Raw genomic sequence first — 57039 nt, 5'->3', positions numbered from 1 at the left:
AGGCGCTCGGCCAGCCGCTGGCCATAGAGCCGCGCAAGGATGTCGTTGGCCCCGCCCGGCGTATAGGGCACTACCAGGCGCACCGGCCGGTCCGGCCAGGCACCGCCACTGGTCCGGGCCTGCGCGGCGAAGGGCAGCGCGGCGGAGGCCAGCAGGGCGCGGCGGCGGATCACGGCGGGTTCACCCGTGCCGTCGGCACCGCCGCCTGGCCGCGGCCATGCGTCACCGTGCCGCCGCCGAGGGCGGTCGCCTGCGCCTGGAGTGGTCCCGGCGTCCCTTCTCATCGAGGATCGAGGCGAAAACAGTGCCAAGGTAGTGCAGCCCTTCCGGCCGATGATGCGTGGCGCTGTGCCGGGCCATGCTGCCGGTCCCTCCAATCCGCGCCGAAGGTCGGGCGGCAAGGCGGTGGCTGTCAAACCCCGTCCTCATGCTAGGCTGCCGGCAATGGAGGAGACACGATGGGACCGTTGCAGGGCTTTCGCATCCTGGAATTCGCCGGCATCGGCCCCGGCCCCTTCTGCGCCATGGTGTTGGCCGATCTCGGGGCCGAGGTGATCCGGATCGACCGCAAGGCGGGCCCGCCCGGCGACCGCCGTGACTTCACCGGCCGCGGCCGCCGCTCCATCGCCCTTGACCTGAAGTCCCCGCACGCCATCGCCGCGGTGCTGCGGCTGGTGGAGGGCGCCGATGCGCTGCTGGAAGGCTTCCGCCCCGGGGTGACGGAACGTCTCGGTCTTGGGCCCGATGCCTGCCTCGGCCGCAACCCGCGCCTCGTCTACGGCCGGATGACCGGCTGGGGGCAGGACGGGCCGCTGGCCCAATCAGCCGGGCATGACATGAACTACATCGCCCTGACCGGCGCGCTCTGGGCCATTGGCCGTCCCGGGGAGCGTCCGGTGCCGCCGCTCAACCTCGTCGGCGACTACGGCGGCGGTGGCATGCTGCTGGCGATGGGTCTGCTGGCCGGGCTGCTCTCGGCGCAGCGCACCGGCCAGGGCCAGGTGGTGGATGCGGCGATGGTCGATGGCGCGGCGCTGCTGATGGCGCCGATCTACGCCATGAAGGCACGCGGCCGCTGGGGCAACCAGCGCGGCAGCAACATGCTGGATGGCGCCTCCCCCTGGTACGACACCTATGAATGCGCCGACGGCCGCTGGCTCTCGGTCGGGCCGATCGAGCCGCAATTCTTCGCCCTGATGTGCGACAAGCTCGGCCTCGATTCGAATCGCTTCCCGGACCGGATGGAGCCCGCCAGCTGGCCGGCGCTGAAGGCCGAGCTGACGGCGATCTTCCTGACCCGCACGCGGGACGACTGGGCGGCTCTGTTCGAGGGCACGGATGCCTGCGTCGCCCCTGTGCTCGACATGGAGGAAGCGCCGGCGCATCCGCACAATGCCGCGCGCGGCACCTTCCTCGCCCGCGACGGCGTGGTGCAGCCCGCCCCGGCGCCGCGCTTCAGCCGCACCCCGGCCGAGCCCGGCGCCCCCGCCGCGCTGCGCGGCGAGCACACAGAGGCGGTGCTGCGGGATGCCGGCTTCACCACGGCCGAGATCACCGCCCTGCGCGACGCCGCAGCCATCTGAACGGGAGGACAATGATGGACACCACCATGGGCGGCACCGCCGCCAGTCTCACTGGCCCGCGGAGTGTCTTTTCCTCCGATCACGAGATCTTCCGCGGCCAGGTGCGCCGCTTCTTCGAGAAGCACATCGTGCCCTTCCACCGGCAATGGGAACGGGATGGCATCGTGCCGCGCAGCCTGTGGCTGGAAGCAGGCAGCGCCGGGCTGCTCTGCCCGATGCTGGCGGAGGAATACGGCGGCGCCGGCGCCGATTTCGGCTATTCCGCCGTCATCATCGAGGAGATCGCCCGGACCAACTGCACCGGCCCTGGCTTCCCGCTGCATTCCGACATCGTCGTGCCCTACATCGCCGATCTGGCGAGCGAGGAGCGGAAGCGCGAATGGCTGCCGAAGATGGCGCGCGGCGAGATCATCGGCGCCATCGCCATGACCGAGCCGGGCATGGGCAGCGACCTCAAGGCGATGCGCACCACGGCGAAGCGCGACGGCGACCATTACGTCATCAATGGCTCCAAGACCTTCATCAGCAACGGCCAGCTGGCGGATCTGGTCATCGTCTGCGCCAAGACCGACCCCTCCGCGGGGCGCAAGGGCATCAGCCTGATCTGCGTCCCCGCCGGCACGCCGGGCTTCACCAAGGGCCGCAACCTGGAGAAGATCGGCCTGCATGCACAGGACACCTCGGAGTTGTTCTTCGAGGATGTCCGGGTGCCGGTCGGCAACCTGCTGGGCGAGGAGAACAAGGGCTTCTCCTACCTCATCCGCAACCTGCCGCAGGAACGGCTGGTGATCGCCGTGCGGGCGGCGATGGGGATGGAGGTGATGCTGCAGAAGACGGTGGACTACGCCCGCGAACGGCAGGTCTTCGGCCAGTCGGTGATCGACTTCCAGCACAACCGCTTCAAGCTGGCGGATGCCAAGGCCCAGGCTGCAATGTTCCGGGTCTTCGCCGATCATTGCCTGGCGCTGCACCTGCGCGGGGAGTTGACCGTGGAACTGGCGGCGACAGCCAAGCTGCTGGGTGCCGAGATGCAGAACCGGCTGTTCGACGATTTCCTGCAGATCCACGGCGGCTATGGCTACATGGCCGAATACGAGATCGGCCGCGCCTGGGCCGATGCCCGGGTCGGCCGGATCTACGGCGGATCGAGCGAGGTCATGCGGGAGATCATCGGCCGCACGCTCTAGGCGCTTGCCGACCGGGTCCTTGCAAGCCGGGGGGCGCGGGCCGATGTCGGGGGCATGATCGCTTTCGACAATAGCTATGCCCGCCTGCCCGATCGGTTCTTCGCCCGGCTCGATCCGACGCCGGTGAAGGCGCCGGCACTGATCAAGGTGAACGAGCCACTCGCACGGGAGCTCGGCCTCGATCCCGCCGACATCGACGCGGATGTGGTCGCCGGCAACCGTATCCCGCAGGGCGCCCAGCCGATCGCCCAGGCCTACGCCGGCCACCAATTCGGCCATTTCACCCCGCAGCTCGGCGATGGCCGTGCCATCCTGCTGGGCGAGGTGGTGGGCCGGGATGGCGTGCGGCGCGATATCCAGCTCAAGGGCTCCGGCCCTACCCCTTGGTCGCGCCAGGGTGACGGACGGGCGGCACTGGGCCCGGTGCTGCGCGAATACCTGATCAGCGAGGCCATGCACGCCATAGGCGTGCCGACCACCCGTACCCTGGCGGCGGCAACCACTGGCGAATGGGTGTTCCGAGAAGGAGCCCTGCCTGGCGCCGTGCTGGCCCGGGTCGCCGCCAGCCACATCCGCGTCGGCACCTTTCAGTACTTCGCCGCCCGCAGTGACATGGAGGCGGTGAAGCTGCTGGCCGACCATGCCATCGCCCGCCACTATCCGGCGGCCGCCAAGGCCACGAACCCGTATCGTGCCTTGCTGGAAGCCGTGGTGGCGCGGCAGGCGCCGCTGATCGCCCAATGGCTACATATCGGCTTTATCCATGGGGTGATGAACACCGACAATTGCGCCATCTCCGGCGAGACCATCGATTACGGTCCCTGCGCCTTCCTCGATGCCTATGATCCGGCGGCGGTGTTCAGCTCCATCGACCAGGGCGGGCGCTATGCCTACGGCAACCAGCCGCGCATCGCGCAATGGAACCTGGCCCGGCTGGCCGAGACGCTGCTGCCGCTGCTGGCGGAGGAGGAACAGGCCGCAATCGACAGCGCGCAGGAGGCGCTGGCCGGATTCGGGCCGCAGTTCCAGGCGGCCTATCTCGGCGGGCTGCGGCGCAAGCTGGGTCTGACGACGGAGCAGGAGGGCGATGCAGCGCTGGTACAGGACCTGCTGCAGCGCATGGCCGACAACCAAGCCGATTTCACCCTGACCTTCCGCGCCCTTTGCGATGCCGCCGCTGGGCCGGAGGGCGATGCGGCGGTACGGGCGCTCTTCACCGATCCCGGTGCCTATGATGCCTGGGCTCCCGCCTGGCGGCAGCGGCTGGCGGCGGAACCGGCAGCCGACCGCCCGGCGGCGATGCGCGCCACCAACCCCGCCTTAATCCCGCGCAACCACCTGGTGGAGGAGGCCATTGTCGCCGCCGTGGCGCGCGAGGATTTCCAACCCTTCGAGTCGCTGCTCGCCGTGGTGACCCGGCCATTCGACGACCAGCCGGAGGCGGCGCGCTACGCCCTGCCGCCACGGCCTGAGCAACGGGTGCTGCAGACCTTCTGCGGCACCTGACGCGCACTGGCACCATCGCCATGAAAAAACCCGCGCCGACCGAAGCCGGCGCGGGTCCCCGCCATTCTGGCAGCGACCGGCCGCGGGATTCTCCCGGCGGCCGGCCAAACCAGTTCAGATCAGAATGATGTCGTTCGTGTCGAAGCTGCCGAGACCGGCGAAGATGACGGTATCGGTGCCAACCGTCATCAGGTAGTCGCTGCCCAGAGCGGTGAAGATCGGCTCGAAGCCGGCATAGCTGGCCTCGGACAGCACCAGCTTGTCCACGCCGATGGTGAAGTCGGTGATGTAGTCATTGCCGTCGCCGGACTGGAAGTAGAAATAGTCGGCACCGTCGCCGCCGGTCAGCACATCGTCGCCGACGCCGCCATTCAGCGAGTCCGAACCATCGCTGCCAAGCAGCGTGTCGTTCCCGCCACCGCCCGCCAGGCTGTCGTCGCCGGCGCCGCCGAAGATGAAGTTGCCGAGGCTGTTGCCGGCCAGCGTGTCGCCGAAGCCCGAGCCGACCACATGCTCGACCGCGATCAGCGTACTGGTGTCGGCACCGACGGTCGCGCTGCCGTCGCCAAGGTCGCCAAGCGTCAACACCACATTAGTCGTGGCGAAGCGATAGTCGACCAGATCCTCGCCCTCGCCGCCATCCAGCATGTCATTTCCACCGGCGCCGGCGATAATGGTGTCGTTGCCGAGCCCGCCGTTCAGCATATTCGCCGCGGCATTGCCGATAAGATAGTCGGCGAAGCCGCTGCCGATGACACTCTGGATGTTGAGCAGCACGTCGGAGCCTTCGCCGACCGCGCCGTTGTTCCCCAGGTTGACAATCATCGGGCCGGTCGCGGCGGTGTAGTCGACGGTGTTGTTGCCGCCGCCGCCGTCCAGCGTATCGTTGCCGAGACCACCGGCCAGGGTGTCGTTGCCACCATTGCCGTACAGGTAGTTGGCGCCATCGTCGCCAGTGATGGAGTCGTCAAAGTTGGAGCCGACGACCCATTCGATGTTCAGCAGCGTGTCGGTACCCTCTCCGGTGGCAACACCATCCGCCAGGTTCACCACCACCGCAGCGGCGCTGAGGCGGTAATCCACCAGATCGAGCCCCTCGCCGCCGTCCAGGAAGTCATCGCCCGCGCCGCCCATCAGCGTGTCACTGCCGGCGCCACCATCGATGTTGTCGCCGCCGCCCAAGCCGACAAGATAGTTGTCGGCATCATCGCCGGTCAGATCGTCACCGAATTCGGTGCCGATCGCGCCTTCGATGCTGGTGAGCACACTACCGGAGTTGCCTTCGGTACCGGAACCGGTGCCGAGCAGCCCGAGGTTGACCGACACCGGGCCCAGGTTACCTCGGAAATCGGCGATGTCGTAGCCTTCACCGCCAATCAGCGTGTCCGGGCCACCCAGGCCGACGAGCGTGTCACTGCCGGCGCCGCCCACAAGCTGGTTGGCGCCGCTGGTGCCGGCGATGAAGTCGTTGAAATCAGTGCCAATGACGTTCTCGATGCTGATCAGCGTGTCGGTGTCGCCGCCATGGATGCCGGTGCCACCGTCGAGGTCGACAAGAACCGGCCCGGCGCTGCCGCTGTAGTCGGCGGTGTCGCTGCCGGCGCCGCCGTCGAGCAGGTCGTCGCCCGCGCCGCCGACCAGCGTGTCGTTGCCCGCGGCGCCCGAGAGGTTGTCGTCGCCGGCGCCGCCCTCCAGCCGGTTGGCCGCCGCGCTGCCGGTCAGGTCGTCGCCGAAGCCGGAGCCGACCAGGTGCTCGATGCCGACCAGCGTGTTGCCGTCGCCGTCGCCGCCGGTGCCGCTGCCCGGCACGAACTCCAGGGTCGCGCTGACCGCGCCCGACGCCCCGGCGTAGCTCACCGTGTCGCTGCCGGCGCCGCCGTCCAGCACCCCGTTCGCAGCGGCGATGATGGTGTCGTCGAAGCCCGAGCCGGTGATGTTCTCGATGTCGAGCAGCGTGTCGGTGCCCTCGCCGGTCACCACCCCGCCCGGCAGATCGGCCAGGACCGGCCCGGCGCTGCCGCTGTAGTCGGCGGTGTCGCTGCCGGTGCCGCCGTCGAGCAGGTCGTCGCCCGCGCCGCCGACCAGCGTGTCGTTGCCCGCGGCGCCCGAGAGGTTGTCGTCGCCGGCGCCGCCCTCCAGCCGGTTGGCCGCCGCGCTGCCGGTCAGGTCGTCGCCGAAGCCGGAGCCGACCAGGTGCTCGATGCCGACCAGCGTGTTGCCGTCGCCGTCGCCGCCGGTGCCGCTGCCCGGCACGAACTCCAGGGTCGCGCTGACCGCGCCCGACGCCCCGGCGTAGCTCACCGTGTCGCTGCCGGCGCCGCCGTCCAGCGAATCCGGGCCGATGCCCGCCACCAGCGTGTCATTGCCGCCAAGCCCCTCGAGCGTGTCGGCACCGCCGGTCCCCAGAAGCTCGTTGTCGGATTCGTCGCCGGAGATGAGCGGCATGGAAACGGCCTCCAATGGACAAGCGGCCAGATCAAGCCCCCAGCGGGCCCTTTCTGAACGGACGATTGAAAGCGCTTATAGTGTCTTCACACTTGGCGGTGAAGAAGTCACGGCGTCTCATTTTGTTGCACAACTTAAGTCAGCTTAACGACAACGTATTCGCGGCGACGGCTGCCGGTAGCGGAGGCTACCTACCGGCCCATTGCCGCCGGGCGTTCTCGCGATACGGTGAAACAACGCTTTTGCAACCGATTGGCTGTTCCATCTGCATTGGCGCGGCAAACGCCCGGGCCGAACCAGCTGGTGTAATGAGTTGTAAAGCCAATCCCTTAGTCGTTGACCGCTCAGCAACCCATGGTTAAAGAAGCGGCATGTCTTACGGCGCCGTTGTGCGTCAAACCACGCTGGGGTGCTGGCAATGGGCGATTTCGCTTCGATTATCGGCGGCGGGCACACGGATGGCGGCATCGCCTCCGATCACGATGCCGTTTACCATATCGGCGGTACCGGGGTTATTCTGGACCGCGGCGGCACCACCGGTGAGGCTTATGTTGATGCGACGGGGTCGATCAGCACCTATGTCCAGGCCGGCTCGGGAGCCGACACTATCCTCGGCGGCACGGGCAACGACTCGTTCAAGGGCGGCGCCGGTGAAGACTCGATCAGTTCCGGCTCCGGCGCGGACAGCGTTGAGGCCGGCAGCGGCGGTGACACTGTTGATGGCGGGATGGGCGACGACAAGGTCGTCGGCGGTGATGGCGACGACTTCCTCCTGGGCGGCGAAGGCAATGATACGCTGTTCGGCGGCGACGGCCTCGACACGCTGATCGGCGGCCTCGGCAACGACCTGCTGATCGGCGGCAGCGGGGCCGATCTCTTCGTCTTCGATGTCAACGGCTTCGGCAACGACACCATCTCCGGCTTCCAGGCCGGTGACGAGGTCCGGATCGTGGCCGGCGTCGAGGGCATCAACTCCGAAGCCGATCTGGCCGGCAAGGTCTCGGTGGTGGGCAACTCCGTGAAGATCGATCTCGGCGGTGGCTCCACCATCACCATCAGCGGCATCTCCGGCGGCACCACGGCGCAGGACCTGGTGAACGATATCAGCTCCTGGCTGAAGGTCGGCTCGCTGCCCACGACGTAAGTATCCAGCAACCTGTCCCTGATACCGAGAGCTGGTGACGGCGGGGGTTGTCCTGAGTATCATCGAAAGAGAGGCGGCGGCATCCATGGATGCCGCCGCTCACGTTTCCGCTGGCCTGCTGTGCCTGTCCCCGGACATCGCCATGATTGGCGTCCGCGGCGGGGCTGGCGGCTTACCGCCTGGTCTGGACACTGCGGCCGCCAGTTTCGAACTGGCCGGCGAGCCGTTGCGGTCGAGCATTTCCTGGCAGGCCTTCCCAACCCCGGACAGCGGTCCCGGCACCGCGCTCTGGCTGCTGCTGGCGCGAACCCAATCCGGACTGGAGCCGGGCGGTATCCTGCTGTTGCGGGCACCAAACGGCGCCGCCGCGCTGCACCTGCTGCCTGTTCCCGACATGGCCGCACTGACCGGCGCCACCGCCCCGGGGCTGGTGCTGGCCATCCTTCGCTTCGTCGCCACCAAGGCGCTCGGAGTCATGCGGGCGGCCGAGGATCAGGCGCTGGCCACCGCCTGCCACGGCTTTGCCAATACTACCCTGGCGTCGAGCCAGACCGCACTGCCGGTGGCGCTCTGCGGCCATGACAGCATCCTCTGGTCGCTGCCCACCGGCGTCGGCGTGGACCCGGGCGTGCATTTCGTGCTCGGCCGCCACCGGATTCGCCGCACCGCCATCGGCGCCAGCAACTTCATCCTGCCCGACCGCGGCATGGCCGGCGGATTCTTGCTGCCGCCCATGGGGCCAGGGCCGATCCATCTGGCGCCGGCCGACGCAAGGCTGCCCGGCCTGCCGGAACTCGGCCGCCGCAAGGATCCGCAATCCCAGGCGCTGCACCGGGCTGCCCTGGCCGAGATCAATCGCCGCGCCGGTGCTGAGCCGGGCTTCCGCCGGCTGCTGCGCGACCAGGCCATGCTGGCACCGGTCCAGCCCTTTCGTCAGTTGGCCGACCCGGAACACCCCTTCGGCGCCTCGCTCGACATGGCGGTGCAGGACCATGCCGGCGGGCTGTTCCTGCGCGGCTGGCTGCGCGACCCGCTCGGCATGGTCACCGGGATGACGCTGCTTGGCGGCCGCGGCGAGCGCCCGCTCGATCTCACCGCCACTGCCCGCTTCCCGCGCGCCGACCTGCTGAAGACCTTCGCCGATTCGCCGCATGGCGGGGCCACCGCCAAGCCCGGATTCGCTGCGCATCTGCCGGATGCGGCGCCCCGCCCCGTCGCGCAATGGTCGCTCCGGCTCGAGCTGTCGACCGGCGAGCAGGTGGTGCTCACCGCGCCGCCCGGGCTGCTGCACCCACAGGCGGCGCGCGACAGGATCCTCGGCGCCATCGCCCCGGCGCATGTGACGCAGGAGATCCTCGCGCGCTGCATCGCCCCGCCGGTTGCCCGGCTGCACGGCCAGGTCATGGCCAGCCGCGGCACGCCCGACGTACTGCACATCGGCACCCCGCCGGCGCAGCCCTTCGCCTCCATCGTGGTGCCGCTCTACCGCAACCTGCGCTTCCTGCGGCACCAGCTCGGCGCCTTCGCCCGCGACCCGGCGCTGCGCGGCGCCGAGCTTATCTACGTGCTCGATTCACCGGAACAGCGGGATGAGGTGGAGCACCTGTTGCGCGGCATGCAGGGCCTCTATCGCCTGCCGCTGACCCTGGTGGTCCAGCCGACCAACTACGGCTATGGCGCCGCCTGCAACGCCGGCGCCGAGCAGGCGCGGGCCCCGGTGCTGCTGCTGTTCAACTCCGATGTGGTGCCGGCCGACCGCGGCTGGCTGCAGCCGTTGCTGGCGGCGCTGGCGACCGACCCCGGCCTCGGCGCGGTTGGGCCGAAGCTGCTGTTCGAGGATGGCTCGCTGCAGCACGCCGGGCTGTTCTTCGAGCGTGGGCCGGGCGGCGAGTGGTTCAACAACCACTATCACAAGGGCTTTCCGCGTCACTGGCCGGCGGCGCAGCAGCCCCGCCCGGTGCCCGGCATCACCGGCGCCGCCTTCTGCGTCCGCACCGCGGCCTTCCGCGCGGTCGGCGGCCTCACCCTCGACTACGTCATCGGCGACTACGAGGACAGCGACCTCTGCCTGAAGCTGCGCGCCGCCGGGCATGGCATCGGCTATGTCCCCGCCAGCGAGCTCTACCATTTCGAACGCCAGTCGATCCGCGATCATGTCGGCTACGCCCGGACCCTGGCTAGCAATTACAACCGCATGCTGCACCATGGCCGCTGGGATGCGGCAATCGAGGCGCTGATGGCCGGCATGCCACGCCCATCCTCCGCCTTCGGGGAGGGCTGAGCCATGCGACTGCTGTTCCTCTGCCACAACCACCCCGGCCTGCAGGCCGGCGGCACCGAGGTGCTGGCCCGCAGCCTGTTCCGCGAGCTGCGCGACCGCCACGGGGTGGAAGGCGCCTTCCTCGCCGCCGTCACCGGCGCGCATCGGGAACGCCGGCCCGGTACCATGCTGCAGGGCATCAACGACCAGCCCGATGAGATGCTGGTCTGGCTCGGCCATTTCGACCGCTTCTTCCTGGCCCAGCCGGACACCTACGGTCTCGCCAGTCTGGCGCCGGTGATCGCCGAACTGGCACCCGACGTGGTGCATCTGCACCATCCGCTGATGTTCGGCCTCGAGACCGTCGACCTGATCCGCCGCGCTGCACCGCGGGCCAGGCTGATCTTCACCGCGCATGATTACTTCCCGCTCTGCCCGCAGGAAGGCCAGTTGCTGACCACCGCCGGCCGCCTCTGCCAGGGGCCGTCGCTGGATGCCTGCCAGGCCTGCTTCCCCGGCCGGCCGGGCGCCGATTTCGTCATGCGGGCGTTGCAGATGCGCGACGTGTTCCGCGACTTCGACCGCATTCTCACCCCCTCCGCCTTCGCCCGCGACCGCTATGTGGCGGCAGGCTGGCCGGCAGAGCGCTTCACCGTCATGCCAAACGGGCTGCTGCCCGCCGAGCCGGCGCCGCACCGCATCGCGCCGGACGGAAGGCGCGACCGCTTCGGCTTCTTCGGCCATCTCAACCGCTTCAAGGGCGGGCTGGTGGCGCTCGAGGCATCGCGGCAGTTGCAGGCCGCCGGCATCGCCCACCGGCTGACCCTGCATGGCGGAGCCGCCTACCAGTCGGACAGCTTCATGGAGACCCTGCGCGCCGACCTCGCGGCGACGCCGGCCGCCACCTGGCCCGGCCCCTACGGCGCGGCCGAGCTGCCGGGGCTGATGGCGCAGGTCGATTGGGTGGTGGTGCCCTCCATCTGGTGGGAGAATGCGCCGCTGGTGATCCAGGAAGCCTTCCTGCACCGCCGCCCGGTGATCTGCGGCGGCATCGGCGGCATGGCCGAGATGGTGCGGGATGGGGTGGACGGGCTGCATGCCCCAGTCAACGACCCCGCCGGCCTTGCCCAGGTGATGCGCCGCGCCATGACGACGGAGGGGCTGTGGGACCACCTGGTCGCCCATATCGCGCCACCGCCGACCATCGCCGAAGTGGCTGAACGCCACCTTGAACTCTATCAAGATGCAATGGGGCTGATAACGGCCTAGTGTGTCGCCGCTGCTGCTTGCCGAAGCCTTCGGCGGGCGTGCCACGCGCCAGTATCATCGGCGCCCGGAGGAACTCGGTCGGAATCGTGACCGCCGGAGGTTAAAGCACCGAAAGCGCAAGTCACGCTGCCAGCCAACGGGGCTGAAGCCTGATTGCTTCAGTTGAAGCGGTCGGGTGCCAGCCGCGGTCCGGATGGATACCGCAGGCGACCGGCCGCACGACTTCGGCGGGCCGGTTTCGGGAGAACCATAAGGATGAGTGTTCTGCAGTCGGTTCAGCCCGGTCGGGAGACTACGCGCATGACGGAGGGTGACCAGGCGACCCAGGCCACGCGTCCGGCGTCAGATGTGCGTGGCCTCATCGACAATGCGACGACCGACCGACTCTACGGCTGGGCCTGGGATGCGGGCTATCCGACGCATCGGGTACCAGTGGAGCTGCGGTTGGACGGCGAGACGGTGGCCAGCACCATCGCCGATTTCGCCCGGCCGGACCTTGCCGCCAACGGCATCGGCGACGGCTGCCACGCATTCGAATTCGCGTTGCTACCCGAATGGTTCGATCGCCGCTCCGAACTCACGCTGATGGCGCAGGGTGGCGACGGTGGCAGCTACCCGATCACCGTCCGGCTGCGCCGCCAGGACGACAGCCAGGTGACCACTACGCTGCAGCGGACGGTCGAAGCGGTGGCCGCCGAGCAGCAGGCGATCCGCGGCGAATTCGCCGCCTTCCGCAGCCGTGCCGAGCAACTGCCGGACGCCGAGGCGGTGGCCGCGATCGGCCGCAGCAACGCGGCGCTGGAACGCCGGCTCAATGAGCTGGAGCTCTGGCTGTCGCGGCTGGATGCCAAGCTGGCGCAGGCCGACGCCACGCCTGAGGCGGCCTCGCCCGGCCGGCTCGACCCTTGGCAGGCGGTGCTGATCGCCGTGCTCGCCAGTGCCGCGAGCGCCGCCATGGCGTTGGCGGTCGCGAATTCCTGGAGCTGACCGCATGTCGGGCACGGCCGCGCCATCCCAATCGCCGGAGGTCCTGCTCAGGCGGGCCATCGAGGACATCCTGCGGGCCGCCAGCGGCTGGCTGATCCTGGTGTCCGGCCTCGGTGTGCTGGGCATGCTGCTGGCCTTCGCCATCGTCATGAACAAGATGTCGCTGATCACCCGGGTGCCACAGACCTTGAGCCTCGGCACGCTGGAGACCGCCTGCGTCTTCTGGCTGATCGCCCTGGCGGTGGGGGCGGCGCTGAAGGCGCTGCAGGCCCATGCCCTCGGTACCATGGCGCGCTACACGGCGCAGCGACTGGCGGTGCCGGCGGTGCTGTCCACCGCCCAACGCGCCGGACGGCCGGAAACGCTTTCGGCCGAGGTGCTGAACGACATCGAGACCTTGCGCGCCAGCCTGGCCGGCCCGGCCGCCAAGGTGGTGGTGAGCCTCATCGTCACGCCGGTCCTGCTGGTGCTGATCAGCCTGATGCACATTGCCTTCGGCATCGTGGCGCTGGTCTTCTGCATCCTGGCCAGCATCCTCAGCATCCTGCTGGCGCGAGCAAGCGAACGCGCGGCGACGCTCAACGGCGCCGCCGAGGCGCGGGCCTATGGGCTGACCGCGGATGCGATGCGGTCCGGCGAAGCAGTGCTGGCAATGGGCATGCTGCCCAGCCTGGCGCAGGAATGGATCAAGGTCAGCACCGCCGGCGGGGGCGAGGCATGGACGGCGGAACGCCGGGCCGAGCGGCTGCGGACGGCGCTGGAGATTTTGATGTCGGCCTTCCGCGGCGCCACCATGGTGACGATGGCCGTCCTCGCCATCAACGGCGCCAGCGTCCACGCCCTGCTCGGCGGCGCGTTGATGCTGGTCGGCTTGCTGGTGAACCCCTTCGTGGGGATCGGCGCCTATATCCGCACCATCGCCGACAGCCGGGCCGCCTGGCAGCGGTTGCGGGCGCTGGTGCAGGAGGGCGGCAGCCCGGCGGAGGGCCTGCCCTTCCCCTGCCCGGAAGGCCGGCTGGTGGTGGAGCACATGTCCTTCGCCTTCCGCGGCCCGCACCCGCCTCTGCTGCGCAACGTCGAGCTGGTGGTGGAACCGGGCGAGATCATCGCCATCGTCGGCGCCTCGGGCAGCGGCAAATCGACCCTGCTGCGGCTGCTGATGGGGGTAATGCGGCCAAGCATCGGCGGCATCTACCTGGATGGCCACGCCATGCACCAATGGGACCGCCGCGAGCTGGCCCGGCACGTCGGCTACCTGCCGCAGGACCCGCTGCTGTCGCGCGGCACCGTCGCCGAGGTGATCGCCCGGCTGGAGGCGCCGCAGATGACCCTGGTGCTGGACGCCGCCAAGCGGGCGACGGCGCATGAGGCGATCATCGCCCTGTCAAACGGTTATGCCACGCCCCTGCTGCAGGGCCACCAGCTCTCAATGGGCCAGCGCCAGCGCATCGCCCTGGCGCGGGCGCTGTACGGCAGGCCCAAGCTGCTGATCCTGGACGAGCTGGCCGGCTCGCTCGACGCGGAGGGCGAAGCCAGCGCCGCGACCCTGCTGGCGGTACTGCGGGAGGAGGGAACGGCGGTGATCTTCACCACCCATCGGCCGAGCCTGCTGGCTGCGGCCGACCGCGTCCTGGCGCTGCGCAACGGCACGTTGGTGCCGGCTGGCGAGGACCAATCGCGCATGGTCGGCCGCGTCCGCCGGGTTGCATCGCCGCGCCGCACCGGGGCTGCCGCATGAGCGCGCTGAACGACCGGAACCGGGGCGGCATGAATCGGCCGCCTGACAACAGCGGCAAAGCCGATGCCCGTGGCGGCGAAGGCCGCGCCACCGACCGACCGCGCGCGGAACCAGCCCGCCGCCTGGCCCAGCTGCGGCCGAGCGAGTTCGGCATGACGCCCTTCACGCTGCTGCTGCTGCTGCTGCTCACCCTCGGCCACACCTGCGGCCAGCTTGCCTTCGTGCTCTTTCTGAAGCACCTGTCGGACGGGGTGATCGAAAGCGGCAACACGGCGACGCTGACCGGGCTGACGCTGCTGTTTGTCGCCGCGATGATCGCCGCGGCGATCTACGGACATCTCCGCAGCGCGATGCTCGGCGCCGCGGCGGAACGCTTCGGGCTGCGCCTGCGAATGGAGGCGATGCAGGCGGCGATCCGTAACGCGGTCCGTACCGATGTCAGCGCGGCGGTGGCCATCCTCCGTGACATCGCCACGGTGCAGCGCTTCTTCTCCAGCCGCACGCCAGCCGCCCTGCTCGACGTCATCGGCGCCGTCGCGGCGGTGGCGGTGCTGTTCTACCTGGATGTCTGGCTCGGGATCATCGTCGTCACCGGCATCGTCATCTCCAGCCTGCTCGGGCTGGTCATGCTGCGCGCCACCCGGCCTATCATGGCCGAGAGCAAACGGCGGCTGGACAACACTTCGGCTGAGCTCGGCGGCCAGTTCCTGCACCCGGACATGGTGCGCGGCATCGGCCTGTTGCCCGCCACGCTGCTGCGCTGGCACGGCAAATACGCCAATGCGCTCGACAGCATGGACGCCAGCCGCCGGCGTTCCGACGCGCTTCAGGAGTTGGAGAGTTTCATCTCCAGCCTCACCCTGATGGCCTGCAGCATCCGCTGCTTCTGGCTGGTAGTCGATCACACCGCAACCGTCGGCCTGCTGCTCGCCACCATGCTGCTGGTCAGCATGGCGACCGGCCCCTTCTCGGGCCTGTTCAGCTCCTGGGAGAGCTGGGGCAACTCGGTGCAGGCCTGGCGGCGGCTGCGCGAGGCGATGCGCCAGGACGGCGCGCCGGAGGTCCACCCGCCGGAGCCGGAGGCGGCGACCGGGCTGTTGATCGAGGGCCTCGGCTTCTGGCCGGAAGGCCGCCCCAAACCGATCCTCACCGGCATCAACCTGCGGGTGGCGCCTGGCACGATGATGACGGTGCAGGGGCCGAACGGCGTCGGCAAATCCACCCTGCTGCGGCTGGTGCTGGGGCTGATGCCGCCGACCACCGGCCGGGTGCTGCTGGACGGCCAGGACACATGGCATTGCGACCGCGCCGAGCTCGGCGCCCGCATCGGCTACCTGCCGCAGGATGTGCAACTGCTGGAAGGCGACGTGTTCCGCAACATCGGCCGCGGCCCGGATGCCGCGCCGGACGACGTGGTGGCCGCCGCCCGCGCCGCCGGCGCGCATGAGATGATCGGCCGGCTGCCGCTCGGCTACCAGACGCCGGCCGGCGGCACCAGCGGCATCTCGGCCGGGCAGCGCCGGTTGATCGGTCTGGCGCGCGCGCTGTACCGCGACCCTGCGCTGGTGGTGATGGACGAGCCCGAGGTCGGGCTCGACGGCCATTCCCGCAGCATGATGCGCCGCGCGGTGGAAGCGGCAAAGGCGCGCGGCGCGGTGGTGCTGGTGGTGACGCATGAGCCGCGCACCTGGAACGACGTGACCGATCTTCGCCTGCTGCTCGAACGGGATGGCACCTGGCAGGTGCGCCCGGCCGAGCAGGATGCCGACATCATGGGAGGCAGCCTTGCAACAGTTGATTGAGGAGCGTCCGGAGACGCGGCAAGGGGCTGGGCAGTCGCTGGTCCGGGCGGATACCGGGCTGCCCACCGCGCTGCCGCCGCCGCTGTCCATCGAGGCCCAGCTGGAGGCCCGGGTGCAGTCGCCGCCGGTGGCCCGCGTGGCCCGGATGGCGCTGCTCACCCTTTCGCTCAGCATCGTCCCCTTCGTCGGCTGGGCGACCATGACGAAGATGGAGCAGGCGGTGATCGCCAGCGGCCAGCTCATCCCCGAGGGCCGGCGCAAGACGGTGAACCTGCTGGAGCCGGGCATCCTGCGTAGGCTGCTGGTGCAGGACGGCACGCTGGTGCAGGAAGGCCAGCCGCTGCTCCAGCTCGACGTCACCCAGGCGGAGGCGTCGGCCGACCAGGCGCGGGCGCAATACTGGGGCGGACGTGCCCGTATCGCCCGGCTGCGCGCCGAGCAGGCGGAGAGTCGCACCCTGGAATTCCCCGAGGAGGTGCAGCGGGCCGCTGCCGAGAACCCCTCGGTGCTGAACTTCATCGAGGTCGAGCAATCGCTGTTCCGTGCCCGCTGGGGCGCCTTCGACGGTCAGGTAGCGGTGCAGGAACGCGCCATAAGCCAGCTCAGGGAACAGATCTCCGGCGTCCGCGGTCAGCGCGACGCGGCCGAGGCGCAGGTGCGCTCCACCCGCGAGCAGATCGCCGGCCTGTCCCGGCTGCTGGCGCAGGGCTTCGCCTCCCGCTTCACGGTGCTGGAATTGCAGCGGACCGAGGCCAGCTTCGTCTCCGCCATCGCCACCGCCATGTCGCAGGAGGCCCAGCTGCGCGAGCAGGTGAGCCAGGCGGAGAAGCAGTTGGCGACCATCCGCCTCACCCGCCTGTCGGAGATCGCCACCGACCTGCAGACGACGGAGACCCAGACCGCCAGCGCCGCCGGCGCATTGCGGGCGGCGCAGGACGTGCTGAACCGGCGCGAGGTGCTGGCCCCGGAAAGCGGCAAGGTCACCAACATCCAGGCCTTCACCCCGGGCGCCACCATCGGCAGCGGCCAGCCGATCCTGGACCTGGTCCCGGCCCGCGACCGCTTCATCGTCGAGGCGCAGGTTATGCCGATCGACATCGAGCAGGTGCAGGTCGGCCAGCGGGTGAATGTCCGGCTCAGCTCTTACCGCACCCGCGAGTTGCCGACCTTCCCCGGCCATGTGACCTATGTGGCGGCGGATGCGCAGCAGACCCAGGCCGGGGTCAGCTTCTTCGTGCTGCGGGCCGAGCTGGACCAATCCGTGCTCGACCTCTACCCGCATGTCAGGCTGGGCGCCGGCATGCCAACCGAGGTCTATGTGCTGGGCGAGGAGCGCACGCCGCTCTCCTATCTGCTCTCGCCCATCCGCAACGCGGCACGCCGCGCCTTCCGGGATTGAGCATGGCGCCGCGGGCCTGCCCCATCGGGGGCGGCCCGCTACGGCGCCGCCCGGAGCCTGGCCTCGATCTCGTCGAGGATCGCCGGGTCGTCGATCGTCGGTGGCACGGTGTAGTCCTCGGCATCGGCGATCCGCCGCAGGGTCGCCCGCAGGATCTTGCCGCTGCGGGTCTTCGGCAAGCGGGTGACCACCCTGGCATCCTTGAAGGCCGCCACCGGCCCGATGCGGTCGCGCACCAGCGCCACCAGCTCCCGCACCAGCTCGGCCTCGGGCTTCCCGGCGCCGGATTTCAGCACCACCAGGCCGAGCGGAACCTGGCCCTTCAGGCTGTCCTTCATCCCGACCACGGCGCATTCGGCAACATCCGGGTGCGCCGCCAGCACCTCCTCCATCGCCCCGGTCGAGAGCCGATGGCCGGCGACGTTGATGATGTCGTCGGTCCGCGACATCACCGAGACATAGCCATCAGCGTCCACCACCCCAGCGTCGGAGGTGTTGTACCAGCCGGGGAAGGTCTCGAGGTAGGCTTGGCGGAACCGCGCCTCGGCCTGCCACAGGGTGGGCAGGCATGCCGGCGGCAGCGGCAGGCGGATGGCCAGGGTGCCTGTGGCGCCCGGCGGCAGCGGCTGCCCGGCCTCGTCCAGCGCCGCCACATGGTAGCCGGGGGCGGGCTTGCCGCCGCTGCCGAAGCGCGCCGGGAACAGGCCGAGGCCACGGAAATTGCCGGTGATGCTCCAGCCTGTCTCGGTCTGCCACCAGTGGTCGATCACCGGCTTCCGCAGCAGCGCCGCAACCCATTCGGCGGTCGGCGGGTCGCAGCGTTCGCCGGCCAGGAACAGCGTCCCCAGCTTCGAGAGGTCCTGCGCCGCGAGCAGCTTGCCCTCCGGGTCCTCGCGCTTGATGGCGCGGATCGCGGTGGGGGCGGTGAACATCGCCTTCACGCCGTACTCGGCGCAAACCCGCCAGAAGGTGCCGGCATCCGGTGTGCCGACCGGCTTGCCCTCGAACAGCACGGTGGTCGCGCCGACCAGGAGCGGCGCGTAGACGATGTAGCTGTGCCCGACCACCCAGCCGACATCGGAGGCGGTGAACATCACCTCCCCCGGGCCGATGCCATAGAGCAGGCCCATGGAGTTGTGCAGCGCCACCGCATGCCCGCCATTGTCGCGGACGATCCCCTTCGGTTTCCCCGTGGTGCCGCTGGTGTAGAGGATGTAGAGCGGGTCGGTCGCTGCCACCGGCACGCAGGGGTGCGGCGGCGCTTCCGCCTCCGCCTCCAGCAGGTCCCGGTCGCGGCCCGGAGTCAGCGCGCAGGACTGTTCCGGCCGTTGCAGGATCAGGCAGGCCAGCGGCTTGTGCGGTGAGAGCGCGATGGCGGTGTCGAGCAGCGGCTTGTAGGCGACCACCCGCCCCGGCTCGATTCCGCAGGAGGCTGAGATGATCACCTTCGGCTCGGCATCGGCGATGCGCGCCGCCAGCTCGGCCGCGGCGAAGCCGCCGAACACCACGGAATGCACCGCGCCGAGCCGGGCGCAGGCGAGCATCGCCACCGGCGCCTCTGGCACCATCGGCAGGTAGATCACCACCCGGTCGCCGACGCCGACGCCGAGCGCGGCGAGCGCCCCCGCCAGCTTTGCCACCCGCCGCTGCAGGGCGGCATAGGTGATCGTCGCGCGGCTGCCGGTGACCGGGCTGTCGTAAAGGATTGCCGGCTGGTCGCCGCGGCCGGCGGCGACATGGCGGTCGACGGCATTGTGGCAGGTGTTCAGCCGCCCGCCGGGAAACCAGCGGCCATAGGCACCGAGCGACGGATCGAAGCTTCGGTCCGGCGCGCGGTCCCAGTCGATTGCCCGGGCGGCGGCGGCCCAATACTCCTCGGGGGCGGCCTGGGCAGCCGCGTAGGTCGCGTCGTAGCTCGACATGCTGTCCTCCCGGATTTGCCGGCAGGGTGGCAAGGCCGGCGTGCCGCGTCCAGCCATCTGCCGCCAAGCGCCGCGGGTTTCCCCGCGGTGCGTTCGTCAGGCGCGGGCGCCGATGGTACTGGCCGGCGCCGGCTCCGCTGCATCCTGGGCGAAGATGTCGCGGTCCTTGGTCTCCGGCACGAAGATCAGGCCGATGACCAGGGTCATGGTGGCGAAGATGATCGGGTACCAGAGGCCGAAGTAGATGTCGCCGGTCGCCGCGATCAGTGCGAAGGCGGTGGCCGGCAGCAGCCCGCCGAACCAGCCATTGCCAATGTGGTAGGGCAGCGACATGGCGCTGTAGCGGATGCGGGTCGGGAAGAGCTCGACCAGCGCTGCGGCGATCGGCCCGTACACCATGGTGACGTAGATCACCAGGATGAAGAGGATGCCGACAATCGTGCCGGTCTGCGCGCGGAAGACGTCGAAGGGATGCGCCATCTTCACCACGGATGGGTTGGCTGCCGGCGGGTAGCCTGCCGCCGTCAGCGCCGCCGTCACGTCCCGATTAAAGGCGGTGCGGGCCGCCGCGGCCTCCGCCCCGGCCCGGGTCGCGTCGAAGGATTGGACTGAGGCGCCGCCGACCTGGACGGCGGCGACGGTGCCCGGCGCCGCCGCCTCCATGCGGTAGGGCACGGAGAGCCCGGCCAGCACCTGCTTGGCAATGTCGCAGGAGGAGGTGAAGGTAACGGTGCCGGTCGGGTTGAACTGGAAGTTGCAGTCCTTCGGGTCGGCCAGGATGGTGACCGGAATGGTCTGTTGCGCCTGGTACAGCGCGGGGTTGGCTTCCCGTGTCATCATCTGGAACAGCGGGAAATAGGTCAGCGCCGCGATGGCGCAGCCGGCCAGGATGATCGGCTTGCGGCCGATCTTGTCCGACAGCCAGCCGAAGAAGATGAAGCCGCCGGTGCCGAGCACCAGCGACCAGGCGATCAGCAGGTTGGCGGTATAGCCATCGACCTTCAGGATGCTTTGAAGGAAGAACAGCGCGTAGAACTGGCCGGTGTACCAGACCACGCCCTGGCCCGCGGTCAGCCCCAGCAGCGCGATCAGCGCGACCTTCGCGTTCCGCCACTGGCCGAAGGCCTCCGACAACGGCGCCTTGGATTGGGTGCCTTCCGCCTTCATCCGCACGAAGGCCGGGCTCTCCTCAAGCTGCAGCCGGATCCAGACGGAAATGCCGAGCAGCACGACCGAGAGCAGGAAGGGCACGCGCCAGCCCCAGTCGGCGAAGGCTTCCTCCCCTACCGCGGTGCGGGTGAAAAGGATGACCAGCAGCGAGAGGAACAGGCCGAGCGTCGCCGTGGTCTGGATCCAGCTGGTGTAGAAGCCGCGCCTGCCGTGCGGCGCGTGTTCCGCCACATAGGTGGCGGCGCCGCCGTACTCGCCGCCCAGCGCCAGCCCCTGCAGCAGCCGCAGGATGATAAGGATGATCGCCGCGCTGATGCCGATCTGGTCGGAGGTGGGCAGCACGCCGACGATGAAGGTCGAGGCGCCCATGATCACGATGGTGACGAGGAAGGTGTATTTCCGCCCCACCAGATCGCCCAGCCGGCCAAAGACCAGGGCACCGAAGGGCCGCACCAGGAAGCCGGCGGCAAAGGCCAGCAGGGCGAAGATGTTGCGGGTCGCGGGATCGAATTGGCTGAAAAACTTGGCGCCGATGATCACGGCGAGCGAACCATAGAGGTAGAAGTCATACCATTCGAACACCGTGCCGAGTGAGGAAGCGAAGATCACCTTCCTTTCCTCGCGCGTCATCGGCCGCGGCCCGGTGGACTGCAACGTCGCTGACTGGCTGGCCATTCCTCGCCCCTTCGATGGTTCTTATTCTGTTTCTGCCATTCGCTGGTCTTGGTTCCAGGCCAGTAGGACGCCGGCGCGTCTTTCAGCCCAGCCTAGCCATAGCAGGCTCCTCGGAACGCCGCCGCACCAGGATGCGCCATCCGCGGCTGCTCACTGCCATTTGGTGTGGGAAGAGATGACCCAGTGTTCAGGGAAACGGGCCTGCGGTCAGCCTAAAGTCCTCCGCAGCCTCGCTGCTACGGCGACGGCCCAGGGCTGACCGGATCGGCGCTGCCATGCGATGCGCCGACGGCTTGCCGGCGTTCATCATGGCAGCAAGTACGTTATAAAATGTAATCTGATATCCGGGATTCGGTACCCGCAACTGCCTCAGGCCAGTGCCCGTGCCGGTGGGCGGATGATCCAGTTCAGCCCGCTCGCCAGCATCCCGATCGCCACCATCACCGGCCAGAAGGCCGCGTAGCTGCCGGCATACTCCAGCAGCAGCGCCCCCGCACCGGCGCCGAGGAAGCCGCCAAGCTGATGGCTGAGGAAGCACACTCCATAGAGCGCACCCAGGTCGGCCACCCCGAACCGCTGGGCGATCGCCGCATTGGTCAGCGGGATGGAGCCGAGCCAGACGAAGCCCATCACCGCAGCGAAGACCACCGTGCCGGCCGGCGTAGGGGTGGTGAAAGCGAAGCAGGCGATGGCGACGCTGCGCACCGCGTAGATCCAGCCCAGCGCCTGCTCCGGCCGTATGTAGGTGCTGATCTTGCCGCACAGCCAGCTGCCCGGGATGTTGAACAGCCCGACCGTCATCAGCGCGGTGGCGCCAAGCCCGGCCGGCAGGCCGCAGACCGCGATATGGCTCGGCAGGTGCATGGTCAGGAAGGCGAGTTGGAAGCCGCAGGCGAAGAAGCCGAGAGTCAGCAGGGCGAAATTGCGGTCCGCCAGCGCCGACCGCGCCAGCGCCGGCAGCCCGGCAAGCCCTGTGGCACGCGGCCCGCTGGTCTCGATCGGCGCCCGCCATTCGATGGCGCGGGAGATCGGTACGATCAGCAGCAAGGTCGCCGCAAGGATGCCGAGGGTCGCCACCGCGCCCACTCCGCCGATCAGGCTCTGCGCCACCGGCACCAGCGCCGCCTGGCCAAGCGATCCACCGGCGCTGGCCAAGCCGATCATCTCGCCGCGCTTCTCCGGCGTCACGGCGCGGCCGACCGCGGCCAGCGCCGCGCCGGTGCCGCAGCAGGACACGCCGATGCCGGTGAGGACGCCGATGCCGAACAGCACCGCCACGGCATTGGGCAGCAGCGCGGGTAGCGCCAGCCCGGCCGAGAGCAGCAACGCCCCGCCGGCCATCACCCGGCCGGCGCCGTGGCGGTCCGCCAGCGCGCCGGTGATCGGCTGCGACAGGCCCCAGACCAGGTTGTGGAAGGCGACGGCGATGCCGAGGACAGCCGGGGAAATCCCCTGCTCCGCCGAGAGCGGCAGCAGGAAAAGGCCGAAGGTTTGCCGCATTCCCAGCGCCAGGCTGATGGAAGCGGCGGCGGCGGCGACGATGGTCCAGACGGCTACGGGCATGAACGTATCACACCCGGCGCGGTGATTCCTTCGCAAGCGCGACAAACGCCGACCCTGCCATGCGGCAGGGGCAGGGGTAGTACGCGAGTGCCAGAGGCAATCCCCCGGACCACCCTTTGATCCTGAAGGCGCTGTTCAACCCGATGTCCAAGATCAGAACTCCGGAAGCGCCAACAAGAGCCGCGACGCATTCGAGACCGGAGGCAGAGCCGCCGTCGGCTCCTGGCCCATGAGGCGGCTGTTCGAGCCGCTCCCGAACTCAGGCCGCCGTCTGGGGAGACGCTTGTCCCCCCAGCGGGTTGAACGCAAATCCAACCGGGGCGAAGCCATCAATGGATACTTCAGCCGATACCAGCGGGGGCCTCAGCGGCCGTCGAATGCCCCATCGGCGACGCGGTCGATGTCGCCTCGGGTCAGCCCGATATCCGACAGTTCGCGCTCGCTCAGGGCGGCGAGTTCGGCTCGCGCCCGAATTCGGGCCGGCCAGCCGAGCACACGGTCAACGAACCGCGCTACGCCGTGCATCGCCGCGGCATCGCGCGCCCGGCTGGCCGCCAGACGGATCGCCTCGACCTGATCGGCGACGGGGGTTGCGGGCAGGAGGTACGAGGCTTCGGATTTGGTGAAATGGGCGGGCATGGCTAGCGTTCCGATTCCTGGCGAGCCGGACCGGATCGGCCCGATGCTGCGCTGCACAAATATAGTAACGGGTACGGTTTCGGGTCAGCGCGAAAGCGGAAGGGAAGCCATGCGCCCAGCGCGGGACTTCGTGTGAGAGCCCACAAAATTGCTTAAGTAAGTCGTAAGGAGTTGCCGATGTCCCCCGCTGAACGCCTCTCCGCCCTTCGCGCCGAACTGGCCCGCGCCGGCGTCGATGGCTTCCTGGTGCCACGCGCCGATGAACATCTCGGCGAATACGTCCCGGCCTCCGGCGAGCGCCTTGCCTGGCTCACCGGCTTCACCGGCAGTGCCGGCCTTGCCGTGGTGCTGGCTGAAGGTTTGTCTCCCGGAGCCGCGCTGTTCACCGATGGCCGCTACACCACCCAGGCGGCACAGCAGACCGACACCACGCTCTGGGAGCAACGCCACACCACGGAGCATCCGGTCGGCGACTGGCTGGCCGAGCACGCCGCCGGCCGCCGGATCGGCTACGATCCCTGGCTGCATGCCGAGGCAGCGCTGGCCCGGATGGCCCGGCCAAGCCTCACCTTCGTACCGCTGCCGGCCAACCCGCTGGATGCGATCTGGGCCGACCGCCCGGCGCCGCCTGCCGCCCCTGCCCTGCCCCACCCGCTGCGCTTCGCCGGCAAGCCTGCCGCCGAGAAGCGCGCCGAGGCCGCCGCCGTGCTGAAGGCCGCCGGGGAGGATGCCGCGGTGCTGGCCGATGCGCATTCCCTCGCCTGGCTGCTCAACCTGCGCGGCGGCGACCTGGAGAACACCCCCCTCGCCCTCGGCTTCACCCTGCTGCGCGCCGACGCCAGCGCCGAGGTCTACATGGACCCTGGCAAGGTGCCGCCGGAGACGCGGGCACACCTCGGCAATGACGTGGTGGTGCGGCCGCGGGCCGAACTGCCGGCGGCGCTGCGAGGCCTCGCTGGCAAGACGGTGCGGCTGGACCCGGAGGCGACGCCGGCTTGGTTCGCCCAGACGCTGCGCGAGGCCGGTGCCACGGTGGCGGCCGGCGACGACCCGGTGCGGCTGCCCCGCGCCTGCAAGAATCCGGTGGAGCAGGAGGGCGCCCGCGCCGCGCATCGCCGCGACGCGGTGGCGCTGGCCCGCTTCCTCGCCTGGTTCGCCGCCGCCGCCCCTACCGGGCGGGAGACCGAGCTGAGCGCCGCCGCCCAACTCCTGGCCTTCCGCCGCGCGCTGGAGCTGTTCCACGGCGAGAGCTTTCCGGCGATCAGCGGCGCCGGCGAGCATGGGGCCATCGTCCACTACCGCGTGACGCCCGAAAGCAACCGGGCGATTCGCCCCGATGAATGCTATCTGATCGACAGCGGCGGGCAGTTCCGCGACGGCACCACCGACGTGACCCGCACCCTTTGGACCGGTCCCGGCCCGGCGCCCGAACTGCTGCGGGAGAGATATACAAGAGTGCTGCAGGGCCATCTGGCGCTGGCCGCGCTGCGCTTCCCGCAGGGCGTTGCCGGGCCGCACCTCGATGCCATCGCCCGCCGCCCGTTGTGGGAGGCGGGGCTGGATTTCGACCATGGCACCGGCCATGGCGTCGGCAGCTTCCTCTCGGTGCATGAGGGGCCGGTGGCCTTCAGCCGCACCGCCAAGGTGGTGCCGCTGGCAGCGGGGATGATCCTCTCGGATGAACCGGGCTACTACCTGCCGGGGCAGTACGGCATCCGCATCGAGAACCTGCTGCTGGTGCAGCCGGCCACGGCACGGCCTGACCAGGTGAAGCCCTTCCTGGAATTCGAGACCCTGACCCTCGCCCCCTATGACCGGGCACTGATCCTGCCCCGCCTGTTAACCCCGGCGGAGCGGGCGCAGGTGGATGCCTATCACGCCCGGGTGCTGGCCGAGGTGGCGCCGCATTGCGACCCGGCGACCGCGACATGGCTCGCGGCGGCCTGCGCGCCCCTGCCGCCGGGCTGATTCCGGCAGCGCCCATCCGTTACGGCGCCGCCGGCGGTGGCGCGGCGATCGGCTCCAGGGCTGCGTGGGGCGGCGGCACGGCGGGTGCTGGTGGCGCTGCGGTCAGGGCAGGCGCGGCGACCGGTGCCGTCGCGGCGGCCGGCGCTGCCGCCCGGGCCTCGACCGGCGTGGGCGGGCTCGACCAAAGCCCTGGCCAACGCCGGGTCCGATGCGCCTCCTGGGCCGCGGTCAGCACCGCCCTGCCATCCGCCACCCCCGGCTGCGGCGGGATGGCGAGCGGCGGGCTCCGCCAGCAATCGACCCGCCCGATCGAGCGGGTGCAATAGGGTTGCGGCACCGGCGGCGGCTCCTCCGCCCGGCAATAGCTTTGCCCGCGGTCGAGCCGGACCAGCGAGCAATCCCGCCCGGTGACGAGCGACACCGCCGCATCCGGCAGGGTCCGCCCGATGGTGGTAACCGAGGCGATGTTGCCGATGAAAAGGCCAGCGGTCACCGGCATCGCCGACTCGCAGCCGGCCAGGAACAGGGCGCAGAGGAGCGACATGGGACGGATCGCCATGCCCGCAGTGAAACCCGCCCGGGCTTAACGCCCCGCCAAGGGGCTGCTATGCACCGCGCCTGCCGGCGAATGTTCCGCCACGTCGCGACCTCCGCCAGGCCAAATTCTTCGGGCAGCGCCGCCGCGCCGCCATATGCTGCCCCAGGGAGCCCGCCGCGTGGCCGATATCTTCGACGAGGTGGAGGAAGATCTCCGCGCCGAGCGCGCCCGCCGCCTGCTCTCGCGCTATGGCGGGGTGCTGATCGGACTGGCGGTGCTGGTGATCCTCGGCGTCGCCGGCCTGCAGGGTTGGCGCTGGTGGGAAGCCCGCGAGAGCGCCGCTGCCGCTGAACGCTACCTCGCCGCCGCCCACGCCGCGGAGGTGCCGGCGGGAGGCGAGGCGGCCAACCGCGTGGCCGCGCTGAAATCCGCCGCCGAGCGCTTCGCCGCCGTCGCCGCCGAGGCGCCAGGCGGCTACCGGACCCTGGCCCGGCTGCGCGCTGCGGCGCTGGAGGCGGAGGTCGGCGAGCGCGATGCCGCCCTCGCCACCTGGGACCAGGCCTCGCGCGACACCGCCAGCGATCCGCTGTACCGCGACCTCGCCACCCTGATGTGGGCGCTGCATGCACTCGACAGCGGCGATCCGGCGGCGATCGAGGCGCGGCTGGCGCCGCTGGCCGACGGCCCCTGGCGGGCCTCGGCCGAGGAGATTCGCGCCCTGGCGGCACTGAAGCGGGGCGAGACCGAGGCGGCGAGGCAGCGCCTCACCGCCCTCGCCGGCGACTCGCAAGCACCGCAGGGTGTAAGGGAGCGGGCAACCCGGCTGCTGGCAGGGCTTGGCGGCTGATGCGGGAGAAAGGCATGCGGGGCGTTACCCGAAGGGCTGCGCTATTGGGCGGCGCCGGCCTGCTGGCCGGCTGCGAATCCCTCGGCGACACGATCGACGGCATCTTCGGCGAGAGCAAGCGGCCTCTGCCCGGCGAGCGCCGGCCGGTGCTGGCGGCGGAACGGCCGCTCGGCGTCGATGAGGGCGAGACCCGCCCGGTGACCGTGCCACCGGCCGAGCCGCGCACCGAATGGCCGCTGGCCGGTGGCACCGCCAACCATGCGCCGGGCCATCCGGCGCTCGGCACCGGGCTGCGCGAGGCTTGGCGAAGCTCCATCGGCACCGGCAGCGCCTATCGCCGCCGGCTGGTCTCGCCGCCGATCGTCGCCGGCGGCACGGCCTTCGCCGCCGATGCGTATGGCGAGGTCACCGCCATCGATGCCGGCACCGGCCGCCGCCGCTGGTCGCTCGACACCAGGCCAGAGAAGGAGCGGGATGGCGCGCTCGGCGCTGGCCTCGGCTTTGCCGATGGCACGCTCTACGTCGCCACCGGCCTCGCCGAGATGCTGGCGGTGGAGCCGGGCGACGGGACGATCCGCTGGCGGATGGCGCTGCCGGCGCCCTGCCGCGGCGCACCGACCGTGGTCGGCAACCGCATCTACATCCCGACCACCGAGAACCAGCTGCTGGCGCTCTCGACCGAGGATGGCAGCCGGGTCTGGACCTACCGGGCGCAGCCGACCATCACCATGGCACTCGGCCTGCCAGCCCCGGCGGTGGAGGGCGAGGTCGTGGTCGCCGGCTTCGCCTCCGGCGAGCTGGCGGCGATCCGCACCTCGGATGGCCGGGCGATCTGGAGCGAGACCCTGGCCTCGGCACGCGGCGGCGGGCTGGCGGATATCTCCGCCATCACCGCCATGCCAGTGATCGACCGCAACCGGGTCTACGCCAGCGGCCTCGGCGGCATCACCATCGCCATCGACCTGCGCTCCGGCCGCCGGCTGTGGGAGCGTGAGGTGGCCTCGGCCGAGACCCCCTGGGTGGCGGGGGACAGCGTCTTCCTGCTGACCACCGGCGGCGACCTGGTCTGCCTCGGCCGTGACGACGGCAGGGTACGCTGGCTGCGCCCGCTCGGCCGCTACCGCAACGAGGCGAAGCGGCGCGACCCGATCACCTGGGGCGCGCCGGTGCTGGCCGGCGGGCGGATCCTGGCCGCCGGCAACCATGGCCAGCTGGTCGAGGTGAACCCGGCGGATGGCGAGGCCATCGGGCAGCAGCGGCTCTACGACGGCAGCACCCAGCAGCCGGCGGTGGTCGATGGGACGCTCTATCTGCTGACCGACAACGCAACATTGGTGGCGCTGCGCGGCGCCGGCTGAGCGCCGCCGCCGGGCGCCCTGACCGGGCGCCTCGGCCAGGGAGGCATGAATCCGCGCCAGGATGCGCTATGTATCCGCCATGTCTCCCACCATCGCCATCATCGGCCGACCCAATGTCGGCAAATCCTCCCTGTTCAACCGGCTGGTCGGCCGCAGGATTGCCATCGTCGACGACACGCCAGGCGTGACCCGCGACCGCAAGGAAGCGGAGGCGCGGATCGCCGGCCGGAACGTACGGCTGCTCGACACCGCGGGCCTCGAGGAGGCGACGCCGGAGACCATCGCCGGCCGCATGCGCGCCAGCTCCGAGGCGGCGGTGCGCGAAAGCGACCTGGTGCTCTTCGTGATCGATGCCCGCTCCGGCCTGACTCCGGCCGACCGCGCCTTCGCCGACTGGCTGCGGCGGCAGCCCGTGCCGGTGGTGCTGGTCGCCAACAAGACCGAAGGCAGGCTTGGCGGCTATGCGGCGATGGAAGCCTATGAGCTCGGCCTCGGCGATCCGATCGCGGTCTCGGCCGAGCACGGCGACGGCATGGGCGAGTTGCATGACGCGGTGCGCGAGTACCTGCCGGATGAGGACGAGGAGAAAAGCCGCGACCGCGCCGACCGGCCGCTGCGCCTTGCCATCATCGGCCGGCCCAATGCCGGCAAATCCACCCTGCTGAACCGGCTGCTTGGCGAGGAACGGATGATCACCGGGCCGGAGCCAGGGCTGACCCGGGATTCCGTCGCCGTGGAATGGACAGATGCGACCGGCGGCAAGGTCCGCCTCGTCGATACCGCCGGGCTGCGCAAGAAGGCGCGCATCGAGCAGGCGCTGGAGAAGATGTCGGCCGCCGCCAGCATCGCCGCGCTGAAGGAATGCGAGGTGGCGATCCTGGTAGTGGATGCACTGCTGGGCATGGAGGAGCAGGAGCTGCGGCTGGCGCGCCTCGCCGAGCGCGAGGGCCGTGCGGTGGTCATCGCGCTCAACAAATGGGATGCGGTGGAAGATCGCGAGGCAACGCGCCGGCGGCTGGAAGACACGCTCATGACGAGCCTGACGCAGTTGCGCGGCATCCCGGTGGTGCCGCTCTCGGCGCAGACCGGCCGCGGCGCGGACCGGCTGATGCCGGCGGTGCGCGAGGCCTATGCGCTTTGGAACCGCCGCATCGGCACCGGCGAGTTGAACCGCTGGTTCGAGACGATGCTGGCCCGCCACCCGACGCCACTGGTCGAGGGCCGGCGGATCAAACTGCGCTACGCCACCATGCCGAAGGCGCGGCCGCCGACCATCGTGGTCTTCGGCACTCGCGCCGAGACGCTGCCGGAGGATTACCGCCGCTACCTGGTGAACGGCTTCCGGGAGGCTTTCGGCATGAGCGGCGTGCCGATCCGGCTGCAGTTGCGGGGAACGAGCAACCCCTATGCGGATGAGGAGTAGCTCGGCAAGGACGCCGCCCTACTCCTCCCATCCCGCGATGCTCGGCTGCCTTTCCCGTCAACCCCGGACTTGATCCGGGCCTCATCTCCCCAGCGCAAACCAGGTGCCGGGTGGCCGGGTCAAGCCCGGCCATGACGGGTCGGGCAGTGCCCGGCGCTATTCCGCCGCCACCGCCTGCTTCGGCGCATTCGGGCCGTAGTGGATGCTGACCGGGGTATTCGCCTCGAACGGGCTCTTCAGGTCCAGCTCCTTTGCCGTCTCGCGCAGCGCCGGCAGCACTTCCTCCCCGAACAGCCGGATGCAGGTCATGCTGTCGGCGTGGCTGACCGCGCCGTCATTTGCCCAGAGCGACATGATGCCCGGCCTAGTCTGTTCCATCACCTGGCGCAGCTTGGCCGTCACCGTCTTCGGCGTGCCGGCGATGATCATGTTGTTCTGGATCTGCTCGTCGAAGCTCGGCCGGCGGCGCGGGCTGCTGCCGCGGCCGGTGGAGAATTCGACGAAGCCGCGGCGGTTCTCCGGGCTGGAATAGCCGGCCGGGGTCGACCAGACGGGGTGCGCCAGGCCGGTGAACTCACCCTGCATCCAGGTGAATTGCCGGGCGTTCTCCAGCGCCTTCTCCTCGGTCTCCGCCACATGCACCTGCTTCAGGTAGCCGTGGTACTCCGGGCCGCCCTTGAAACCGGCTTCCTCGGCGGTCTGGTCGTAGAGCTCCCAGATCTTGTTGGTCTGCTCCACCGTGGTATTCAGCGCGATGTAGGGGTAGCCCTGGCGCGCCGCCCAGACCACCGTCTCCTTGCTGATGACGCCGGGGATCCAGACCCGCGGATGCGGCTTCTGCAGCGGCACCGCCCAGGGGTTCACCACCCGGTGCTGGTAATGCGCGCCCTCGAAGCGGAAGGGCCCGGCCTGGGTCCAGGTGCGGATGATGAGGTCGTGCGCCTCCTCGAAGCGCTCGCGGTTGTAGGCGGGGTTCACGCCGGTGGCGAGCTGCTCCTGCCCGCCGCCACGGACGAAGCCGGAGACGAGGCGGCCCTTTGAAATCATGTCGATCATCGCCAGCTCCTCGGCGATGCGCACCGGGTTCTCCGCCAGCGGCAGCGGATTGCCGAGGATGACGATCTTCACCCGCTCGGTGATGGCGGCCAGGATCGAGGCGAAGACATTCGCCTTGGCCTGCATGCAGAAGGGCGCGTTGTGGTGCTCGTTCAGCATGATGCCGTCGAAGCCGACGGCCTCGGCCAGCTTGTACTGCTCGATGTACTCGTTGTAGAGGCGCGAGCCCGAGACCGGGTCGAAATGCGAGTTCGAGAACATCAGCGCCGTCGCGCCGAACTCCAGCCCCTTGTCGGCCGGATAGGTCGCCATGGGCTGTTCGGTGAAGTACATGATGTGCATGGAGCTTCTCCCGGTTCAGATGAACGCGGCCAGGGCGGCCGGCTTTTCCATGTCGACGCAATGGCCGCAGCCGGCCACCGTCTCCAGCTTCGCCTTCGGCATCGCCTTCAGCCATTGCTGCGCGGTGGAGGGCGGCACCACCTTGTCCTCGGCGCCCCAGACGATCGTCGTCGGCGATTGCACGCCGCCCAGCAGATGCGGCAGCGTCTGGCTGTACATGTAGGGCTTCCAGGCGATACGGAAGCACATCTCGCGGCAGAGGTCCCATTCCACCAGTTGGTCGGTGCTGGGATCGGCACCGTAGATCGCCTCGAACGCCTTCTGGTCGTGAAAGCCGGCGCGGGCATAGTCGATGTGGCTGACCAGCGCCTGGTCGAGGATGAAGCCCTCCGCCGGCTTGATCCCCATCGGCCCGACCAGCACCAGCTTCGCCGCATCGGCCGGCGCCATGCTCGCCATCTCCGCGGCGATCCAGCCGCCGAAGCCGAGGCCGAGCAGCGTCGCGCGCGGCTGGTCGAGCGCGGTCAGCAGCCAGCGGTACAGCACCGCCAGGTCGCGCGCGCTGCGCATCCATTGCGGCCGCTCGGAATGACCATAGCCGGGGTGCTGCGGCACCATCACGTCGAAGCGATGAGCCAGCGCATCGTACAGCGCCAGCCGCTCCGGCGTGCCGGTATCGTGGTGCAGGACGAGGAGGGGAGGCCCCTTGCCGGCACGGTTCAGGCGAACCGGCAAGCCACCGAGATCAACCTGGGTCTGTGACCACGCGACCGGCTCTGCCATCGTCGCACCCTCCATTGACTGACTTGGACGCGGGCAGGCTTGCAGCCACCCCGGGTGGTGTCAACCAACGGGCGCCGCCGGCCGAGGTCCTGAAGCATCGCCCGCTGGCAGCGCAAGTCCCTGACAAGAAAAGGTCTTTCCGGCTCTGGTCAGGGCCGGCAGCACATCTGGTGCAAAGGTGCATTGCGCCCTGGCGTCGTGCTGCATGCGGCATGCCGGGGGGCGGCATTGCCGCGCGGGCGTTCCGGCGCTGCAATGCGGCACCGGAGGAAGACCGCATGCCCGATGACCTGATCCGCCTCACCGCAACCGAGGCCGTCGCCCGGCTGAAGCGCCGCGAGATCTCGCCGCTCGATCTCATCGACGCCGCCGAGCGCCGCATCGCCGCGGTGGAGCCGGCGGTGAATGCGCTGCCAACCCTCTGCCTCGACCGCGCCCGCGCCCACGCCCGCCGCATCATGGCGGGGGAGGGCGCGGCGCAATCCGACCATCCTGGCTGGCTCGCCGGCCTGCCGCTGACCATCAAGGACCTGACCGATGTCGCCGGGGTGCGCACCACCTATGGCTCGCCGATCTTCCGCGACCATGTGCCGGAACGCTCGCACCCGCTGGTGACACGCATCGAAGCGCTTGGCGGCATCGTCATCGGCAAGTCGAACACGCCGGAATTCGGCGCCGGCGGTTCCACCTTCAACGAGGTCTTCGGCCGCACCCGCAATCCCTGGAATACCGCGCTGACCTGCGGCGGCAGCACCGGCGGCGGCGCGGTCAGCGTTGCCACCGGCGAGGCCTGGCTGGCGCATGGCACCGACCATGCCGGCAGCCTGCGCCGGCCCGGCACCTACTGCGGCGTGATCGGGCTGCGGCCTTCGCCGGGGCGGGTGACGCGCGGCACCGCCACCAACCTGTTCTCGCCGCTTTCGGTGCATGGGCCGATGGCGCGCAACACCGCCGATGTCGCGCTTTTCCTCGACACCATGGCGGGCTGGGACGTGCTCGATCCGCTGACCTATGAGCCCCCTGCCCGCCCCTATGCGCAATCCCTGGCGCCACGCCCAATGCGCATCGGCTTCACCGCCGATTTCCACGGCGCCCTGCCGGTGGATCGCGAGACCCGCGCCATCTGCGAAGCCGCGGTAAGGCGCTTCGCCGAGGCCGGATGCATCGTGGAGGATGCGGCGCCGGCATTGGAGGCGTTGCAGGAGGCCTTCCTCGTGCTGCGCAGCCAGCATTTTGTGGTGGATCGTGAACTGCAACTCCAGACCCACCGCGCCCTGCTGAAGCCCGACATCATCTGGAACACCGAACGCGGCCTGGCCGCCACCCCGTCCCGCCTTGCCTGGGCGGAACGGGAGCGCGCCGCCTGGTACCGCCGCGTCGCTGCACATTTCTCGAGATTCGACCTGCTGGTGACGCCAGGCGCCGCGACGCCGGCCTTCGACGTGATGCTGCGCCACCCGGAAAGCGTCGCCGGGGTGAAGCTGGAGAACTACATGGCGGCCTCCATGCTGAACGCCGCCATCACCCTGGCCGGCTGCCCGGCCGTCGCGGTGCCCTGCGGGCTCGACCAATATGGCCGGCCCATCGGGTTGCAGATCGCCGCGGCACCGCGGCAGGAGGCGACGGCGCTGACCGCGGCGGCGATGTTCGAGGCGATCACCGGCTTCGACCGCGCCGTGCCGATCGACCCGAAGCCGGGCACCGTGCCGCCGCAGGAACGCCCTGCCTGACCGGCTTGCCCCGAAGCGCCGGCCGGATGATGCTCATCGCCACTCACGTGGAGGAAATGATGAGCGAAGCACCCGTCGTGCGGTTCGAGGTGGTGGAGGGCATCGGTGTCATCACCGTCGACTACCCGCCGGTGAATGCCCTGGGCCCTGGTGTCTCCGACGGCATCGTCGCCGCGGTGGACCAGGGCAACGCCGACCCCGCGGTGCAGGCCATGGTGCTGATGGGCGCCGGGCGCAGTTTCATCGCCGGCGCCGATATCCGCCGCTTCGGCAAGCCGCGCCCGCCCTCGCCCCGCCGCAGCTACGACGCGCTGGATGCCAGCGGGAAGCCGGTGGTTGCCGCCATCCATGGCTATGCGCTGGGCGGCGGGCTGGAGAATGCGCTCGCCTGCCAATACCGGATCGCCGTGCCGAGCGCCAAGGTCGGGCTGCCGGAGGTGCTGATCGGCATCCTGCCCGGCGGCGGCGGCACCCAGCGGCTGCCACGGCTGATCGGCGCCAAGCCGGCGCTGGAGATGATCGTCTCCGGCCGCCATGTGCCGGCGGAGGAGGCCAAGGCGCTGGGCATCCTCGACGCGCTGGTCGCGGGCAAGGACCTGCGGTCCGAGGCCATCGCCTTCGCCAAGGGCATCATCGGCAAGCCAGTGCGCCGCATCAGCACCATGCCGCCGGCCAAGGCCGAGCCCGGTCTGTTCGAGGCGATGCGGAAATCCATCGCCCGCAAGGCTCGCAACCAGACCGCGCCCTACCATTGCATCGCCGCGGTCGAGGCCGCCACCACCCAGGAATTCGCCGAGGGCATGGCCACCGAGCGCCGGCTGTTCAGCGAGCTGGAGAATGCGCCGGAGGCGAAGGCGCTGCGCTACGCCTTTTTCGCCGAGCGCGAGATCGCCCGCATTCCCTTCCTGCCGAAGGACCTGGCGCTGCCGGAGATCCGCACCGCGGCGGTGGTCGGCGCCGGCACCATGGGCGGCGGCATCGCGATGAGCTTCGCCGACCATGGCTTTCCGGTGAAGCTTCTGGATGTCTCGCCGGACTCCCTGGCGCGCGGCCTGCAGCGCATCCGCGACAATTACGCCGTCAGCGTGAAGCGCGGCAGCCTCACCCAGGCGCAGATGGATGAGCGCTTCCCGCTGATCGAGCCGGTCGAGACCTATGAGGCCATCGCCGATTGCGACGTGGTGATCGAGGCAGTGTTCGAGCGGCTGGACGTGAAGCAGGAGGTCTTCGCGAAACTCGACGCGGTGATGAAGCCGGAGGCGGTGCTGCTGACCAACACCTCCGCCATCGACATCGACAAGATCGCCGGCGCGACGCAGCGGCCGCAGATGGTGGCGGGCGCGCATTTCTTCGCCCCGGCCAATGTGATGAAGCTGCTGGAGGTGGTGGAGGGTCCGCGCACCGCCCCCGCCGTGCTGGCGGCGACGATGAAGCTCGGCCGCGCCATAGGCAAGATCAGCGGCTATGCCGGGAATTGCGACGGCTTCGTCGCCAACCGCAGCCGCATCTACTTCACCATGGAACAGAATCTGATGGTGGAGGAAGGCGCGTTGCCGGAGCAGATCGACCGGGTGATGGTCGAGTTCGGCTACCCGATGGGTCCCTTCGCGGTGAACGACATGTCCGGGCTTGACGTCAGCTACCTGACCCGGCGCCGCCGCCTCGCGGAAGATCCCAACTACCGCATGCTGCCGATCCCCGACCGGCTGGTCGAATCCGGCCGCAAGGGGCAGAAGACCGGCGCTGGCTGGTACCGCTACGAGAAGGGCGACCGCACCCCGCATGTCGATCCCGAGGTGCATCGCATCATCAAGGAGGTCGCGGCGGAGCAGGGCATCGAGCAACGCCCCTTCACCGACGAGGAGGTGCTGCGTCGCCTGCTCTTCGCCGGGCTGAACGAGGCCTGCAAGATCATCGAGGAGGACAAGGCGCTGCGGGCCAGCGACATCGACGTGATGTGGCTGAACGGCTTCGGCTTCCCGCGTTACCGGGGCGGGCTGATGTTCTGGGCCGACAGCATCGGTGCGCAGGAGATCTACAACCAGATCGCCGCCTGGCACCAGCGTTACGGCGACCGCTGGCGGCCGAGCGAGTTGCTGCGGCAGATCGCGGAGTCCGGCGGGCAGCTGAAGGACGCGAAATCGCCGCGACTGCGGTGAGCTTGCGGGCGGGGGCGTCATGCCCCCGCCCAAATCGTCCGGGGAGGCGACCCGCCTCCCCGGCCATGCTCCGGCTCAGCCCACGCGGGCGCCGGAACGCTCGACCACCGCGCGCCAGCGGACCACCTCTTCGGCGACGAACGTCCGCAACGGCTCGCCCATGCGCATCAGCGGCATGCTGCCGGTGCCCATCAGCGTCTGCGCGACGCGCGGCTCGGCCAGCACCTTCGACAGCGCCTCCGCCATCTTGTTGACGATCGGCGCCGGTGTCGCCGCCTGCAGCATGATCGCCGACCAGCTCGAATTCTGGGCGCCGGACAGCCCGGCCTCGGCCATGGTCGGCACCTCGGGCAAGGCCGCCAACCGTGTCCCGCCGGTGGTCGCCAGCGGCCGCAGCCGTCCGGCTTCGAGGAAGGCGCGGGTCGCCACCAGATAGTCAAACATGATGTCGGTCCGCCCGGCGACCAGATCATTCAGCCCTGGCGCGCTGCCCTGATAGGGCACATGGGTGAATTGCACCCCGGCCGCGAGCTGGAACAGCTCGGCCGACATATGCACCCCCGTGCCGATGCCGGAGGAGGAGTAGGTCACCTCGCCCGGCCGCGCCTTCGCATAGGCGATCAGCGAGGCGACATCCTTGAACGGCCGGTCCGGATTGGCGACCAGCAGCAGCGGCGTCAACGTCAGCCCGTGCACCGGCACGAAGTCGCGCATCGCCTCGTAACGGATATTGCGATAGAGCACTGGATTTGTCGCCATGGTGCCCTGAGTTCCGTACAGCATGGTGTAGCCATCCGGCGCCGCACGCGCCGCCGCCTCGGTGCCGATGCCACCACCTGCACCGGGCCGGTTTTCCACCACCACCTGCTGGCCAAGCAGCGCGCCGAGCGGCTGGGCGACGAGGCGGGAGGAGGTGTCGGTAATGCCGCCCGGGGTGAAGGGCACGATCCAGCTGATCGGCCGCGTCGGCCAGGCCTGGGCCCGAGCCACGGCAGGGGCAAAAAGGGCGGCGCCAAGCGCCGACCGTCGGGTAAACTTGGACATGCGGGTCTCCTCCGGCTTTTCAAAGCGTGGTTTTGCCGGATCATGCCAGCCTCGTCGCAACGGGGCGACCCCGAACCATGCCGAAATCAGGGAGGAGACACATGCGCTGGAAGATCGGCAAGGTCAGCGTGACCAAGGTGGTGGAGCTGGAGATGGCCGGCGGCAGCCGGTTCCTGCTGCCGCAGGCGACGCCGGAGGCGGTGCGCGACATCCCCTGGCTGATCCCCGATTTCGCCGATGAGAATGGCCGGCTCCGCCTCAGCATCCATGCGCTGATCATCGAGACGCCGGAGCGGCGCATCATGGTCGACACCTGCCTCGGCAATGACAAGCAGGGGCGGAAGATCCCGCATTGGAATGCCCGGCAGGGCAGCTTCCTCAGCGACCTCGCCGCGGCGGGCTATCCGGCGGAGAGCATCGACACCGTGCTCTGTACCCATCTGCACACCGATCATGTCGGCTGGAACACCATGCTGGTGGATGGCGCCTGGCGGCCAACCTTTCCGCGCGCCAGCTACCTGTTCGGCCGGCAGGAGTTCGAACACTGGTCGCGGCAGGAGGCGAACGAGGTGCAGCGCACGGTCTTCGCGGACTCCGTCTGGCCTATCGTCGAGGCCGGGCTGGCCGATTTCGTCGAGGCCGACCACCAGCTCTGCGAGGAGGTGCGGCTGGTGCCGAGCTTCGGCCATACGCCCGGCCATGTCAGCGTCCACATCGCCTCCGAGGGCGAGGAAGCCTTCATCACCGGCGACATCGCCCACCATCCCTGCCAGCTCGCGCGGCCGCAGTGGAACTCCACCGCCGACGTCGACCCGCCGGCGGCGGAGGCGACCCGGCGGCGGGTGTTCGGCGGCCTGGCCGGCCAGCGAGTGCTGGTGATAGGCACCCATTTCGCCGGCCCCACCGCCGGCCGCGTGGTGACGGATGGCAACGGGTTCCGGCTCATGACCTGCTGGTAGCCAGGGACGCCACGACCCAGTCGTGGGAGCAGGAGAAGTCATGGCCGGATGCATCCACAGCATGGCCATGCGGTATTCTTTCCGCAGGGGTTGCCGTGGCGCGGCAAAGCCGATGCCACGGTTTGCGGAGCACCGGAGCCACAAGGCTGGCGGTCGCGGCCCGGCATCGCTATCTAGTTGGCATGTTTCGTCTGATCCGGATGTTCGCGCTGCTGCTGATCCTGCTGCTGGCTGGCGCCTGGGCATTTGCCTGGGCGACGCGAGCCCCGGGGGAAGGTCTGGCCGAGGCCTTCGCGAACCGCATCGCCATGCTGTTTGGCGGCAATGCGCCGGTTGCCGCCATGGGCGGCGTCTCGCTGCCACAGGGAATGGCACTCGGTGGCGCCTTCACCCTGGTGGACCAGACCGGCCGCACGGTGACCGAACGCGACTACGCCGGACGTTGGATGCTGATCTACTTCGGCTACAGCTTCTGCCCGGATGTCTGCCCGACCGAACTCGGCGTCATGACCACCGCGATCGACCAGCTCGGCCCGGTGGGGGAGCAGGTGGTGCCGGTGTTCATCACGGTCGATCCCCAGCGCGACACGCCGGCGCATCTGGCGGACTACGTCAGCCGCTTCCACCCGCGCCTGCAGGGGCTGACCGGCACGCCGGAGCAGGTGGCCGAGGCGGCACGGCGCTACCGGGTGTATTTCTCCAAGGTGCAGCGGCCCGACATGACCGACTACCTGATGGACCACTCAAGCTTCGTCTTCCTGGTTGGCCCCGATTCGCGGGTGCGCAGCCTGTTCCGGCCGGAAACCACGCCCGAAGCGATGGCGGCGGCGGTCGCGGCACAACTCGGCGGCAACTCGCGGCGGAGTTGAGCAGCCGAGGCATGCAAGAGTGATCAATATTTGCTAAGCTAGAGTCGGTTGTCCGCCGAGGTGGCCGTCCAACCGTGTGGAGACCCAATGATGGTGGATGAGGGATCCGATCAGGAAGGCGGCCGCGACGCTTCGCGCGGCAGTGCGACTCCGAGGCATAGTCGTCGCCTCTCCGACAAGATCTTGATCGCCTTCCATCATGCCTGCGATCAGGCGGATTTCGAGGTTGCCGAGCAATTGCTGCGCATCCTCGAAATGATGCTGACGCGGCGGCCAGTGTCTCCGGATACGAACCGCCGCCGCAACATGGAAAGCCTGGTTGCGGCGCATGAGCGGCTCTGGCACCTGCGCCACCCGGATACGCCCGACCGCTAGAGCACGTCCTTCAGGCTTCCAGCGATCCGCTCTAGCCGGCCAGCCCAGCCGCGTCCCGCAGCACGGCGGTGGCGGCCGCGGTGAAGCCGCCTGTGCCATGCAGCACCAGCCCAGGCTCCACCCGCGCCGGGCCGCGGCCGCCACGCCGCCCCTGCAGCAGGATGCGCTTGGCCAGCACCCCTTCGCGTGGCCAGAAGGGCAGCAGCCGTGCGCTGCCACAGCCAGCCGCGGCAAGGGCGGCCATCCCTGCCTCCAGCCGCGCCGCCGGCAGGATCAACGACAGGCTGCCTCGTCCGGTCAGCGGCGCGGCCAGGAAGCGCGCCCAATCCTCCAGCCGCGCCGCCTCATGGGTCGCGGCGCGGCGCAGCGCCTCGGGCGGCGCGGTGCCGCCAGGCCAATAGGGCGGGTTGGCGAAAGCGTGATCACATTGCGGCAAGCCGCGCGCCAACGCCAGGTCACGGACATCGCCCTCGATCACCTCGACCTGCGCCGACAGCCCGTTCGCCGCGGCATTCGCCCGTGCCAGCGCCGCCAGCCCGGCATCCTGCTCCACCGCCAGGATGCGCAACCCCGGCACCCGGGCAGCAAGGCAAAGGAAGGCAGCGCCACTGCCGCATCCCGCCTCCAGCACCAGCTGTCCCGGCCGCGCCGCGACGCCGGCCGCCAGCAGCACCGCATCCAGCCCGGCACGAAGTCCGCGCCGCGGCTGGCGCAGCCGCACCCGGCCGCCAAGCAGCTGGTCATCCGTGGTATCCGGGCTCACCGGTGCGGCTCGCCGGCCTCGGCGAGGACCCGCCGAGCCTGCTCCAGCTGCGCCGCCGCCACCGCCAGCCGGCGCGGAAACGCGCCGATTCCGCCCTCCAGCGCGCTGATATGGGCATCCAGCACCAGGCTCGGGATGCCCGCATCCGCCAGCAGCGCCACCAGGAAGCTCAACCTGATCGGCTCCACACTCTCTGCCACCACGCGGATCATTGCTGAAATCCTTGATTTCGCTGCGCTTGCCGCCATGTGGCAGCCTCGTTATGGTGCCGCCCCCTATGCCAGGGTCAAGCAAAGTGGACGCGGAAGCGAGAGCGATGCCGGTTGCGTCGCCAATCATATCGACCGCGTCCGGCGAGGATGCACTTAACGCGCTCACGGAACTCGTGCGCCCGGATCTCGAAGCCTGCAACCGGCTGATCGTCGATCGCATGCAGAGCCCGGTCGCGCTGATTCCGCAGCTGGCGGCGCATATCGTCGCCGCCGGCGGCAAGCGACTGCGGCCGCTGCTCACCCTCGCCGCGGCGCGACTCTGCGGCTACCGCGGTGACCGGCATGTGGCGCTGGCCGCCTGCGTCGAGTTCATCCACACCGCGACCTTGCTGCACGACGACGTGGTGGACGAAAGCGCGCTGCGCCGTGGCCAGGCCAGCGCCAATGCGCTGTTCGGCAACAAGCCCTCCGTCCTGGTCGGCGATTTCCTCTTCGCCCGCGCCTTCCAGGTGATGGTGGAGGATGGCGACCTGGCGGTGCTGGCGATCCTGTCCAATGCCGCCGCGACCATCGCCGAGGGCGAGGTTCTGCAGCTTGTCACCCAGAACGACACCGCCACCACCGAGGAGCAGTACCTGCAGGTGATCGAGGGCAAGACCGCCGCGCTCTTCGCCGCCGCGACCCGGATCGGCGCGGTGGTGGCCAGGCGCCCAGCGGCGGAGGTCGAGGCGCTGGACGCCTATGGCCGCAACCTTGGTACGGCCTTTCAGCTCACTGACGACGCGCTGGACTACTCGGCCAGGCAGGAACAGCTCGGCAAGACCGTCGGCGACGATTTTCGCGAGGGCAAGATCACCCTGCCCGTCCTGCTGGCCTTCGCCCGTGGCAGCGAAGCGGAGCGCGGCTTCTGGCGCCGCACCCTGGAGGCGCGAGAACAGGGCGAGGCCGATCTGGCCGAGGCCCAGGCACTGATGCAGCGGCACGGGGCGCTGCGCGACACGGTGGGCCGGGCGCAGCATTACGGCGATGCGGCGCTGGCGGCGCTGGCCACCTTCCCGGACGGGCCGGAGCGCCGCGCCCTGGCAGGCATCGTCGCCTTCTGCATCGCCCGGGCGCGCTGAGCCAGGACCGGGCTGCGCCGCGGCGTTCAGCCCAGTTCGCCGGCCCCGCCTTCAGCGGCGCCGGTCAGTACAAGCCGCCCATGCCCCGATCCACCCCGCCCGCCGAGCCATGCGACTCGCCATCGCCCGGAGGCCGGGCTGCATTCTCGGTGCCCGGCCGGAACGCCTCCAGGTAGCTGCCGCCATCCGCTGGCACCCGCACCAGCGCCACGCCGGGCGGCGCCCGGAACGGCACCGGCGGGCTGCCGCGCAGCGCCGCTTCCAGCACCTCGCGAAAGATCGGCGCGGCGTTGGTGCCGCCGGTCTCGCCATTGCCGAGGGTCCGCGGCTCGTCGAAGCCCATCCAGACCGCGATGACGATATCGGGCGTGAAGCCGACGAACCAATTATCGACATAGTCATTGGTGGTGCCGGTCTTGCCGGCGATCGGTCGGCCGAGCCCCTGCCCGGCCCGCGTTCCGGTGCCGCGCGACACCACCCCGGTCAGCAGGTTCACCATCTGGTAGGCGGCGATCGGGTCGGTGATCTGCCGCCGCTCATCGGTCAGCTCCGGCGGCCCGCCATCCGGGGTGTCGGCGTCGCAGCCGCGGCAGGCACGGGCGTCGCTGCGCCAGACCACCTCGCCGCGGGCGCCCTGCACGCTGTCGATCAGGGTCGGCGTCACCTGCCGCCCGCCGTTGACGAAGCTGGCGTAGCCGGCCGCCATGCGCAGCACCGTGGTCTCGCCCGAACCCAGCGCCATGGCCAGATAGCGCGGCATATGGTCGATGACACCGAAGCGCGCCGCGGTCTCCGAGACCTTGTCCATCCCGACCTCCTGCGCCACCCGCACGGTGACGAGGTTGAGGCTGCGCTCCAACGCCTGGCGGATGGTGACGTAGCCGTTGTAGCTGCCGGCGTTGTAGTTGGACGGCCGCCAGACACCCTGCGGCGTGTTCACCTCGATCGGGCCGTCGAGGAAGCGCTGGTTCGGCGGCACGCCCGCCTCCAGCGCCGGCAGGTAGACAAAGGGCTTGAAGGAGGATCCGGGCTGGCGCTGCGCCTGGGTGGCGCGGTTGAACTGGCTCTTCTCGAAGGACCAGCCGCCGGTCATCGCCAGCACCCGGCCAGTGGCGGGGTCGAGCGCCACGATCGCCCCCTCCACCTGCGGAATCTGCCGCAGCGCCAGGCGGTCTGGGCGGCCCGTGGCCCGCGGCTGGCCGGCGCCGGCGGGCAGCACCTCCACCAGCACCACATCGCCGGCGGCGACCACATCGGCCATGCGGCGCGGCGCCGGGCCGAATCGTCCCTCGCCCAGCGCCCGGCGGGCCCAGCCGAGATCCTCGAACGCCAGCACCCCGGTGCGCGGCTGCGGCGCGGCGCGCGGATCGGGCCGCTCGACCCAGCCGAGCCGCGCCTCGTTCCCCCGTAGCTCCAGCACCGCCGCCAGCCGCCATTCCGGCAGGGCGCCGCCGGGGCGCTGCACCGCCTCCAGCTGCGGCATCCATTCGGTGGCTCCGGCGGAGATGCGCGCCACCGGCCCGCGCCAGCCGCCGCGCCGGCGGTCATAGGCCGATAGGCCGCTGCGCAGCGCCGCTTCGGTCGCTGCCTGCAGCGCCGGGTCGAGGGTGGTGCGCACCACCAGCCCGCCCTCGATGGTGCGGTGCTGGCCGAAGCGGGCGATCAGGTCGCGGCGGACCTCCTCGGTGAAATGCTGGCCGACCGCCACCACCTCCGGCCGCCGCTGCGGACGGGGGATGATGGGCTCGGCCTTGGCCGCCTCGGCCTCGGCCGCGGTGATCGCGCCATCCTCGGCCATCCGGTCCAGCACCCAGTCGCGGCGGGCGCGGGCGGCCTCCGGGAAGCGCTGCGGGTTGTAGTTGTTGGGCGCCTTGGGCAGCACCGCGAGGAAGGCGGACTCGCCCAGGGTGAGCTCATCGAGTCCCTTGTTGAAATAGGCTTGCGCCGCGGCGGCGACGCCATAGGCCTGGGCGCCGAGGAAGATCTCGTTGAGATAGATCTCGAGGATGCGCTCCTTCGGCAGCGCCGCCTCGATGCGCAGCGCCAGGATCGCCTCCCGGACCTTGCGCATCAGGGTGCGGTCGGCGCCGACCAGCATGTTCTTGGCGACCTGCTGGGTGATGGTGGAGGCGCCGCCCATCCGCCGGCCGCTGCCGTATTGCTCGAGGTTGGTGACGACGGCGCGCAGGATGCCGATGGGATCGACGCCGGGATGCTCCCAGAAGCGCTGGTCCTCGGCGCTGACGAAGGCCGCCTGGAGCCGGCGCGGGATCGCCTCGATGGGGACGAAGACCCGGCGCTCGGCGGCGAGTTCGGCCAGCAGCCGGCTGTCGGCGGCGTAGATGCGCGACATCTGCGGCGGCTGGTAGTCGGCCAGCCAACTGTAGTCCGGCAGTTCCGCGTCAATGCTGCGGTAAAGCCCATAGGCGCCGACCGCGCCGCCCAGCGCCACCATGGCGAGCAGCACGAAGAGGATGCGGAAGATGCCGAAGCCACGGCGGCGGCGGCGGGGCTTTGGCGGCGGCTTGCGCGGCGGCGGCGCCACGCCACGTGGGTCGGCGGTGATGTCGAAATTGGGCTCGGCGCGGTGATCGGGGGGGGCCATGCGACAGTCCATACACCGGCTCACCGCAGGCGACGATGCCGGCAGACCCCGCATATGGGTGAGCGACACGGCTTGACCATGACGCCGGGGCCGGCCGCACGCCGAAACACCACTATGTCATGCGCCACAGGACGCACCTTGTCACGCGCCCTGGCGCGGCGCGCGGCCATGCGCCCGGTCCCGGTCGGGCGACCGTCCCCTTGCCAAGACTCCTTGGTGGCGACCCGATGGCCGGGATCAGCCGACGCCGGCCACCAGTTCGCCGCGGCCACTGAGGAAGCCGTGCACTGCCTCGGCCAGCGCGGTGGCCAGCTTCCGGCGATGCGCCGCGCGGTTCAGCGCCGCCTCGTCCTTCGGATGCGAGAGGAAGCCCATCTCGACCAGCGCCGAGGGCACGTCGGGCGCCTTCAGCACCACGAAGCCGGCGCGGCGATGGGTGTTGGGCAGCAGCGGTACCTTGCCCTGCAGCGCCGCCACGGTCAGCCGGGCGATCCGGTCGGCGCCGCTGCGGGTCTCCTGCCGCATCAGGCTGAGCAGGATACGCTGCACCTCGGGCGAGACCGAGGGCAGCCGCAGCCCGCCGGCCCGGTCGGCCTGGTTCTCCCGCTGCGCCAGCGCCGCGGCCAGTCGGTCGCTGGCGGTCTCCGACAGGGTGTAGACGCTGGCGCCCCGGGCGCCCGGGGCGCTATCGGCGTGCAACGAGAGGAACAGCGCCGCCTCCCGCCGCCGTGCCAGCTCGATCCGGTCGCCGAGCGGGATGAAGACGTCGCGCGTGCGGGTCAGCGCGACGCGGCAGCGGCCGGCCGCCTCCAACTGGCGCTTCAGCTCCAGCGCGGCGGCCAGGGTGATGCGCTTCTCATGGGTGCCCTGGGCGCCGATCGCGCCGGGATCGCGCCCGCCATGACCGGGATCCAGCACCACCAGGGGCAGCCGCCCGCGCGGCGCGGCCGCGGCGGCCAGCACCCGGCCATTGGCCAATCGGGCGAATCCGGCAGCGGAGCCGGGGACCAGTTCGAGCACCAGCCGGCGGCCGGTGGCGGTGATGCTCGGCGCCGCCACCGGGCGGGCGAGGGTGAGCACCAGTTGCTGCGCCAGCCCGCTGCCCTGGCGCCGCACCTCCTTCACCACCCCGGAACCGCGCAGCCGGTCCGGGCCCTGCCAGGGCAGGCCAGGCAGGTCGAGGATCAGCCGCGGTGGGGTGTTGGCGGCGCTCAGCGCCCAGGCCACCGGCCGGCCGAGCGGCACCACCAGCCGGGTGCGGCCACGCACCGTGGCCAGCACCGGCGCGGCGGCCAGAACCGGAGAGGCGGTGGCCAGCGCCAGGGCGAGGCCCAGCAGGCCACGGCGCGACCATCCGGTCGCCGCGGAAGAATTGTCGCCGGTATCCATGCCCCTAATCCCCCCGGGTCATGTCGGCCTGGGCGAGGCCCGGGAGGCCATGCCAGCAAGGCCATTGCGCGACATCCCCCGATGTCGCGCGACCCAAACTAGCATCGGCTCGCCCTCGGTTCCACTATTGAGCGAGTGGAATGAATACCGTGGCAGCGCATCGGCCTTGTGGAAGGCGTTTGCCTCTCATAAGGTGGGCCGCCCCGGCGGTGCCCGCTGCCGGCGGAGGATTACGGCGCCGCCGCAACCGGCAGGCCATGGGACCCCCTTTGGGCCATGCGGCCGGGGTTGCGGTGCGCGGCAGGCCGGCATGGGACCGAAGGTTCCGCGTTTCGCCGGCCCGCCCCCTGTTTTGCGGCCCCCGGCACAGGCCGAGGGGTCCGGCAGGGCAGCCTCCTTTGCCCGTGCGGGATCTGTCGCGCCAAGATCCTCGGCTGCCCTTCGGCATGGATGCGTCCTGCCTGCGGCTGCCTCGGTGGCTGCGTGACCGAACGCCGTCCTGCCTGCCCTGCCAGGGCAGCAGACGGGGCGTGAACCCAGGGGCGTCGCCCCGGGCCGCCACCGCTTGCCGTCCAGGCATCCTCCTGGGGCGCGCGTGGTTCCCGGGCCCGGCCCCCGCCGAGCGAGGAGGTGACGCCGCAGCATGCTCGTGTCTTGCGCCGCATCGCCGCCCCTGCCCGGGACACCTCACCCCGATCCGCCGTGCCGCACTCCGGTGCCGCGCGGCGCGGAGCAACCGCTTCGATGACCAAGCGCATGCTGATCGACGCATCCCACGCGGAAGAAACCCGCGTGGTGGTGCTGGACGGCAACCGGCTAGAGGAATTCGACCTCGAGGCCGCCAATCGCCTTCCGCTGAAGGGCAACATCTACCTGGCCAAGGTGGTCCGGGTCGAACCCAGCCTGCAGGCCGCTTTCGTGGAATACGGCGGCAACCGCCACGGCTTCCTGGCCTTCGGTGAAATCCACCCGGATTACTACCAGATCCCGATCGCCGACCGGCAGCGCCTGCTGGAGATGCAGGCCGCCGAGGCGCGCGAGGAGGAGGAGGCCGAGGAAGCCGCCGACGCCGCCGCGGAACACCCCGAGGCGCCGGCCGCGGAGGCCGCGGCTCCCGAGGCCGCCGCCGAGAACGAGCCCACCGCCCCCCCGGCCCCCGAGGTCGAGGTCGCGGCCGAACCCTCCGCCGAGGCGTCGCCGGCTGAGGCCGCCGTGCCCGAGGCTCCGCTGGCCGAGGCCACCCCGGCCGAGTCTGAGCTGGCCGAGGCCGCCCCCGTGGTGGAAATCCTTGCCGCCCCACCAGTCGAAACGGCTGTACAGCGTCCAGCCGAAGCCCCGGCCACCGCGGGGGCGATCGCCGAAGCCGCCACGGCCGAGGTCGCCGATACCGAAGCCACCACGGCGCCCGCCGTCGCCGCAGCCGTCCCCGGCGACGGCGACCAGCCCGAACTCGACGGCCAGGCCAGCCACCGCCATGAGGCGGGCAACGGCCTCGACCGCGGCGACGGCGACAGCGACAGCGAGGAGGAGGCGCCGCCGCCCGAGACCATCGGCGGCGAAGGCTCCGAGGAGGTGGCGCGGGAGCGCCGCCTCACCCCCCGCTTCATGCGCCACTACAAGATCCAGGAAGTGATCCGCCGCCGGCAGATCATGCTGGTCCAGGTGGTCAAGGAGGAGCGTGGCACCAAGGGCGCGGCGCTGACCACCTACATCTCCCTCGCCGGCCGCTTCTCCGTGCTGATGCCGAACTCGCCGCGTGGCGGCGGCGTCTCCCGCAAGATCACCTCCACCACCGACCGCAAGCGGCTGCGCGAGGTGATCGACGATCTCGGCCTGCCGCAGGGCATGTCGCTGATCGTCCGCACCGCCGGCGCCCAGCGGCCGAAGCCCGAGATCCGCCGCGACTGCGAATACCTGCTGCGGCTGTGGGACAATATCCGCGAGCGCACCCTCTCCTCCACCGCCCCGGCGCTGATCTACGAGGAAGCCGACCTCATCAAGCGCTCGATCCGCGACGTCTTCTCGCGTGATGTCGAGGAGATCCTGGTGGATGGGGAGCCGGCCTACCAGGAAGCCCGCGAGTTCATGCGCATGCTGATGCCGCAGCATGCCCGCAAGATCCAGCTCTACCGCGACGGCGGCCTGTTCGCCCGGCACCAGGTGGAGCAGCAGCTCGATGCCATGCACAGCCCGACGGTGCAGCTCCGCTCCGGCGGCTACATCGTCATCAACCAGACCGAGGCGCTGGTCGCCATCGATGTGAACTCGGGCCGCTCGACGCGTGAGCGGCATATCGAGGACACCGCGCTCCGCACCAACCTTGAGGCCGCCGACGAGATCGCACGGCAGCTCCGGCTGCGCGACCTTGCCGGCCTCATTGTCATCGACTTCATCGACATGGAGTCGAGCCGCAACGACGGCATGGTGGAACGCCGGCTGAAGGAGGCTCTGCGGTTCGATCGCGCCCGCATCCAGGTCGGCCGGATCAGCCATTTCGGCCTGCTGGAAATGTCGCGGCAGCGGCTGCGCCCCTCGCTGACCGAGACCACCTTCGTCACCTGCTCGCATTGTCAGGGCCGCGGCCAGGTCCGCAGCGTCGAGAGCAGCGCGCTGCAGGTGCTGCGCGCGGTCGAGGAGGAAGGCGCCCGGCGCCGCACCGCCGAGCTCTGCGTGCATGTGGCAAGTTCGATCGCGCTCTACCTGCTGAACCGCAAGCGCGACAAGCTGGCGGCGATCGAGGCGCGCTTCGGCATGTCGGTGCTGTTCGAGCCGGATGACACGCTGCTGCCGCCGGCCTTCCGGCTGGAGAAGCTGCGCGCCGCCGATCCGGCCCGGGTGGCCGAGACCAGCCCCGCCGCGCTGCGCATGGATTTCGCCCCGGAGCCCGAGCCGGAGGAGGAGGTGGCCGAGGAGGCCGATGCCGAATCCCAGGCCGCCGGTCGCGACGAAGCCCCGCGGCCGCCCCGCGATGGCGAGACCGAGGCCGAGGCCGAGGCCAGCCGCCGCAAGCGCCGCCGGCGCCGGCGGCGCGGCGGCAACGGCACCCGCCCTGATGCCGGCGTGCCGCTCGGCGCCTCGGGCGAGGCCGAGGATGACGAGGAGGATGGCGAGGAGGCCGAGGAGCAGTCCACCGCCGAAGCCAGCGTGGAGCCGGTCGGCAGGCCGGCCGCAGAGGGCAATGCCCCGGGCGGTGCCGAGGCCGGCGCCGAAGCCGCAAGCGATGCCGGCGGCGAAGCCACGGCCGAGACCGCCGAGGATGGCACCGAGGAAGGCCGCGACGGCACCCGCCGCCGCCGCCGCCGCCGCCGCCCGGCCCGGTCCGAGGGCGCCGAGGCCCCTGCCCACGCGCCGGAGCCGATGGCGCAGCCGACGCCGCGCTACCTCGGCCCGACCCCGGCCGACCCCTTCGCCGGCCAGGTCGACGACATACTGGCGGCGATGGAAGCCGCTGAAGCGGCAGCCGAAGCCGCCGCCGCGGCCAGCCGCCGCGCCCGAGCCGCCGCCACGGTGGTGAGCGGGACGCCAGCCGCACCGGAGGCCGAGGCGCCGGCGGCCGAGGTGGCCCCCACCGAAGCCCTGGCCGCCGAGGCACCGGCCGAGGTGGTCGAGGCGGCAGCCGAGCCGGGTCCAGCAGCACCGCCGGAGGAGCCGGTTGCCCTCGCCCCGCCGCCGCCACCCGAGCCTGAGCCTGAGCCTGAGCCTGTCGTGGCGCCGGAGGAGCCGGTCGTGACCGCCCCGCCGCCGCCCGAACCAGCCCCCGAGCCGGTTGCGGCAGCACCGGAGGAACCGGCGCAGGGACCGGTGGTGCAGCCGGTCAGCGTCGATGCGCTCGACCCGGCGGCGCCGCGCAAGCGTGGATGGTGGAGGCGGTAGCCAGCCGCGGCAGCCATTGAAGTGGATTCACGCAGGCCAGGAACGGCCTGCGTGAGATCCCTTTCTGAACGCAAGGAATAATGGGGCTTTGCCCCGCAACCTCCCTCACCAAGGGCCGAAGTCCCTTGGAACCCATCATTCAAACTGCTGGATTCCAAAGGCCCTTCGGCCTTTGGCGGGGTGAGATTGAGACTCGAAAGGGTCGTCACAGCCGAAGCCGGCTACAACGCCTCGCCTTCCACCTTGCGCCGCAGCTCGCGCAGCCGGTCGGCACCGCCGGCCATCTTCGGGTTGATCTCCAGGGCCGCCTGCAGGCTGCGCAGCGCTCCTGCGGCATCCCCGGCTTCCTCCTGCGCTGCCGCCAGAGTCAGCAGGGCGGCCCAGTGCCGGGACTCGAGCCGCAGCACCTCCTGCAGGTCCCGCACCGCCGCCGAGATGTCGCCGGCACGGAGATAGGCCTGGGCGCGGAGATGCCAGGCCTCGGGAAGGTCCGGTGCCAGGGTGATGGCGGCGTCGAAATCCTCCAGCGCCTCCACCGGCAGTTGCGCCTCCACATTGCGGACACCGCGGCGCAACAGCAGGGCCACCGCGGGGGTGGCGGCCTGCGCCCAGAGTTGGCGGATACGGGCTTCCACCAGCGCCGCGCCAGCATCATCCGGCGCGGTGCGCAGCGCCTCGAAGGCGCGGTCCAGCTCCGCCTTGCGGGCCTCGGCACCGCGCGGCGCGGGGGCCATGTGCGGCGCCTGGGACAGCGCATCAGGCGCCAGCACGGCGGGGGCGATCAGCAGCAGCAGGGCGGGGAGCCAGCGCATGCCACGAACCTCGGGCGCCAGCCGGCGCTTGGCAAGGCCTTCCCGTGCAGCCCTCAGCGCCCGAGCCGCAGCCCGGCCCGCTCGACAATCGCCTTGAACTTCGCCACCTCGGCGGCGAGGAAGGCACGGGTGCTCTCCGGCGTGCTGGGCGCCGCGGGATCGACGCCGGCGGCCATCATCCGCTCTGCGACCGCTCGGTCCTCAAGCGTTGACCGCACCGCGGCGGACAAGGCCCGGGCGATCGGCGCCGGCAGGCCGCGCGGCGCCACCAGCAGGTTCCAGGTGCTGATCTCGAAGCCGGTCAGCCCGATCTCGTCGAGCGTCGGGATGTCCGGGAACAGCGGGTGCCGCCGCAGCGAGGACACCGCCAGGCCGCGCGACAGCCCATCCCGCAGATGCGGTGCGGTGGAGGCCAGCACCTCCAGCGAGTAGTCCACCTCCCCCTTGGCCAGCGCCTCCATCACCGCCGAGCCGCCGCGATACGGCACATGCTCCGCCTGGAGGTTGCCCGAGGCCGACTTGATGGCCTCCCCGGTCAGGTGGCCGATGCCGCCGGCCCCGCTGGTCGCCCAGCTGTAGCGGCCGGGCTCCGCCTTCACCGCATCCAGCAGCGCGCGGGCGCTGCGGAAGCGTGACTGCGCCGGCACCACCAGCACCATCGGCCCGCCGCCGACGATGGCGATCTGGGTGAAATCCTCGACCGGGTCATAGGGGGTCTGCGCCGGCATCGCCGCCGGGTTGGTGCCGAGCGCGGAGGCCGAGGCAAGCAGCAGGGTGTAGCCATCCGCCGGCCGGTGCCGGACCCATTCGCTGCCGACCGAGCCGCCGGCCCCGGCCCGGTTCTCGACGATGATCCGCGCATTGGGCCCGAGCTTCGGCGCCATCCGCTCGGCCAGGATGCGGGCGGCGATGTCGGTGGAGCCGCCGGCGAGGAAGGGCACCACCAGGCTGATCGGTCGGTCGGGGTAGCTGTTCTGGGCCAGGGCGGGGCGGGCCAGGGCGGCGGCGAGCAGTGGCAGGGCGCGGCGAGGCAAAGCAGGCATGGTTGTCTCCTCGATGCCGTCCCATGCCTCGAACGCGGTACACGCGCAATTCGCGACGATCGCCGCGCCGCCGCGTTCGCCGCAGCAACCCATTCCCACACGTTCCCACCCGGAGACGTCCGATGCCGGCGGAGTCGAAACCCAGCCCCCTTCTCCTCGGCGCGCTGGCGGCGAGCGGCCTGCTGCTGGCCGCCTTCACCGCCAACCGCGCCGACCACCCCGCGCCGGTCCCCCGCGACGCGCCACACCGCCGCGCAGCCCGCGGCAGCGACCACCCGTCTGACCGCGCCCCGGGACACCTGTCCGACCACGGCCACGACGCCGCGCACCCGAAGGACATCCCGCCCCGCGGCTGGTGGGAGATCCTGAAGCGCACCGTCTCGGAGGTTTCCGACGACCGGGTGCTGACGGAGGCCGCCGGCGTCACCTTCTATACCCTGCTGGCACTCTTCCCGGCGCTGGCCGCGCTGATCTCGATCTACGGGCTGTTCGCCGAGCCGGCGACCATCTCCGAACACCTCGACGCGCTCGCCGGCGTGGTGCCGGGCGGCGGGGTGGAGATCGTCAATGAGCAGGTGCGGCGGATCACCGCCAAAGGCGACACCGCGCTCGGCTTCGGTGCCATCATCGGCCTCGCCACCTCGCTGTGGTCGGCCAACCAGGCGATGAAGGCGATCGTCGATGCGCTGAACATCGTTTACGGGGAGAAGGAGAAGCGCGGCTTCTTCCGCCGGCTGCTGGTGACCATGGCCTTCACCGTCGCCAGCATCCTGTTCCTGGTGCTGGCGATGGCAGGCGTCGTCGTACTGCCCATCGCGCTGAAGTTCATCGGCCTCGGCGGCGTGCTGGACACGGTGCTGCGGCTGGCCCGCTGGCCGGTAATGCTGCTGGTGGTCGGCCTCTTTCTCGCCTGCCTCTACCGCTACGGGCCAAGCCGGGAGCAGGCGCAATGGCGCTGGGTAAGCTGGGGCAGCGCGGTGGCCGCAATCAGCTGGCTGGCCTTCTCGCTCGGCTTCTCCTGGTACGTGGCGAATTTCGGCAACTACAATGAGACCTATGGCTCGCTGGGCGCGGTGATCGGCTTCATGACCTGGATCTGGCTCTCGGCGACGGTGGTGCTGGCCGGGGCGGAGCTGGATGCCGAGATGGAGCACCAGACCGCGCGCGATACCACCACCGGGCCGGAACGGCCGATGGGCGGCCGCGGGGCCCGCATGGCGGATACCGTGGCAAGCTGAGCGGCCGGGCGCCGAGGACAAGGCCGATCGGCGCCGGAGCCGCCACCGTGCTACTGCGGCGGCAGCCGCAGCACGAGACCCGGCGCCACCGCCTGCGCCGACTCCAGCACCGGCTGGTTGGCCTCGAGGATGCCGCGTGCCGCGGCGGCATTGCCGTAATGCCGCTCGGCGATGCTCTCCAGCGTCTCCTGCGGCCCGACGATGTGGAACAGGCTGCCGCCGGCGCCGAAGCGCTCGCTCGACTCGGGCCGCGCCTCATGCACCGCCTCCGCCGCCGGGGCGGTGCTTGCGCTGCCGGGCGGCAGCCGGGCGAAGCTGCCGAGGCTTTCGAGCAGGCCCGGGGTTTCGGCGTTGCTCAGCCGGTCATCCACCAGGCCGATGCCATGCAGATTGCCCGCGGCCAGCACCAGCCGCTCCTGCGTCGCGCCATCGGCCACCCGGCCGCTCAGCGTGACCGTCCCACCCGCCACCCGCACCTCGATGCCGGGGTGCGGCAGGCCGAGCGCATCCAGCCTGGCCAGCACCGCGGCGGCGTTGGGCGGGGTGCCGGCGGAGGCAAGGCCGGCATCGACGGGGAAGCGGAAACGGGACATGGCGATCTCCTGTCGGTGCGTTGGATCAACCGGTGCCATGCCGCCGGGTTGCGCGGCGGCTGGCGGCGCCCCACCCTCTCCTGTCATGGAAACGCCGCTGCTGGTCCAGCCCGACCCCGCCGACCCGCGCCTCACTCGCCGGGTGAGCGGCCTCGACCACACCGGCGCCCGGATCAAGACCAGCGTCACCGTGGAACGGCCGCTGACGCTCTATCTGAACGGGCAGGAGATCGTCACCATGATGACGATCCTTGACCGGCCGGAGGATCTGGCGCTCGGCTATCTGCTGAACCAGGGCATGCTGCGGCGCGACGATGCGGTGACGGGCATCGACTACGACGACGACCTGCAGGTGGTGGTGGTGCGCACCGAACGCGCCACCAACTACGAGGTCAAGCTGAAGAAGAAGACCCTGACCAGCGGCTGCGCCCAGGGCACCGCCTTCGGTGACCTGATGGAGGATTTTTCCGAGGCCCGGCTTCCGCTGTCGGCCGAGATGCGCACTTCCGACCTCTACCGCCTGCTGCACCGGATCAACACCCTGCCGACGCTTTACCTGGAAGCCGGGGCGATCCATGGCTGCGCGCTGTGCCGGGCGGATGAACCGCTGGTCTACATGGAGGATGTCGGCCGCCACAATGCGGTGGACAAGATCGCCGGCTGGATGTTCCGTACCGGCTGCGAACCGGCGGACAAGATCTTCTACACCACCGGCCGGCTGACCTCGGAGATGGTGATCAAGACCGTCCGCATGGGCATCCCCATCCTGATCTCCCGCAGCGGCTTCACCGCCTGGGGCGTGGAGCTGGCGCAGCAGGTCGGGCTGACCCTGATCGGCCGCTGCAAGGGCAAGCGCTTCGTCGCCCTGGCCGGCGAGCAGCGCATCGTCTTCGACGCCGACCTTGCCTATGTGCCAGAGGAAAGCGCGAAGCACTGGCGGAAGAACAGCCGGGAGGCGGAGGATGCCGCCTGATCCGGCGGGGGGAATCCTCGCCGTCATCCTGGCCGGCGGGCTGGCCCGGCGGATGGGCGGCGGCGACAAGCCGTTGCGGCTGCTCGGCGGCAGGCCGCTGCTCGACCATGTGCTGGCGCGCATCCGGCCGCAGGCGGCGGCGGTGATCCTGAACGCCAATGGCGACCCTTCGCGCTTCGCCAAATACGATCTGCCAGTGGTGCCTGACCCGCTGCCCGACTTTCCCGGGCCGCTGGCCGGGGTGCTGGCGGCGCTCGATTGGGCCGCGGCGGAGCGGCCCGACCTGCCAACCGTGCTCTCCGTCCCCGGCGACGGCCCCTTCCTGCCGCCCGATCTGGCGGCGCGGCTGGAGACGGCGCGGCAGGCCGCCAGGGTGCCGATGGCCTGCGCCGCCTCCGGCGGCTGGACCCATCCGCCGATCGCCCTCTGGCCGGTGGCGCTGCGAGGCGAGCTGCGCGCCGCGCTGCTGGCCGGTGAGAAGAAGATCGACCGCTGGACCGCCCGCTTCGGCTGCGCCACGGCGGAATGGCCGGTGGTCCCGGTCGATCCCTTCTTCAACGCCAATGCGCCGGAGGATCTGGCGGCGGCGGAAGCGCTCTTGCAAGCGGGCGGTGGCGGAACCATACGCTCGGGCGATATCCACTCCAGGGAGCACCCGCCGTGAAGGCCTTCCTCATCGGCACCATCGTCGCCGTCGCCCTGGCCACCGCCGCTGCCCTGGTGCTGGACAACGAGGTCCAGCGCACCGCCGAACAGCACTATCAGACCGGCGCGGTGAGGCTGTAGCCATCGGCACGGGTTGCCGCCGCCGCCTGATGGGCCGATCCTGACACCTGGTCCCCAGGCGCCAGGGGAATCGGTCCAGCGGCCAGGACGGCCTTGTCACGCATGCTCAATTTTCTTCGACGGCATTCCAGCATCCTGATCATCAGCGGCATCGGCCTCGTCGCCGGGGCGCTGGTCTGGGGGCTGCACGGCCCCGTGGCCTTCATCGGCGCCCTCGGCGTCGCCTTCGACGTCTTCCTGATGGTACTGCCGGCAATGCTGGCGGGGCTTCTGCTGGCCGGCAGCCTGAAGCAGTTGATCCCCGCCGGCGCCCTGGCAAAGTGGATGGGCGAGGAAAGCGGCTGGCGCGGGCTGATGGTGGCCAGCCTTTGCGGCATGGTAATGCCAGGCGGTCCGATGGCCGCCTTCCCGCTGGTGCTGGTGCTGGCCCAGGCGGGGGCGGACCGCGGCGCGCTGATCGCCTTCGTCGTTGCCTGGGCGCTGAATGGCTTCCAGCGCGTGCTGGTGTGGGAGGTGCCGCTACTCGGCGCCGATTTCGCCCTGCTGCGCTTCCTCTGCGGCCTGCCGATGCCCTTCATTGCCGGGGCGCTGGCACGACGGGTGCCGATTCGCTGGGCACCCCCGGGCGCCACCCTGCCGGCCGAGGGCGCTACCAGCCCCCACGCGGCGGCCAGCCGGCCACGGGCCGGCCTATGACCCCCGGGCAGTTCCTGCTCATCGCCGCGGCGCTCATCGCCTTCGGCCTGGCGCTGCGGCGCGGCGTACCGACAGCCCAGCGGGCGCTGCGGGAGACCGGGCAGACCATCACCCGGGTGCTGCCGCTGCTGCTGGTGGCGCTGCCGATGGCCGCCTTCCTGGCGGAGCTGATCCCGCCGGATGTCGCCGCCGGCTGGCTGGGACCGGAGAGCGGGCTGCCCGGCATCGCCATCGCCTCTCTGGCGGGCGGCTTCATCCCGGGCGGGCCCTTCGTCTCCTTCCCGCTGGTGCTGACCTTCATCAAGGCGGGGGCCGGCGGGCCGCAGATGGTAGCACTGATCACCGGCTGGGCGATCCTCGGCTTCCATCGGGTGATCGCCTGGGAATGGCCGGTGCTGGGGCCGCGCTTCATCGCCATCCGGCTGATCGCCTCCTTCGCCCTGCCGGTGCTGGCGGGGCTGCTGGCCGGGCTGCTGCTGCCCTTCTTCCCGCACGCACTGGTTAGACCGTAGGGCGGAGGCCGGGTGGCCGCAGCCGGCGATGCTCACGCCCAGCCATTGGCCGCCACGATCACCCCCGCCCAGCCCAGCAGGGCGAGGCCCAGCGGCCGGCTCAGCCGCCATCCCCAGGCAAGGTTCTTCTCGGCCGCCATCACCGCCCCGAGCAGCTGCATCCAGCCGATATTGCCGGTGCCCACGACGAACATCAGCAGCATGATCGCCCAGCAGCAGCCGACGCAGAACAGCCCGTGATGCGCGCCGAGCCGCAGCGCATCCCGCCGCGGCGTCCGCCCATGCCAATGCTGGATGATGAAGCCGAGCGGCGTGCGGCAGCGGTCGAGGCAATGGTATTTGAGCCGGCTGAACTGGAACAGCCCGGCCAGCGCCAGCACGCCGGCGCCGAGGACCCAGGCATGGAAGGCCAGCCAGTCGGATTGCCGCACGGCCTCGTGCAGGGCGAGGTCCAGCAGATGCGCCGCCACGCCGAAGCCCAGCCACACCAGCAGGTAGCCGGCGACCAGCAGCGCGAGCAGTCCGGTGCGGTCGCCGCGCGCGGCAATCAGCCGATCGAAGCGCCGCAGCAGCGGCAGGATGGTCGGCAGCATCATCGCCGCGGTCATCAGCAGCCAGCCGCCGGCGTAGAGCAGCCCCGGCAACAGCAGCTCGCCCGCCGGCAGCACGCGGCAGATCCCCGCCGCCAGGCCAAGCTCGGTCCAGCGGCCATGGTCGAGATAGCGGCCGTAGGGGCTCTGCTCCCAGAGGAGCAGCGCCACCCAGGCAATCCCCACCAGCCCCCCCATGATCGGGACCAGCCATGGCCGCCCGGGCGCCGCCGGCATGAAGGCCGGCATGGTCAGGCGTCGAAGACGAAGGTGCTCTGCAACGCGTTGTGGCCTTCGAGATCGAGGTCGTGGCCCAGCTCGGCGTGCTTCGAGCGGTAGCGCGTCGCCTTGCCGACGAAGACCGGTGCGCCGGGCACGGTGGAGAAGATGGTGTTGCTGAGCGTCGTGACCGCGCCGTCCGGGCCCTTGTAGTGGTCCATCTCGGCATGGCTGGTGTCGCCCACCTTCAGCGTGCCCTTGCCTTCATTCACATCGAAGGTGATCGGCACGCGCTGCACGGAGATGACCTCGCCGACCAGCTTCGCGAGTTCGGCCACTGGCCCGCCGAGCTTGCCGGTGTAGACATCCAGCAGCGCCTTCTCCTGCGCATCCGTGGTGCCCTGGTCGAGGTAAAGGGCCATGCGGAAATTGCCGGCCAGGACGTTACCGGGGATGTGCGAGACGATGGCCAGCGTCCGCCCCGCCACGTCGACGCCCTGGATCGTGCCCGCGTCGAAGTGGTAGGCGAGGACCGAATCGCAGGTGCCGTTGTCGGGATCCTCGCCGATCCAGCACGGGCAGAGGACGCGGCAGTCACAGACCTCGAGCAGACGTCCTTCCAGATGATAGGCCATGGCTCACCCCCGTTGTGATGCATCCTGTCCTGTAATGGTGCCGCCAGGTCAGCCGGGAGCGTTCAGCCGCAAATCCCCGGCTGGTCCGTGGAAATGCCGGACCTGATGAGGCTAGGGCGGAATCCGATCATTCTGGTTCATAGCCTGCGGCGGTGAAGTAGTTTCGGCACTCTTCCGGGGTAAAGCGTGGCAGGGCGTCGCGGATGGCATCCCAGAGCCCGTCGATGGTCCGCGCGGCG

At 70.5% G+C, this 57039-nt stretch carries 46 protein-coding genes and 1 pseudogene (1 of these 47 only partly in view); 27 read left to right on the top strand and 20 right to left on the bottom strand.

The genetic code is table 11. The features are described 5' to 3' along the window. A protein-coding gene (locus H7965_RS19510) for a Bug family tripartite tricarboxylate transporter substrate binding protein (protein WP_186772259.1) crosses the window boundary here: on the bottom strand, positions 1-173 show its 5' portion. The gene continues 796 nt to the left of window position 1, outside the view; the window shows 173 of its 969 coding nt (coding positions 1-173); the start codon lies at positions 171-173; its stop codon lies beyond the left edge, outside the window. A 285-nt stretch (positions 174-458) separates the two neighbouring features. Here H7965_RS19510 and H7965_RS19505 point away from each other — a divergent pair, with 285 nt between their 5' ends. Genes H7965_RS19505 through H7965_RS19495 form a run of 3 tightly spaced genes read left to right on the top strand, consistent with a single transcriptional unit; the run spans position 459 to position 4276 of the window. Continuing rightward, positions 459-1583: a CaiB/BaiF CoA transferase family protein gene (locus H7965_RS19505; protein ID WP_186772258.1), complete on the top strand. Its 1125-nt coding sequence runs from the start codon at positions 459-461 to the stop codon at positions 1581-1583. Positions 1584-1597: 14 nt separating this feature from the next. Further along, positions 1598-2770, top strand: a complete 1173-nt coding sequence (locus H7965_RS19500) for an acyl-CoA dehydrogenase family protein (RefSeq protein WP_229682715.1) — start codon at positions 1598-1600, stop codon at positions 2768-2770. Positions 2771-2824: 54 nt separating this feature from the next. Next, entirely contained in the window at positions 2825-4276 is a 1452-nt protein-coding gene (locus H7965_RS19495) for a protein adenylyltransferase SelO (RefSeq protein WP_186772257.1), read from the top strand. A 114-nt stretch (positions 4277-4390) separates the two neighbouring features. On the opposite strand, the gene H7965_RS19490 is transcribed toward H7965_RS19495, so the two are convergent. Continuing rightward, a complete protein-coding gene (locus tag H7965_RS19490) occupies positions 4391-6721 on the bottom strand; it encodes a beta strand repeat-containing protein (RefSeq protein WP_186772256.1) in 2331 nt (776 codons plus the stop codon). A 418-nt stretch (positions 6722-7139) separates the two neighbouring features. Between H7965_RS19490 and H7965_RS19485 the strand changes: the two genes are divergently transcribed. The 7 genes from H7965_RS19485 to H7965_RS19455 all read left to right on the top strand — a co-directional run bounded on the left by H7965_RS19485 (position 7140) and on the right by H7965_RS19455 (position 17320). Next, positions 7140-7865, top strand: a complete 726-nt coding sequence (locus tag H7965_RS19485) for a calcium-binding protein (RefSeq protein WP_186772255.1) — start codon at positions 7140-7142, stop codon at positions 7863-7865. A gap of 142 nt (positions 7866-8007) precedes the next feature. Beyond that, entirely contained in the window at positions 8008-10146 is a 2139-nt protein-coding gene (locus tag H7965_RS19480; protein ID WP_186772254.1) for a glycosyltransferase, read from the top strand. Positions 10147-10149: 3 nt separating this feature from the next. Then, positions 10150-11394, top strand: a complete 1245-nt coding sequence (locus tag H7965_RS19475; RefSeq protein WP_186772253.1) for a glycosyltransferase family 4 protein — start codon at positions 10150-10152, stop codon at positions 11392-11394. A 300-nt stretch (positions 11395-11694) separates the two neighbouring features. Beyond that, the gene (locus tag H7965_RS19470) at positions 11695-12381 is read left to right on the top strand and encodes a hypothetical protein (RefSeq protein ID WP_186772252.1); all 687 of its coding nucleotides are present in this window, start codon (positions 11695-11697) and stop codon (positions 12379-12381) included. A 4-nt stretch (positions 12382-12385) separates the two neighbouring features. Continuing rightward, entirely contained in the window at positions 12386-14119 is a 1734-nt protein-coding gene (locus tag H7965_RS19465) for an ATP-binding cassette domain-containing protein (RefSeq protein WP_186772251.1), read from the top strand. 29 nt (positions 14120-14148) lie between these two features. Beyond that, positions 14149-15921, top strand: coding sequence for an ATP-binding cassette domain-containing protein (locus H7965_RS19460; protein WP_186772250.1), 1773 nt, complete (start codon positions 14149-14151; stop codon positions 15919-15921). Further along, entirely contained in the window at positions 15905-17320 is a 1416-nt protein-coding gene (locus tag H7965_RS19455) for an HlyD family type I secretion periplasmic adaptor subunit (protein WP_186772249.1), read from the top strand. The genes H7965_RS19460 and H7965_RS19455 overlap by 17 nt, the downstream gene beginning before the upstream one ends. A 38-nt stretch (positions 17321-17358) precedes the next feature. Here H7965_RS19455 and H7965_RS19450 read toward each other — a convergent pair whose 3' ends face one another. From H7965_RS19450 to H7965_RS30415, 4 genes are all read right to left on the bottom strand, one after another. Then, positions 17359-19242, bottom strand: coding sequence for an AMP-binding protein (locus H7965_RS19450; protein ID WP_186772248.1), 1884 nt, complete (start codon positions 19240-19242; stop codon positions 17359-17361). Between the two features lie 96 nt (positions 19243-19338). Further along, a complete protein-coding gene (locus H7965_RS19445) occupies positions 19339-21021 on the bottom strand; it encodes an MFS transporter (RefSeq protein WP_315898704.1) in 1683 nt (560 codons plus the stop codon). Between the two features lie 435 nt (positions 21022-21456). Beyond that, entirely contained in the window at positions 21457-22650 is a 1194-nt protein-coding gene (locus tag H7965_RS19440; protein WP_186772247.1) for an MFS transporter, read from the bottom strand. A 363-nt stretch (positions 22651-23013) separates the two neighbouring features. Then, entirely contained in the window at positions 23014-23289 is a 276-nt protein-coding gene (locus H7965_RS30415) for a DUF1127 domain-containing protein (protein ID WP_222440713.1), read from the bottom strand. Positions 23290-23466: 177 nt separating this feature from the next. Here H7965_RS30415 and H7965_RS19430 point away from each other — a divergent pair, with 177 nt between their 5' ends. Continuing rightward, positions 23467-25257 carry an aminopeptidase P family protein gene (locus tag H7965_RS19430; protein ID WP_186772246.1) on the top strand — a complete coding sequence of 597 codons (1791 nt, stop codon included), beginning with the start codon at positions 23467-23469 and terminating at the stop codon, positions 25255-25257. A 19-nt stretch (positions 25258-25276) separates the two neighbouring features. Here the strand turns inward: H7965_RS19430 and H7965_RS19425 are convergent, their stop codons facing one another. Next, positions 25277-25816 (bottom strand): hypothetical protein, encoded by a 540-nt coding sequence (locus tag H7965_RS19425; protein WP_186772245.1) that lies wholly within the window; start codon positions 25814-25816, stop codon positions 25277-25279. A 157-nt stretch (positions 25817-25973) separates the two neighbouring features. Between H7965_RS19425 and H7965_RS19420 the strand changes: the two genes are divergently transcribed. The 3 genes from H7965_RS19420 (at position 25974) to der (ending at position 29423) form a co-directional block, all read left to right on the top strand. After that, positions 25974-26642: a tetratricopeptide repeat protein gene (locus H7965_RS19420; protein ID WP_186772244.1), complete on the top strand. Its 669-nt coding sequence runs from the start codon at positions 25974-25976 to the stop codon at positions 26640-26642. A gap of 14 nt (positions 26643-26656) precedes the next feature. Beyond that, a complete protein-coding gene (locus H7965_RS19415; RefSeq protein WP_186772243.1) occupies positions 26657-28000 on the top strand; it encodes an outer membrane protein assembly factor BamB family protein in 1344 nt (447 codons plus the stop codon). Positions 28001-28061: 61 nt separating this feature from the next. Then, entirely contained in the window at positions 28062-29423 is a 1362-nt protein-coding gene (der, locus tag H7965_RS19410; RefSeq protein ID WP_408906674.1) for a ribosome biogenesis GTPase Der, read from the top strand. A gap of 156 nt (positions 29424-29579) precedes the next feature. Here the strand turns inward: der and H7965_RS19405 are convergent, their stop codons facing one another. Further along, complete coding sequence (locus H7965_RS19405) at positions 29580-30821, bottom strand: LLM class flavin-dependent oxidoreductase (protein WP_186772242.1); 1242 nt, start codon at positions 30819-30821, stop codon at positions 29580-29582. A 15-nt stretch (positions 30822-30836) separates the two neighbouring features. Continuing rightward, positions 30837-31604, bottom strand: a complete 768-nt coding sequence (locus H7965_RS19400) for an alpha/beta fold hydrolase (protein WP_186772241.1) — start codon at positions 31602-31604, stop codon at positions 30837-30839. A gap of 278 nt (positions 31605-31882) precedes the next feature. Here H7965_RS19400 and H7965_RS19395 point away from each other — a divergent pair, with 278 nt between their 5' ends. After that, the gene (locus H7965_RS19395) at positions 31883-33334 is read left to right on the top strand and encodes an amidase (RefSeq protein ID WP_186772240.1); all 1452 of its coding nucleotides are present in this window, start codon (positions 31883-31885) and stop codon (positions 33332-33334) included. A 59-nt stretch (positions 33335-33393) separates the two neighbouring features. Then, positions 33394-35493, top strand: a complete 2100-nt coding sequence (locus tag H7965_RS19390; RefSeq protein ID WP_186772239.1) for a 3-hydroxyacyl-CoA dehydrogenase NAD-binding domain-containing protein — start codon at positions 33394-33396, stop codon at positions 35491-35493. Positions 35494-35568: 75 nt separating this feature from the next. On the opposite strand, the gene H7965_RS19385 is transcribed toward H7965_RS19390, so the two are convergent. Beyond that, on the bottom strand, positions 35569-36537 hold the full coding sequence (locus tag H7965_RS19385; protein ID WP_186772238.1) for a Bug family tripartite tricarboxylate transporter substrate binding protein: 969 nt from the start codon (positions 36535-36537) through the stop codon (positions 35569-35571). 101 nt (positions 36538-36638) lie between these two features. Here H7965_RS19385 and H7965_RS19380 point away from each other — a divergent pair, with 101 nt between their 5' ends. The 3 genes from H7965_RS19380 to H7965_RS19370 all read left to right on the top strand — a co-directional run bounded on the left by H7965_RS19380 (position 36639) and on the right by H7965_RS19370 (position 38740). Next, a complete protein-coding gene (locus H7965_RS19380; RefSeq protein ID WP_186772237.1) occupies positions 36639-37496 on the top strand; it encodes an MBL fold metallo-hydrolase in 858 nt (285 codons plus the stop codon). Between the two features lie 182 nt (positions 37497-37678). After that, positions 37679-38365, top strand: coding sequence for an SCO family protein (locus tag H7965_RS19375; RefSeq protein WP_186772236.1), 687 nt, complete (start codon positions 37679-37681; stop codon positions 38363-38365). A gap of 90 nt (positions 38366-38455) precedes the next feature. Continuing rightward, positions 38456-38740, top strand: a complete 285-nt coding sequence (locus H7965_RS19370) for a hypothetical protein (protein ID WP_186772268.1) — start codon at positions 38456-38458, stop codon at positions 38738-38740. Positions 38741-38771: 31 nt separating this feature from the next. Here H7965_RS19370 and H7965_RS19365 read toward each other — a convergent pair whose 3' ends face one another. Together H7965_RS19365 and H7965_RS19360 are read right to left on the bottom strand one after the other, a co-directional pair. Continuing rightward, complete coding sequence (locus H7965_RS19365; RefSeq protein ID WP_186772235.1) at positions 38772-39503, bottom strand: tRNA1(Val) (adenine(37)-N6)-methyltransferase; 732 nt, start codon at positions 39501-39503, stop codon at positions 38772-38774. Continuing rightward, positions 39500-39715 carry a putative signal transducing protein gene (locus H7965_RS19360; protein WP_186772234.1) on the bottom strand — a complete coding sequence of 72 codons (216 nt, stop codon included), beginning with the start codon at positions 39713-39715 and terminating at the stop codon, positions 39500-39502. Before H7965_RS19360 ends, H7965_RS19365 begins: the two co-directional genes overlap by 4 nt. Before the next feature lie 104 nt (positions 39716-39819). Between H7965_RS19360 and H7965_RS19355 the strand changes: the two genes are divergently transcribed. Next, positions 39820-40836 (top strand): polyprenyl synthetase family protein, encoded by a 1017-nt coding sequence (locus tag H7965_RS19355; protein WP_186772233.1) that lies wholly within the window; start codon positions 39820-39822, stop codon positions 40834-40836. A 64-nt stretch (positions 40837-40900) separates the two neighbouring features. On the opposite strand, the gene H7965_RS19350 is transcribed toward H7965_RS19355, so the two are convergent. After that, positions 40901-43441, bottom strand: coding sequence for a penicillin-binding protein 1A (locus H7965_RS19350; protein ID WP_229682714.1), 2541 nt, complete (start codon positions 43439-43441; stop codon positions 40901-40903). Positions 43442-43678: 237 nt separating this feature from the next. Continuing rightward, positions 43679-44830, bottom strand: a complete 1152-nt coding sequence (locus tag H7965_RS19345) for an N-acetylmuramoyl-L-alanine amidase family protein (protein ID WP_186772231.1) — start codon at positions 44828-44830, stop codon at positions 43679-43681. A gap of 744 nt (positions 44831-45574) precedes the next feature. Between H7965_RS19345 and H7965_RS19340 the strand changes: the two genes are divergently transcribed. Then, a complete protein-coding gene (locus H7965_RS19340) occupies positions 45575-48703 on the top strand; it encodes an Rne/Rng family ribonuclease (RefSeq protein WP_186772230.1) in 3129 nt (1042 codons plus the stop codon). A 221-nt stretch (positions 48704-48924) separates the two neighbouring features. On the opposite strand, the gene H7965_RS19335 is transcribed toward H7965_RS19340, so the two are convergent. Further along, positions 48925-49515, bottom strand: coding sequence for a tetratricopeptide repeat protein (locus H7965_RS19335; RefSeq protein WP_186772229.1), 591 nt, complete (start codon positions 49513-49515; stop codon positions 48925-48927). A 53-nt stretch (positions 49516-49568) separates the two neighbouring features. Further along, entirely contained in the window at positions 49569-50558 is a 990-nt protein-coding gene (locus H7965_RS19330; RefSeq protein WP_186772228.1) for a Bug family tripartite tricarboxylate transporter substrate binding protein, read from the bottom strand. A gap of 122 nt (positions 50559-50680) precedes the next feature. On the opposite strand from H7965_RS19330, the gene H7965_RS19325 reads away from it, so the two are divergent. Next, positions 50681-51796, top strand: a complete 1116-nt coding sequence (locus H7965_RS19325; protein WP_186772227.1) for a YihY/virulence factor BrkB family protein — start codon at positions 50681-50683, stop codon at positions 51794-51796. Positions 51797-51846: 50 nt separating this feature from the next. On the opposite strand, the gene H7965_RS19320 is transcribed toward H7965_RS19325, so the two are convergent. Next, a complete protein-coding gene (locus H7965_RS19320) occupies positions 51847-52389 on the bottom strand; it encodes a BON domain-containing protein (RefSeq protein WP_186772226.1) in 543 nt (180 codons plus the stop codon). 85 nt (positions 52390-52474) lie between these two features. On the opposite strand from H7965_RS19320, the gene fdhD reads away from it, so the two are divergent. From fdhD to H7965_RS19300, 5 genes are all read left to right on the top strand, one after another. Beyond that, positions 52475-53362 (top strand): formate dehydrogenase accessory sulfurtransferase FdhD, encoded by an 888-nt coding sequence (gene fdhD / locus H7965_RS19315; RefSeq protein WP_186772225.1) that lies wholly within the window; start codon positions 52475-52477, stop codon positions 53360-53362. Beyond that, the gene (mobA, locus tag H7965_RS19310; RefSeq protein ID WP_186772224.1) at positions 53352-54026 is read left to right on the top strand and encodes a molybdenum cofactor guanylyltransferase MobA; all 675 of its coding nucleotides are present in this window, start codon (positions 53352-53354) and stop codon (positions 54024-54026) included. The genes fdhD and mobA overlap by 11 nt, the downstream gene beginning before the upstream one ends. Beyond that, a complete protein-coding gene (locus H7965_RS31100) occupies positions 54023-54148 on the top strand; it encodes a hypothetical protein (protein WP_261394307.1) in 126 nt (41 codons plus the stop codon). Before mobA ends, H7965_RS31100 begins: the two co-directional genes overlap by 4 nt. A gap of 102 nt (positions 54149-54250) precedes the next feature. Next, positions 54251-54844 (top strand): permease, encoded by a 594-nt coding sequence (locus H7965_RS19305; protein ID WP_186772223.1) that lies wholly within the window; start codon positions 54251-54253, stop codon positions 54842-54844. Next, entirely contained in the window at positions 54841-55356 is a 516-nt protein-coding gene (locus H7965_RS19300; protein ID WP_186772222.1) for a hypothetical protein, read from the top strand. Before H7965_RS19305 ends, H7965_RS19300 begins: the two co-directional genes overlap by 4 nt. Before the next feature lie 32 nt (positions 55357-55388). Here H7965_RS19300 and H7965_RS19295 read toward each other — a convergent pair whose 3' ends face one another. The 3 genes and pseudogenes from H7965_RS19295 to H7965_RS19285 all read right to left on the bottom strand — a co-directional run. Continuing rightward, the gene (locus H7965_RS19295) at positions 55389-56195 is read right to left on the bottom strand and encodes a DUF2182 domain-containing protein (RefSeq protein ID WP_222440711.1); all 807 of its coding nucleotides are present in this window, start codon (positions 56193-56195) and stop codon (positions 55389-55391) included. Positions 56196-56197: 2 nt separating this feature from the next. Next, positions 56198-56800, bottom strand: a complete 603-nt coding sequence (locus tag H7965_RS19290) for a DUF1326 domain-containing protein (protein ID WP_186772221.1) — start codon at positions 56798-56800, stop codon at positions 56198-56200. Positions 56801-56927: 127 nt separating this feature from the next. Next, positions 56928-57039 (bottom strand): annotated as a pseudogene (locus H7965_RS19285) (IS630 family transposase); the annotation flags it as partial.

Source organism: Siccirubricoccus deserti, assembly GCF_014283215.1.
GTDB classification, from domain to species: domain Bacteria; phylum Pseudomonadota; class Alphaproteobacteria; order Acetobacterales; family Acetobacteraceae; genus Siccirubricoccus; species Siccirubricoccus deserti.
The sequence above is the reverse complement of the archived record's forward strand: the minus strand, read 5'-3'. Positions and strand labels throughout refer to the sequence as shown.

Excerpts from the sequence above, each read along its gene's own strand:
- H7965_RS19505 (WP_186772258.1), top strand. The coding sequence starts at position 459 with ATGGGACCGTTGCAGGGCTTTCGCATCCTGGAATTCGCCGGCATCGGC.
- H7965_RS19500 (WP_229682715.1), top strand. The coding sequence starts at position 1,598 with ATGGACACCACCATGGGCGGCACCGCCGCCAGTCTCACTGGCCCGCGG.
- H7965_RS19495 (WP_186772257.1), top strand. The coding sequence starts at position 2,825 with ATGATCGCTTTCGACAATAGCTATGCCCGCCTGCCCGATCGGTTCTTC.
- H7965_RS19490 (WP_186772256.1), bottom strand. The coding sequence starts at position 6,721 with ATGCCGCTCATCTCCGGCGACGAATCCGACAACGAGCTTCTGGGGACC.
- H7965_RS19485 (WP_186772255.1), top strand. The coding sequence starts at position 7,140 with ATGGGCGATTTCGCTTCGATTATCGGCGGCGGGCACACGGATGGCGGC.
- H7965_RS19480 (WP_186772254.1), top strand. The coding sequence starts at position 8,008 with ATGATTGGCGTCCGCGGCGGGGCTGGCGGCTTACCGCCTGGTCTGGAC.
- H7965_RS19475 (WP_186772253.1), top strand. The coding sequence starts at position 10,150 with ATGCGACTGCTGTTCCTCTGCCACAACCACCCCGGCCTGCAGGCCGGC.
- H7965_RS19470 (WP_186772252.1), top strand. The coding sequence starts at position 11,695 with ATGACGGAGGGTGACCAGGCGACCCAGGCCACGCGTCCGGCGTCAGAT.
- H7965_RS19465 (WP_186772251.1), top strand. The coding sequence starts at position 12,386 with ATGTCGGGCACGGCCGCGCCATCCCAATCGCCGGAGGTCCTGCTCAGG.
- H7965_RS19460 (WP_186772250.1), top strand. The coding sequence starts at position 14,149 with ATGAATCGGCCGCCTGACAACAGCGGCAAAGCCGATGCCCGTGGCGGC.
- H7965_RS19450 (WP_186772248.1), bottom strand. The coding sequence starts at position 19,242 with ATGTCGAGCTACGACGCGACCTACGCGGCTGCCCAGGCCGCCCCCGAG.
- H7965_RS19440 (WP_186772247.1), bottom strand. The coding sequence starts at position 22,650 with ATGCCCGTAGCCGTCTGGACCATCGTCGCCGCCGCCGCCGCTTCCATC.
- H7965_RS30415 (WP_222440713.1), bottom strand. The coding sequence starts at position 23,289 with ATGCCCGCCCATTTCACCAAATCCGAAGCCTCGTACCTCCTGCCCGCA.
- H7965_RS19430 (WP_186772246.1), top strand. The coding sequence starts at position 23,467 with ATGTCCCCCGCTGAACGCCTCTCCGCCCTTCGCGCCGAACTGGCCCGC.
- H7965_RS19425 (WP_186772245.1), bottom strand. The coding sequence starts at position 25,816 with ATGGCGATCCGTCCCATGTCGCTCCTCTGCGCCCTGTTCCTGGCCGGC.
- H7965_RS19415 (WP_186772243.1), top strand. The coding sequence starts at position 26,657 with ATGCGGGGCGTTACCCGAAGGGCTGCGCTATTGGGCGGCGCCGGCCTG.
- der (WP_408906674.1), top strand. The coding sequence starts at position 28,062 with ATGCGCTATGTATCCGCCATGTCTCCCACCATCGCCATCATCGGCCGA.
- H7965_RS19405 (WP_186772242.1), bottom strand. The coding sequence starts at position 30,821 with ATGCACATCATGTACTTCACCGAACAGCCCATGGCGACCTATCCGGCC.
- H7965_RS19400 (WP_186772241.1), bottom strand. The coding sequence starts at position 31,604 with ATGGCAGAGCCGGTCGCGTGGTCACAGACCCAGGTTGATCTCGGTGGC.
- H7965_RS19395 (WP_186772240.1), top strand. The coding sequence starts at position 31,883 with ATGCCCGATGACCTGATCCGCCTCACCGCAACCGAGGCCGTCGCCCGG.
- H7965_RS19390 (WP_186772239.1), top strand. The coding sequence starts at position 33,394 with ATGAGCGAAGCACCCGTCGTGCGGTTCGAGGTGGTGGAGGGCATCGGT.
- H7965_RS19385 (WP_186772238.1), bottom strand. The coding sequence starts at position 36,537 with ATGTCCAAGTTTACCCGACGGTCGGCGCTTGGCGCCGCCCTTTTTGCC.
- H7965_RS19380 (WP_186772237.1), top strand. The coding sequence starts at position 36,639 with ATGCGCTGGAAGATCGGCAAGGTCAGCGTGACCAAGGTGGTGGAGCTG.
- H7965_RS19375 (WP_186772236.1), top strand. The coding sequence starts at position 37,679 with ATGTTTCGTCTGATCCGGATGTTCGCGCTGCTGCTGATCCTGCTGCTG.
- H7965_RS19370 (WP_186772268.1), top strand. The coding sequence starts at position 38,456 with ATGGTGGATGAGGGATCCGATCAGGAAGGCGGCCGCGACGCTTCGCGC.
- H7965_RS19360 (WP_186772234.1), bottom strand. The coding sequence starts at position 39,715 with ATGATCCGCGTGGTGGCAGAGAGTGTGGAGCCGATCAGGTTGAGCTTC.
- H7965_RS19355 (WP_186772233.1), top strand. The coding sequence starts at position 39,820 with ATGCCGGTTGCGTCGCCAATCATATCGACCGCGTCCGGCGAGGATGCA.
- H7965_RS19350 (WP_229682714.1), bottom strand. The coding sequence starts at position 43,441 with ATGGCCCCCCCCGATCACCGCGCCGAGCCCAATTTCGACATCACCGCC.
- H7965_RS19345 (WP_186772231.1), bottom strand. The coding sequence starts at position 44,830 with ATGGATACCGGCGACAATTCTTCCGCGGCGACCGGATGGTCGCGCCGT.
- H7965_RS19340 (WP_186772230.1), top strand. The coding sequence starts at position 45,575 with ATGACCAAGCGCATGCTGATCGACGCATCCCACGCGGAAGAAACCCGC.
- H7965_RS19335 (WP_186772229.1), bottom strand. The coding sequence starts at position 49,515 with ATGCGCTGGCTCCCCGCCCTGCTGCTGCTGATCGCCCCCGCCGTGCTG.
- H7965_RS19330 (WP_186772228.1), bottom strand. The coding sequence starts at position 50,558 with ATGCCTGCTTTGCCTCGCCGCGCCCTGCCACTGCTCGCCGCCGCCCTG.
- H7965_RS19325 (WP_186772227.1), top strand. The coding sequence starts at position 50,681 with ATGCCGGCGGAGTCGAAACCCAGCCCCCTTCTCCTCGGCGCGCTGGCG.
- H7965_RS19320 (WP_186772226.1), bottom strand. The coding sequence starts at position 52,389 with ATGTCCCGTTTCCGCTTCCCCGTCGATGCCGGCCTTGCCTCCGCCGGC.
- fdhD (WP_186772225.1), top strand. The coding sequence starts at position 52,475 with ATGGAAACGCCGCTGCTGGTCCAGCCCGACCCCGCCGACCCGCGCCTC.
- mobA (WP_186772224.1), top strand. The coding sequence starts at position 53,352 with ATGCCGCCTGATCCGGCGGGGGGAATCCTCGCCGTCATCCTGGCCGGC.
- H7965_RS19305 (WP_186772223.1), top strand. The coding sequence starts at position 54,251 with ATGCTCAATTTTCTTCGACGGCATTCCAGCATCCTGATCATCAGCGGC.
- H7965_RS19300 (WP_186772222.1), top strand. The coding sequence starts at position 54,841 with ATGACCCCCGGGCAGTTCCTGCTCATCGCCGCGGCGCTCATCGCCTTC.
- H7965_RS19295 (WP_222440711.1), bottom strand. The coding sequence starts at position 56,195 with ATGCCGGCCTTCATGCCGGCGGCGCCCGGGCGGCCATGGCTGGTCCCG.
- H7965_RS19290 (WP_186772221.1), bottom strand. The coding sequence starts at position 56,800 with ATGGCCTATCATCTGGAAGGACGTCTGCTCGAGGTCTGTGACTGCCGC.